This is a genomic window from Streptomyces yangpuensis (genome assembly GCF_024666385.1).
GTDB classification, from domain to species: Bacteria; Actinomycetota; Actinomycetes; order Streptomycetales; family Streptomycetaceae; genus Streptomyces; species Streptomyces yangpuensis.
This window is the reverse complement of the sequence record NZ_CP102514.1, coordinates 112,792-166,158: the sequence shown is the minus strand read 5'-3', so window position 1 is coordinate 166,158 and position 53,367 is coordinate 112,792. Positions and strand designations below refer to the sequence as shown.

Genomic DNA, 53,367 nt, shown 5'->3' with positions numbered 1-53,367 from the left:
CGGCTATGACGATGCCCTTGTCCAGGACCCGCTCGAGGATGTCGGCCAGGCTCGACGAAGAATTCGACCCGTACGGCACGGGGGCGCGTGAGGGGAAGGAGCCGAATCGGTCGGGCAGGGGATCAGTCACGGTGGTGGCCTCGCTTCCCCGGTCACGACGTGCCGTGCCGGAATTCTGCGATCTCGTCGAGCCTGTCGAGCAGCTCGTCCTCCCGGAACTCGAACTCTTCCTGGTCGATTTCCCCGTTGAGGAGCATCTGCTCCAGATCCGCGAGTTCACGCCGGACGGGGGCGGGATCGTAATACTCCTCCTCGGCCTGTTCGACGACGCGCTCGGCGACCCACGTGACGGCGCGCACCGGCGCGACGGGAAGTGTCAGCAGATAGGTCAGCAGTCCCATGGTGTTCGCCTCCCTTCACCTGGGTGGTGCACCGGTCCCTTCACGCGGGTGGGACGGGTGGGGCCTTAGACGAAGCTGTACGGGGGCAGAGGGCCGGCGAAGCGGAGGCCGATGCCGCCGCCGATTTCGCGGCTCAGATTCGTGTGGGCCGTCAGCAGGTCCTCCTTCTGCTCGTCGGGCACGAGGAGCGAAAGGTTGAGGAAGTCGTTCCCCGTCGGCGGGTGGGTGACGTGGTCGCGAGCGAAGGGCAACAGTGCCTGGACGAGTCCGGCGGAAAGCGATTGCTGTCGTGCTTCTACCTCGCGAGCGACCAGTTCACCCAGGGCGAGAGGAAGTTGCGGGTCGGCGTCCCCCGCACGGATCCGCTCGTTGAGTTCCGCGGCTTCGGGGAAGTCCCGCAGGATCTGCTGCAGCAGCGGTTCCTCGTCGTCCTGGGCGACCCGCACGTTGTACTCTGCGCAGCCCTCAAGTCGCCGGAGGGCGTCGAGGTAACCGTCGGCGTTCGTCTCCAGTACCTGCCGGACCGCGCTGTCGTCAGCGGCGATGTAGCCGAACTGCAAGGGAAGAATCGGGCCGTCGGCCATCAGTTGCTCCTGCACCTCCTGGTGGGCCAGCAGGTCTCGGCGTTTGGGCCGGATCTCCTCGGAGACGTCGCTGACGACTGCGCTCAGGGACCCGGCGGTGACCGACCGCAAGGGCGACGGGCTGGAACCCACCCCGGTCAGACCGTCCAGGTCCCGCGGATGGTCCTCCGCGGCGATCGAGTACACGTAGAGCGCCATGGCTCACTCCTTCTCCCGGCGCACCGGGCGCCGGGCCGGACGTCGGCGCCTGGGAGCTTCCTCTTCCTCTGTCTCCTCCTCCGGTTCCTCGCTGCGGGACGACTTGCCGGTCAGGGAGTCGGTGACCGCGTCGACGGCACCGCTCAGTGCGCCTTTGGACTTTCCGCGGGCACCGCCCTCCACCACCTTCCCCACGACATCAGGCAGCTGCGCCGGAGCCTTGCGGCCGGCTTCCAGGTCGAGTCGGTTGCACGCCTCGGCGAAGCGGAGGTAGGTGTCGACGCTGGCCACCACGATGCGCGCGTCGATCTTGATGAGTTCGATGCCCACCACGGAAATGCGGACGAACACGTCGATGACCAGTCCGCGGTCGAGAATGAGCTCGAGTACGTCGTAGAGGCTGCTGCTGTTGCTCCCGCCCCCACGGGCGATGGCGCTGCCGCCTTGCGGCACCATGGTCATGGCGCCTCCTTCCCCCGGCGGCCTGCGCTCAGGTCGGCCGGTCGATCATTCCGCGGGTGTAGCGGCGGGTGCGTTCGTAGGAGATCAGCTCGCCGTCCTCGTCCAGCGTGACCTTGTAGCTGGCCATGACGCTGGTGGTGTCCGGGATGCGCTCCAGCTCCACGACCTCCACCTGTGCCGCCCAGCCGTCCTCGGTCGGCTTCAGCGAGGAAACCGAGTCCGGCGGACGCCCGAGCAGCTGAGCCAGTTGCTCGGCCGCCGACCGCATCGCCGACGCAGCGCCGTGCACGCCGGACCGGTGGCGGGAGCCGGCGCGCCGCGGCGGCTGCCGGCCCTGCTTCTCACCTTCGTCGGCCGCTCGCGGAGAAACGCGCCGCGGGCGCGCGGGTTCTGATGCGGACATATAGCACTCCCCTGGGAGACGGTCTCCCACCCCCAAGAATGTCACTAAATCTACGCATAAGTCCGGGATGGGGGGCAGGAGCTTGTCAGGACGGCCAAGGCTGGACCGACGCGCCGGCCGGGAGAGTAGGACGTCCCGCCGCGCTGTCGCGCACGTCACCGACAGGCCCGCGGCCCCTGGCCAAAGGGGATGATCATGCAAGACACAACCAAGATCGCGCTCGCAGCCGCGCTGGCTGGGGGCTACGTGCTCGGCCGGGCGAAGAAGGGCCGCATGGCCTTCGCCCTGGCGACCTATGTCGCAGGCCGTCGCTTCGGCCTCGAGCCGGAGCAACTGCTGAAGCAAGGCCTCGCCAAGGTCAAGGAGATGCCGCAGTTCGCCGACCTGAGCGACCAGCTGAAGGGCGAAGCCCTCGACGCCGGCCGGCAGGCCCTGACCGCTGCGGCCAACCGCCAGCTCGCCAGCTTCGCGGACACCCTGCACGAGCGCACGCTCGAACTGACGCGCGGCGGTCGGCGGGAGGACGAGGAAGACGAAGAGCCGTATGAGGACGCGGCGGACGATTACGACGAGGAAGAGGAAGAGGAAGAGGGCTACCTCGAACCCGAGGAAGAAGCGGAAGAAGAACCGGAGGAAGAAGAGGAAGGCGAGGAAGGAGAGGAGGAGGACGAGGAAGAGGAAGAGGAGCAACCGGAAGACGAAGTCGAGGAGGGACCGGAAGAGGACGAGCAGGAGGACGAGGACGAGGAAGAAGAGCCGGCGCCGCCACCGCGACGGCCTGCCCGGCGCCGTGCTCCGGAGTCCGGTGCCGCGCGCCCGCGCAGGGCCGAGCAGCGCCCGAGCGCCCGCGAGAAGGCCGCACCGGCCAAGAAGGCCCCGTCGTCCAGGAAGTCCGCCGCCGCTCCGGCTCCCGCCAAGAAGGCCGCCGCTCCCGCGAAGAAGGCCGCTCCTGCCAAGAAGACGGCAGCGAAGAAGACCGCGGCCAAGAAGGCCACGAGTGGCAGGTCTTCGGGATCTGCCGCGAAGGCGGCACCGCCCCGGAAGAAGGCCTCCACATCCGCCTCGTCGGCCAGGCCCGCGGCCAAGAAGACCAGTACGTCCGCACCGAGGAAACGGTCCGCAGGCCAGAGCAGCCCTCGGAAGACGGCCGCCAAGAAGGCATCGGGCAGCAGTCCGGCACGTAAGACGACCGCCAAGAAGACGGCGTCCCGCAAGCAATCGGCGCGGAGGTAGTCATGGCACCCGCAGACCGCCCCAGCGCGAACCGATCGACATCCGGACTGGACAAACTGCTCGACGAGGTGTCCCAGTACGTCACCGCCCAGGCGGAACAGTTGGCGGGAAAGGCCACGGACAAGCTCGGAGACCTCACCGACCAGCTCTACGACGTGGCCGACAACGGCGGCAAGCTCTCCGACATCGGAGGCATCGGCGCCCGGCTCCTGCAGGGCGACTCCCCGCTGAAGGCCATGGCCGGCCAGACCCTGGGAAACCTGAAGGACAAGGTGACCGATACCGCGTCGCAGGTTTTCGGGGGGAAGAAGGGCCGCGGTCGTAAAGGAGGCGGCGGCGTCGTCAACATCGTCGAGGCGATGGACGTCGGACTGCCCCTGCGCACGACGTACGACCACTGGACGCAGTACGAGAACTTCAGCAGCTTCACCAAGGGCGTACGCGACGTCTCCCGCAACGACGACACCACCAGCGACTGGAAGGTCAAGGTCGGCCCGTCGACCCGTGGTTGGAAGGCGACCGTCCAGGAACAGATACCCGATGACCGCATCGTCTGGAGCTCGCAGGGGGCCAAGGGCACCACTCGCGGCTGTGTGAGCTTCCACGAGCTGGCCCCGTCCCTCACCCGGATCGTCGTCGTGGTCGAGTACCACCCGGCAGGACTGTTCGAGAAGACCGGAAACCTGTGGCGCGCCCAGGGCCGCCGCCTGCGACTGGACCTCAAGCACTTCCTGCGCTACGTCACCATGAGCACGGAGGAACCGGAGGGCTGGCGCGGGGAGATCCGCGACGGCGAGGTGGTGCAGACCCACGAAGAGGCCCTGGAAGCGGAAGAAGGAGAACAGGAAGAGCAGGGCGCGGACGACGAAGAGCAGTACGAAGAGGAAGACCAGGACGGCGGAGAAGACGACTACGCGGAAGACGAGGAACCCGAGGAATACGAGGACGAGTCCGACTACGCCGACGAGCCCGAGGCAGAGGCGGAAGAGGAAGAGGCCGACGAGAGCGACGACGACGAGTACGAGGACGAGCCCGAGGACGAACCCGAGGACTCACGCCCCCGCCGACGCGTCCGCCAGGCCGCTTGACGCCTCGGGAGTCCTTGCACGGCCACGGTGCTGAGCTCGTAGGAGGTGGTCATGGTGTCTCCATGGAGGCGGCGCCTGCGGCGCCTCAGAAAGAGAAGAAGCAGACGCCGGGCCCTCCACCGTTGGATGCCCCGGTCCGTCATCCAGCGGATCGTCCTGCGCCTCACCGTGTGGGGAGCACGAGCGACGGTCTGGGGCATGCGGCTGGCGGCGCGCCGGTTGCTGCGCGCCATATTCCTCGGCCGTGGGGTTCAGAGGCTCTGAGAGGGCGGTTCGTGTGCTGATGTCTGTTTCCGGGTGAGGCTGGGACAGGGCTGCTGGTCACGGTGCTCGGCCGGTTACTGCTTCCTTGCGAAGCTGCCGGTGTCGACTTCGGTGAGGATGTCGAGCTTGACAGGTGTTTCAGTTTGGCGCGGGGTGCCCTCGATGTTCTTCGGCAGCAGTTCGTGGTCCAGAGCTTCGCAGACGTCCCGGGCACGCAGCGGGCCGGTCGCGTCGTTGAAGACGCCCGATGCGGGGATAGTCCGGGTGCTCGGGCAGGTCTGGCGGGCCGGCGGGGAGCCGGTCGGCAAGACCGGTGATGGTTTTCCGTGTGATCGCGAGGTGTTCGAGGTGGGTCGCGGCCTCCCGCAGGCGGGCCTGTAGTTCGCCGATGCGAGTGTGGAGGCCGTCGGCCAGGCCCCGGACGGCGTTCTCCTGGATGTCGAGCGCGTCGAGCAGGGGCTGGAGGTTCACGCGCTCACCGTCTGCCGTTCGCGCCATGTGGGGGTGTTCTTGCCGGTAAGACGGCGGGCCATGACGTGGGTCATGGCCCAGTAGGCCCGGGAGGCGGACGAGGCCGGGCGGTGTTCGTAGTCGCGGACCAGACGCCGGTGCAGTATCAGGATCCCGTAGGTCTGCTCCACCCTCCACCGCTTCGTCTGCGGAACGAACCCCTTCTCCTGCGGATTGCGTTGCACGGTCTCGACGTCGATGCCCAGGCCGGCTCCGTGCGCGGTGACCTGGTTTTTGAAGCCCTGGTCGACCAGGGCCTTGTTGACGCTTCCGCCGGTGTGTTCGGCGACCTGGTCCAGCAAAGCGGTGCCCGCGGTGTTGTCGTGCGCGCTCGCGGCGAGAACGACCACCGCGATGTCCAGGCCGAGCACGTCCACGGCCAGTCCGCGCTTGTGGCCCGGGACCCTCTTCGCCGGATCCCGGCCGGTCGTGGAGGCGGGGACCCCCGCGGCAGCGTGGATACTCTGGGTGTCCAGGACCACCAGGGTCGGGTCCTCTGATCGACGGGCCTTCTCACGTACCTGGCAGCGCAGGAGCTCGTGGATGACCTGGTCCGTTCCGTCGTCCCGCCAGGCCGCAAAGCAGTAGTACGTCGCGCTCTTCGGCGGCAGGTCGTGCGGGAGGTAGGTCCATTGGCAGCCGGTCCGGCCCTGATAGAGGATCGCGTTCACGATCTCCCGCATCGCGTAGGCCCCCCTGATGCCCGCTGACCGAGCGGTGCCGGTCCTTCCACGCCGTGATCACCGGCTCGATCAGAGCCCATTGCGCCTGGGATAAGTCGCTGGGGTAGGCAGCAGACAAGTGCCTGCGGATCGGCGGGTTCCGCCCTGCACCCACACCATCAGGTGACGACAGCGTCGCTCAAAAGTCACGAACCGCCCGCTGAGAAGCTCTGGAGACAGTGTCCTACTCCTGTGCCCTGACCTGTCAGCCGGTGGTGAACTCCGCGCTACCCTTTCCGTACAGACGCGTCAGCCCTGTCGGGTTCCCATCGAATTCTCCAGTGAGGAGCTGCAGCAGGAATTCCGTCATGGTGCAGTCGTAGACCGTCCACTCGCCTCCGTGCGTATAGACAGCCACAGGCCAGGTGCCGGGTTCGTGGTTGCTCGTGATCCAGCCCAGTACGTCCGCTTCGGCTGTCTCCCCCCAGACCATGATGTCTGCCGGGCCATAGAGCTCGGCGTGCAGCGGGTCGTTCCACTCGTTGACCTCCGGCAGGTCGAGAACATCCGCCGGAAGCCTTGAGGTGTGACGGGAAGGAGCATAAGGATCCACGCTCGGAGCGAAGACGGCCAGCATTCCGTCGATTTCACCGCTGCCGTAGACGGACAGGAAGTTCCTGTAATCGGACGGGAATCGGGTGCCGTACGCCACCGCGATGTCGTCCCAGTCGATGAAGGTCCCCATACTCGACGGCTGCATGAGGTGTCGAAGTCGCTCAAGGGCGGTCATGGTTTCTCTCATCTTTCGTAGTCCAGCCAGTCGTGGCCTCGCTTGGGAACCGGTTCTCCACCTTCGGCGACTCGTCCGAGGCCATGCCACTGGAGTGTCGAAGGCCCGTAGGTCTTGGGAACATCATCACACCAGCAGGCGAGCGCCTGCGGACCGGCGGGTTCCGCCGCGCACCCACACCATCAGGCGATGGCAGAGCCACTCAAAGACTCACGAACCGCCCTCTGAGAACTACCGACAGATTGGGCTGTCCTCCCCCGTTATGTTTTTCGCGGTCCTGCAATGGGGCCGCTGGCCTCCGGGCCCGGTATGACTGTGTCCCCTCTGTCGAACGGATGACCTGGGGGGTGGTGTCGCCGGGTCCGCAGGTGCCGTCGGAGACGCTGATGAGAGACCCGGCCACCGCCCGGTCCGGTGCAATGCCGGACAGTTCGCGGGCGGCAGGTCTGCATAACGTGGATGCGCGAGCACGGTGCCACCGCCGAGGCCGGCACGGTCAAGACCTGTGGAAGGGTGCGATGTTAGACACCGAAGGTATAGGCGTCTTCCTCGGGATGGACGTCGGCAAGACCGCTCACCACGGCCACGGGCTGACTCCGGCCGGGAAGAAGGTCTTCGACAAGCCGATGCCCAACAGCGAGCCGAAGCTGCGGGCCGTGTTCGACAAGCTCAAGGCCAAGTTCGGCACCGTCCTGGTGATCGTGGACCAACCCGCCTCGATCGGCGCCCTGCCCCTGACCGTCGCCCGCGACGCGGGCTGCGAGGTCGCCTACCTGCCCGGACTCGCGATGCGGCGGATCGCCGACCTCTACCCGGGAGAGGCGAAAACCGACGCGAAGGACGCAGCGGTGATCGCGGACGCGGCCCGGATGATGCCCCACACACTGCGTTCGCTGGAGCTGACCGACGAGATCACTGCCGAGCTCACGGTGCTGACCGGCTTCGACCAGGACCTCGCGGCCGAGGCGACCCGCACCAGCAACCGGATACGCGGCCTGCTGACCCAGTTCCACCCGTCGCTGGAGCGTGTGCTGGGGCCCCGGCTGGACCACCCGGCCGTCACCTGGCTCCTCGAGCGCTACGGATCCCCGGCTGCACTGCGCAAGGCCGGCCGACGCAGGCTCGTCGAGCTGATCCGACCCAAGGCCCCGCGCATGGCGGCCCGGCTGATCGACGACGTCTTCGACGCCCTCGACGAGCAGACCGTCATCGTTCCCGGCACAGGCACCCTCGACATCGTGATCCCGTCACTGGCCGCCTCGCTCGCCGCGGTCCACGACCAGCGCCGGGCACTGGAAGCCCAGATCAGCACCCTTTTGCAGGCCCACCCTCTTCGCCCGGTCCTGACCTCGATGCCGGGAGTCGGGGTCAGGACCGCGGCCGTCCTGCTGGTCACCGTCGGCGACGGCACCGGCTTTCCCACCGCCGGCCACCTCGCCTCCTACGCCGGCCTCGCCCCCACCACGAAATCGTCGGGGACCTCGATCCACGGCGAACACGCGCCACGAGGCGGAAACCGGCAGCTCAAACGCGCGATGTTCCTCTCCGCCTTCGCCTGCATGAACGCCGACCCGGCCTCCCGCATCTACTACGACCGGCAACGAGCCCGCGGCAAAACCCACACTCAGGCACTCCTGCGACTCGCCCGCCAACGCATCAGCGTCCTGTTCGCCATGCTCCGAGACGGCACCTTCTACGAATCCCGAACCCCCACCATCACCCTCGCCGCATGACCACCCCAAACATCCCCATACCCGGCACCACGTCCTTGACGAAGGACATAGAGACACCCCCCGCCCCTCCGCGCGAGCATCCGTGATGTGCTTCAAGCCGTGGGGTGGGCGGCTGACCTGGCGGCCCGCTCGATCCTCGCGGAGTGGGCCGCCCGGGCTTCCTCGTCGATCTGCTTCTCGTGCTCGGCGCGCAGGCCGGTCCGGCCGTCGAGGCTCTCGCGCACTATGTCGGCCTGCCCGGTATGCCGGATGGCTTCGCCGAGTACGTGGACCATGACGGCGAACAGGTTCGTGTTGGGGCAAGGCTCCGACCACCACGGAACGTGGCCGGGGGCGTCGAGGGGCAGCTCGTCGATGGTGGCGTCCGAGTGTTCCCACGTGCGCCGGTAGAACGCGACGATCTGATCGCGGGTCTCGTCCTCGGTCGCCCATAGATCGCTGCCGTCGGAGTCCTGCCAACGGGGGAGTGGGTCCGGAGAAGGGCGGTCGAAGACCTCCCCGAAGTACCTGGCCTCTACGGTGGCTACGTGTTTGACCAGGCCGAGGAGGTTGGTCCCGGTCGCTGTCAGAGGTCGGCGGGCGTCGTATTCGGACAGGCCGTCGAGTTTCCACAGCAGTGCCTCGCGGTCCCGCCGCAGTCTCCCGTGCAGGTGGTCCTTCGCGAATTCATCGATCATGCGGCATGAGCCTGCCATGGGCGGCTCGTGCTCTCAAGATCCCGATCCGGTGCGACCCCCCTGGTCAGGGGAGCGTGTCCTTGCCCTTCTCCTTGAGCTGACGGGCCCGACCCCGGGCCTCCAGGGCTGCGCCCTTGGCCGCCAGGGTTTCCTTTCCCATCGCGTGGGCGGCTTTCCGCACGACCTTGCCCGCGACCTGCTCGATCCCGGCTTTGGCCTTTTCGCTCGCGCTCATATCCGTTCCTTCGCCGAAGGCCGGCAGGAGGTCTCCTGCCGGCCCTCATACATCTCCACGCCCGAGGCCGCTAACGGGGTCAGTGCTTGAGTGTGTCCTTGGCCTTCCGAGCGGTCTGCTTGGCATCGCCTGCGATCTGCTCGCGCCGGCCCTTCGTCTCCAGCCCCTCGTTGCCGACGACCTTCCCGGTGGTTTCCTTCACCTTTCCCTTGGTCGTCTTGGCCGTGTCCTTCATCTTTTTGCCTGCGCCCATCTGTCCCACCACCTCCGACACCGTTCGGTGCTCGGCTACTACCCGATATCGGGACAAAAATGCGTATTAATTTCGATTCATTGCGTACCGGGCATAGCGGGATATGTGGTGGGTAGGTGCCGGACATCCCGGCCGGCCCGCCGGAAGGGCGGGCGCGGCCTTCGAGGCGAGGGAGGCTGACATGTCAGCAAGCGTTCCGGACCGAGACCCGCGCAACACGTCCCGGCCCGACGCCGGGGTGCCGCCGGGTGAAACGCCGCCGTGCGAGTCGAGCACCGGCTCCGGCGCGGGCCCGTACCGCCCTCTCACCCGCGGGTGGGGCAAGGGCCCCCTCGTGGTGATCTGTCTGGTGGCTCTGGCCTGCGCCCTGTTCTTCCTGGCCTACGCCGTCATGCTGAACCTCTGAGCGCAGCCGACGCCTACGCGTCCGGCCTGTCCTCCCAGGCCGGGGGATCACGAGCGGGTACGGCAGTGGACGGTCCCTCAGATCGCGGTGGAGAGCGCCACATGCCGCCACTGGTCGAGTTCGCGTCGTACCAGATCCAGCTTCGCCTCGACACGTTCCACCGCGTCCGCGCCCAACTGCAGGCGCAGCGGCGGCTGGTCGGTCTCGGTGACGTCGACGATGGCTCGGGCCGCCTTCGCCGGATCGCCCGGCTGGAGACCGTCGAACGTGCTCATCGCCTCGCGCACCGGCCCCGCACCGGCGGCGTAGTCGGCGATGCCGGCCGGCTCGACCCGGAGGCTGGAGCTGCCCAGGAAGTCGGTCCGGAAGCCGCCGGGTTCGATGACCGTGACGCGGATCCCGAGAGGGGCGAGCTCACCGTGCAGAGCCTCGGAGATGCCTTCGAGGGCGAACTTCGACGCACCGTACAGGCCCACCGCCGGAGCGGTGGCGAAACCGCCCACGGAGCTGATGTTCAGGACGTGCCCGGAACGCTGGGCGCGCAGCGTCGGCAGCGTCGCCCGGAGCGTATTGAGTACGCCGAACACGTTGACATCGAACAGATCCCGGGCAGCGCGGTCGGAAACCTCCTCGACCGCGCCCACGAGGCCGTAGCCGGCGTTGTTGACGACGGTGTCGATCCGGCCGAACCTGGCCAGTCCGGCCTCCACCGCCGCCGCCAGCTGCCCCTCGTCGGTGACGTCCGCGTCCACGGCCAGCAACCCCTCCGGCTTCTGCGGGTGGGCCTTGAGCACCGCCGAAGCGTCCCGCGCCGTGGCGATCACGCCGTGCCCCCGCTCCAGCGCCTCACGTGTGATCTCCGCGCCCAGCCCGCGCGATGCACCGGTGACAAACCAAACGTTCATGTTCTCCCGCATTCCGATCGTCCGACTGGCCGTCACGTCAACGCTAGAAGCTAGAGTCCGGTCTAGATCAAGAGCGGCGTGACGGGAGTCACTCATGGACCTGACCATCGGTGAAGTGGCGCAGCGCAGTGGGCTGAGCGTGCACGCGCTGCGGTTCTACGAGCGGGAGGGCCTGTTCGCCAACCCGGTGCGCCGCCTGTCCAACGGCCGCCGGATCTACCACGAGGAGGACGTGGAGTGGCTGGCGGTCTGCACCAAGCTGCGCTCCTCGGGCATGTCGGTGGCGATGATCCGGCAGTACATCGAGCTGGTCCGGCAGGGTCCGGGTAACGAGCCCGACCGCCTGGAGCTGCTGCGCCGCCACGAGGCCGTCGTGGAGGCGCAGATCAGGGAACTGCGAGAAGCTCTCGGCGTGATGCGGCACAAGGTGCGGATCTACGAGGACCACGTGGAGCGGGGTGAGGCCGACCGGCTGTGGAACCCGTCCCGCACGGACGCCACGGCGCCGGACTGCGCGCCGCAGGAGGCAACGGTGCCGGACTGCGCGCCGCAGGACGCCACGGCAGCGGATTGCGCGCCGCCGGGGCCGCGGCCGGCCGGCAGGGCGTAGGCGGCGGCCGCCCGCCCGGCTGCGGTCAGGCCGTGGCGTCGAGGCGGGCGGCCAGCCAGTCGAACACCCGCTGCTCGAACAGGGCCCGGCCCAGGGGCTCGCAGTGCATGTCCGCGCCCTCCGCCGCCGTGAACTCCACGAACGCCTTCTCGCCCGGCAGCGCCTCGTACAGGCGCCGTGCCTGGCCGGGCCAGAAGTGCTCGCCCTCCGGCGAGGTCACCAGCAGCGGCACCGTGATCCGGCCCAGGACCCCCGTCAGGTCGTACCGGGCCACCTCGGTGAGCAGGTCGAAGGGGGAGTCGATCGCGTACGGCTTGGCCCGCCACCGCCAGAGGGCGGCGAGACCCGCGTCCTCCGCGAGGCCCGCGCGCATCACCCCGTCGAACGCGTCCCGGTCTCCCGAGTCGAACAACTCGCGGAGCTCCGGCGGGAAGTTGTTCCACCAGCTGTCCACGACGGACACCACACCCGGGTCCGCGACACCCGCCACGATCCGGTGCTCGAAGGCGAGGGCCCTGGGCACCCAGTAGCCGGCCTGACTGACCCCGGCCAGCACCAGCCGGCCGGCCGCGATGTCGTCCCGGGCCAGCAGGAAGTCCACCACCGGCGTGATCACGTTCTCCCAGTCCGGGCGGAACGGCATCCGATGCTCGAACAGCATCGACTGCTGCCCCGGCCCGTCGAAGAGGAGGGCGTTCCAGCCGCGCGCCACGGCCGGCGCCCCGAGCATCGTCCACGCGGTGCTCACCGGACCGTCGCTGCCGTTGTTCACGATCACCGTCGGTGCGTCCGCGCCGCCCCCGACCGGCCGGAAGAGGTAGCCGGGGAGCGCAGTGCCCTCGTACGGCACCGCCACCCGCTCCGCGGCCGGCTCCCACGCCGCCGCGAACCGGTCGAAGCACTCACGGTGCTCCCGGAACACCGCGAGCAGCCGGTTCTCGTCGCCCAGCGCGTCGGCGGCGACCAGCCCCGTCCCGAAGTAGCCGGCAGCCCGCAGCCACGCGTTCCGGGCGCTCGTCCGCCGCCCGGGCCCGGCCGCCCGTTCGCCGTCCGACCGGACCCGGCGGGCCAGATCCGTCCAGCCCGCGAACCAGGCGGGGCCGTCCGCATCGCGCAGTCGCGCGGCCGTGGCCAGCACCTCGCCCGGATCGGAACCCTGCTGCCAGGACGCCCCGAGGAGCATCAGCACCTCGAAATCGAACTGTTCGTTCTCGCAGAACCGGTACGCCACGATGCCTCCCGGAGTACACCCCCACGGTACGAGGGCCCCCGGACGCGCGCACGCCGCACCGGCCCCGGCTGCCGGTCGTGCTTCCGCGGCGGCCGCATAGGGTCAACTGCCATGACATATCTCAGGCGTATGAGCCGGCCGACCTCCTGGTTGGCGTGGATGGGCGGAGCCCCGGCCCCGTGGCACTTCGCTGCTCTCGAAGAGGCTTACGCGCTGATGGGGGAGGGCCGCTTCGAGGAGGCCGAGGCGCGGGCACGAGCCCTCGTAACGGCCCGGCGGAGCCGGCAGGGCCGGGGCCGCCGACCGGGCACCGCCTGGTACGCCACCCATGTCGCCGTGGTCGCGGCGCGCGCCCACGGACGACGGGTCCCCTCGTCGCTGGGCGAGGTCGAGGAGTTGATAGCAGAGGCCGAGCGGACGAACGACCTCCCTCACGGTCTGCTGCTCGCCGCCCGCGTGAACCGCGGGTTGGTGCTCATCGACGACGAGCGGCCGGTTGATGCGGAGTCGGAAACCCGGGACGTCCTGCGGGTGCTGGCGCGGCGGGCGCATCCCGCCAAGTACCGTCAGATCGAACTGGCCGCCCTGATCTGTCTCGGGCACGCCCTGTGCACGCAGGACCTGTACGAGGAGCCGGAAACGATCGCCCGCGCGAACCTGCCCCGGGCCGACGACGGGGAGGTCGCGCACTCTCTCCGCGTCCTGCTGGTCCGCAGCCTGGCGGGCCTGGGCCGACACGAGGAGGCGCTGGCCGAGTCGCTGGAGGTGCGGGGCCGCCCCGAGCCGCCGCCGCACGCCGTCGGGCACCTGGAGCTGTACCGGGCCACCGCACTGCACGGCCTCGGCCGCAGCGAGGAAGCCCGTGCCGAGGCCGCCCGGGCTCTGGCCGCCTGCGAGCGGTACCTGCATCCCACGCACTCCCGCACCGCCGCGCTCCACACGCTCCTGTCCCGTATCCCGCCGTCCTGACCACCCCCCTCCCGCCGACGCGCGCTCACCGCGGCGTGAGCCGGACGGACCGGAGGGCTCCGCGGCCGTGTGCCGCCCGGGCAGGGACCGGGCGGCACACGGCTGGGCATCTCGCGAAGCAGCGAGCGCTTCCTGGAAATCCTGAAGGGGGTTTGTTTCCTCCTTCCGTCATCCGTGCCCCCATGCCGATGGGGCGGCAGGAGGGGGCGGGAATTCGGTGGTTCCCGGCCGGCTGACTACAGTCGTCCGCCCGTTATCCAGAGGCGTGACATCGCATCGGCCAGGGCGGGATACCGGGCGGCCTCGCAGAGCATTTCCGAGAGCACCAGCATTCCGTAGGCGGTGCTCCGCGGATCGCGGTTCTGGTGCAGCCGGATGACCGCGAGGCTCAAGGGGCGGCGTCCCAGCATGATCCCGGCACGGCGGACGGCTGCCGCTGTCTCCAGGTCGGCGCGGGCCCCGCCGAACGGCAGCGCTTCCGTTCTGTCGAGTTCCTGTGGCGCGGCCGAGTCCCGCACGTGGTGCACGTACGCTTCCGGCGGGGCCTCGCCGTTCTCGAAGATATTCCGGAACCCGGCGATACGGAGGCTGGTATTGCGCGGGCGGAGCTCGATGAAGAGCTCGACGAACAGGCCCCGTAGCCGGATGTGAAGGGGCAGGTAGGGCATTTCGCCCTCCTTGCGTCCGGCTCCGCCGAAGAATCCCTGCCCGTCTTCCGCCTTCGCCCGGATGGTCGACGTCAGGGACCGGTAATCGTCGGCCGTGGCCTGCGCCGGTGAGAAGAGGATAGGCATCAACATGGCCGGCCCATCAGGGGAGAGGCCCATGGCTCGGGCTTGTCGTGAGTAATCTGACCGTGATCGCCCGGATCCTGCTGCACTCGCGCATGCACACCACCACCTTCGCCTCATTCCGGCCGCCACGGGTTATCACTCCGTCGCGGCCGGGTTCGGTCCGATGGCTCCTTTGTAGTCGTCCGGGTTGCGGCCAGGAGAATTGTTGGCCTGTGATGCTAAGAAATCGGCCGCTGATCGTGAAAGCCGGACGTAAGCGGCCGGCTACGAATCCGTGGCCGCCCGGTCGGAATCGCTGCGCAGAACGCAGAACTCATTGCCCTCCGGGTCGGCAAGAACCGCCCAGCCCGAACCGTCGGGGTTCCGGTGATCGGCGATGAAGGAGGCGCCGAGTGCCAGCAGCCGCTCCACCTCCTGATCGCGCGAGGTCTCGGGTCGCAGGCACAGGTGGATCCGGTTCTTGACCGTCTTGGCCTCGGGCACCTGGTTGAAGTACAGCACCGGGCCCTCCGCCATCGGCACCAGGGTCTCCCGATCCCCCGGCCGGACGTCCGGATGCACAGGGCGGCCCGTCACACCGCTCCAGAACCGCGCCAACTCATAGGCGTCCGCACAATCGATCGCCACGTTCTGCACTGTCGAAACCATGCGCGTGATCATGGCTGATCCCCCGGCCGAGAACCAAGCCCGGCCGCGACGGGAACACCACACCGTCGTCGAGCGTTCCTCTCTGCGTGGGTGCGGGAAGGGGCGATGTCCCCGGACCCGATCCGATGGCCCGCGGGGAAGACCGTTCGGCCGATGCCCCGCAGTGCCCTCCGCCGCGAGGCGACGCCCTTTTCGCGCCCACTCCCGAACGCCCCGGCCCGCCTCCCCCCGGCCGGCTGGGGCCGCCCCGATCGGCCATCCCCCCGGCCGGTCGGGGCCCACTCCGTCCATCCCGGTCCATCCGCGTCCCCCACCCGCCCCCGTCCCGTCCCGCCCCCCCACGCCGCGACGCGCCTACGCGAGGCGGAACCGGAAGCCGCTGCGCGGAAGCGTGGGCATCCGGGACAGCGGAATGGTCAGGTCCTGGTCGGGAACGGTGACGTCGAGTCCGGCCAGCTCCGTGACCAGGGCCGCCAGCAGCGTGACGGTGATGTCCTCACCCGGGCACCGATGCCCCACGGCCGCGTCGCCGCCGCCCTGGGGGACGAGATGGCGCAGGCTCTCGTCGCTTCCGTAGCGGTGCGGATCGAACCGGTACGGGTGGTCCCACCACTGCGCGTCGTGATGCTGCCCGTACAGGTCCAGCAGGAGCAGGGTCCCCGCCGGGACGGTTTCGCCGTGCCACTCCAGATCGCGGGCGGCGAGCCCGCCGACGAACGGCGCGAAGGGGTAGAAGCGGCGCACCTCGTGGGCGAAACCGGTGGCCAGGTGCCCCGACACGTCACCGCGCAGCGGACCGCGATGCTCGGGCCACCGGTGCAGGGCGTGCGCGGCGAACGTGACGTACCACGCGATCGCCACGGTCGGCCGGATGATGTTCAGCAACTCCACCGCCGCCAGGTGCGGGTCCAGGACGGAGCCGTCGGCGTCGCGGTGCCGGGCGACCACGTCGAGCGCGCTGCCGTCGGGAGCCGCCTCCTGCTGCTCCCGGACCCGGACGATCAGTCGCGCGAAGGCCTGCTCCCGGCGCTTGCGGGCATGCCGGGCCCGCAGGTGGCGCGGCCCGGCCGTCGCGAACCCGTCGACCATGGCCACGCAGTCCCGCGCCAGCTCCCCGCCGTCGTCCGCGTCCACGAGCGGTACACCGGTCCAGTCGCAGACGGCCAGGGCGAGCACCCTGGCCGCCTCGTCGAAGAGGACCACGGTCTCCTGCGGGTGGTCCCGCCACCGGTCCACGGCCTCCCGCCAGCGCAGCAGTACGTGCTCCCGCAGGGCCTCGACGCCCTTCCCGTCCTCCAGCAGGGCCATGAACATCCCCTTGCGGACCCGGTGGGCGAGGCCGTCGAGGGTGTGCACCGCCCCCTGCCCGAACAGGGTGTCGAGCACCGGGTCCGGGAGGGCCGCGCGCCGCTGGACGTGCTGCTCGTCGTAGAAGAAGGCGACGGCTTCCGGGCCGCGCAGCGCGACCGTTCGCCGGCCGAGGAGACGCGTACGGACCGTGCCGTCCGCCGAAGTGCGCATTTGGTCGGGGAGCCAGGCGTAGCCCTGCGTCAGCAGCGAAAGGGTGCCGTCGGTCCACACGGAAGGGGGGTTCTTGAGAGTCGGCATGGGCAGCGGCTACCCGGCTCTGCGGCCCGCACACAACGCGCCCGGCGCCGTCACCCGGATACCCGGATACTGGGACGGACCGGCTCAGGGCCTACGCCGCCGCTGGAGGGGTAGACGCCGCGCGGACGGCACCGCCCGACAGGGCACCGTCCGCCCCGTTCCGGGCTGGTCCGAGCTGTTCCGAAGTGTTCCGGCCAAGGCGACCGATCGACCCATCGGGAGGACCGATGACCCGACGAGTGCACGAGGTGATGACGCGTAACCCGGTGACCGTGGAGCGCCGGACCTCGCTGGCGGAAGCGGCGCGGGTGATGCGTGACGCGGGCATCGGGGACGTACTGGTCGTCGACGAGGGACGGCTCTGCGGCATCCTCACGGACCGGGACCTCGTCGTCCGGGCGTTGGCGGAGGGTCGCGACCCGGCCGAGACGACCGTCCTGGCGGTCTGCAGCGCCGAACCCCTCACGGTCGGGCCGGACGACCACGTCGACGAAGCTGTCGACCTCATGCGCCGGCACGCGCTGCGGCGCCTGCCCGTACGGACCGGGAGCGGCGAGATCGTCGGCATCGTCACCCTCGGCGACCTGGAGGTCGAACGGGACCCGGGCTCGCCCCTCGCCTCCATCGCGGCGGCGGAGGAGGTACGCGAGCGGTAGACGCATGTACGCACGCACACACGTGCGTAAATGCGTACGTGCGTACGTGCGGACACCGTCAGGTTTGAGTCCGTGGAGAGCGGCCATAAGCGTGTTCACGGCAGTCCGCAGCGGTGAGCGGCGCGGACTGCCGAACGGACCCGGGCCGCGTGGTGGCTCTCCCCCCGCCATCACGCGGCCGGGCACCGTACCCGCCGCTCCCGCTCCCGCTCCCGTCCCGCTCCCGATCTCTACGGCGTCAGCGGCGGACCGTGAGGCCGTGCAGAGTGAGGTCGAGCAGGCGGTCCGCCCGCGGCCTCTGCTCGGCGCCGGCCGCGGCGAGATCGTCGTACGGCCCACCGCGCAGGCCTGACGGCGCACGCGGCCCTCGGCGGATCCGGATGTGCCGGCCCGGCTGACATGACCGGCGCCATCGCGGACAGCCGAGGGACATGAGACCTCCATCGAATCAGGGCCGCGGCGGTGACCGTGCCCGTGTCGAAGACGAGCAGGACGCCGATTCGGTCGCCGGGCCGGACGCCGCCCCGGGCCCGGGCGCGCTGGTCGAGGAACGCGCCCCGGCCGGGCCCACCGAGTTGCCCGCACGCTCCTGGAAGGCCGTACTGCGCGGCACAGCCAAGGAGTTCGGCGACGACGAACTGGCCGACCGGGCCGCGGCGCTGACCTACTACGGGGTGCTGGCGATCTTCCCGGCGCTCCTGGTCCTCGTATCGCTGCTGGGTCTGGCAGGCGCGTCGACGGCCGGTTGGGTGCTGGACACCCTGCAGCAGCTGGCCCCCGGCTCCGCCCGGGACGTGATCGGGGACGCGGTCGAGCAACTGCAGGGCCGCAGCGGCGTCGGGTCGCTGATGGCCGTCGTCGGACTCGTCGTGGCGCTGTGGTCCGCCTCCGGCTACGTGGCCGCGTTCATCCGGTCCGCGAACGCCGTCTACGACGTGCCCGAGGGCCGCCCCGTGTGGAAGGTGCTGCCGCTGCGCCTGGCGCTGACGGTCACGCTGATGGCCCTCGCCTGCGCCGGCGCGCTGATCGTGGTCTTCACCGGCGGCCTGGCCCGCCGGGCGGGAACCGCCCTGGGCATCGGGGACACAGGACTGGCGGTGTGGTCGATCGCGAAGTGGCCGGCCCTCGTCCTCCTCGTCACCATCATGATCGCGCTCCTGTACTGGGCGGCGCCGAACGCCAAGGGCCGGGGCTTCAAGTGGGTGACACCCGGCAGCCTGCTGGCCCTGCTGATCTGGATGATCACCTCGGCCGGTTTCGCCTTCTACGTCGCCAACTTCGCCTCCTACAACAAGACATACGGCAGCGTCGCCGGTGTTGTCGTCTTCCTGGTCTGGCTGTGGATCACCAACCTCGCCGTCCTCCTCGGGCTGGAGTTCGACGCGGAACTGGCGCGGCAGCGCGCGATCGCCGGCGGGATGCCCCGGGGCGAGGAGCCGTACGTACGGCCCCGCGACACCCGTGCGTGGAACGCGGAGGACCCCCGCCGCATGACCCACTGACCGCACACCCGCCGGCCCGGTGGCCGGGTGCTGGGGCGTTTACCGGGTAGGCGCGCGTCGACAGAAACGTGTGCAACGGAAGGGGAGACTCCACATGAGCACGATAGAGCGGCAGACCCACATGGCCGATGAATCTGTGAGCGTGCTCGTCTCGCGCGCGTCCCGGCAGATATCGGAGCTGGTCCGCGAGGAGATGCAACTGGCGCGGGCGGAGATGACGCAGAAAGGGAAGCGCTTCGGGCGGGGCGGCGGCCTCTTCGGTGGTGCGGGTCTGCTCGGATTCCTGGCGGCTCAGGCCCTGACGGTGGCCGGTATCGCAGCCCTCGCGCTGGTGCTGCCGGTCTGGGCCTCGGCCCTGATCGTCATGGCGGTACTGGCGATCGGTGCCGCGGTCCTGGCCCTGGCGGGCAAGAAGCAAGTGGCCAAGGTCGGCGCCCCCGTGCCGGCGCAGGCCATCGACAGCGTCAAGGCCGACCTGGCCGCGATGCGGGAGAAGGCGCACCGATGAGCGGCGAACCCGACACACCCCGAACCGACAACGGCACCCCCACCTCCGACGAGCTGCGCGAACAGGTCGAGCGCTCGCGGGACGAGCTGGGGCGGACCATAGAGGCCCTGGCGGGCAAGGCCGACCTCAAGGCCCAGGCCGGGAGGAAGACCGCGCAGGTCGCCGACCGGATCCACGAGACGGCCGCGCACACGGCGGAGCTCGTGAAGCACGCGACGCCCGAGCCGGTGCTCGACCGGGCGGACCAGGTCGTCACGGCGGCACGCAGCCACCGCAAGCCGTTGCTCGTGGCCGGTTGCGCCGCACTGGTGGTCTTCCTGCTGGTGCGCCGCGGCTGTCGGCACCGGTGACCGCATCCGGGGCCATAGGCCGGGTGAACGGGGGTCGGCGCGGGCCATGATTCCCACCGAGGTCTCGCAGCCCACCGCGACGCCGGCGGCCGGGGCCCGACGGCCTGACTGTACGAGGCCCTGCGGCCCGGAGCCCCGTCGTCCCGGGTGTCAGCGGGGCGCTGCCCGATGCCCGAACCAGTGGCTCCTCCGGCCGTGCGGCGCGTCCCGCGCCGCATCCCGCGAGGTCTCGGCGCCGGCCCCGGCCCCGGGTCCGGTTTCCGCACGGGGGCCGTCGCCTTCGGCGCCGCGGTCGGAGGCGGCGGCCCCGCGGTCGGGGGCGGCAGCCTCACGGCGCGCCGCGCCGCGATCCCGACGGGCCTGCGCGGCGCGCCGGGCGGAGCGACGGGCGCCGATCACGACCAGGGCCAGTCCGAGGAGGGCCACGGCGCCCACGATGAACCCGCTCAGGAAGAGGGATCCGGTCGAACCGGTGGCGTGGTAGCCGAGGATCGAGAAATCGCCGCCGGCGCCGAGTTCGTGCCCGGCGCCGGTATTGCCGAAGATGCCGGCGAGTCCGACGACGATCGCTGCGATCAGAATGACGAGTCCGAGAACGAAAATCATGGATCGCTCCTTGCCTGCGCGCGCCCGGACGATCCGCCGGACACGGCTGGCACCTACCCGGCTCGCCGGCTCTGACCCCGTAGACCACCACCCATTGCGGAAGCTGCGCTCTGTAGTCGAAATAGTGCGAAGAGTGATCGAATGTGTCAGTCTGGGGGAACGGAGTTCGAACCGAAGTGTTCGAGCATCCGCGCTCTCCAGAAACACCCCACGCACGCAGGGCCCGGCCGGAGCCAGTAGTCACCCCGGCCGGGCCCTGTCACCTCCCCGACAGCCCCGTGCCGAGGAGCCGGAGGCGCATAAGGGGCGGATAAGGGGAGAGTGGAGCAGTATGGAGGTACCCGCTCACGGGCTGTGCGCTGAGTAAGGCCGGATCGGCCTTTCGCGCGCGGGGGGCATTTCGTGCTGCGGTCGAACAAGCAGAGGACTCGGGGCAGTCGAAGCCGGCCGTCGGCCTGGCGGGAAGCGGTGCACCCATGACGGAGCGCCTCCATAGATCGGGTCTGGTGGGCGAACTCTTCGCTGAATTCGCCGGCACCATGATCCTTATCCTCTTCGGTTGCGGCGTGGTCGCCCAAGTGGTTGCCGGTGGGGCCCTCACGGATCCCCCGGGCGGTCTCGGGAACCACGACAGCATCGCCTGGGCCTGGGGTCTCGGCGTAACCCTGGGCGTTTATGTCGCCGCGAGGCTGAGCGGTGCTCACCTCAATCCAGCGGTGACCGTCGCCCTGGCCGCGTTCAAGGGTTTCCCGTGGAGCAAGGTCGCCCCCTACGCGCTGGCCCAGGTGGCCGGCGCCTTCGTGGCCGCCCTGATCGTCCGCTGGAACTACAGCGAGGCACTGGCCAAGGCCGACCCCGGGCACACCATCAAGACCCAGGGCGTCTTCTCCACGCTCCCGGCCAACGGGAACACCAACCTGCCGGTGACCGAGTGGGGCGCACTGCGCGACCAGATCATCGGCACCGCGATCCTGCTCTTCCTGATCCTCGCCGTCACGGACCTGCTGGGCACACCCCCCGGCGCCAACCTCGCCCCGTTCATCGTCGGCCTGATCGTCGTGGCGATCGGTATGGCGTGGGGCACCAACGCGGGTTACGCGATCAACCCGGCCCGTGACTTCGGCCCCCGCCTGGCGAGCTTCTTCACCGGCTACGGCGGGGCCTGGCGAGATCAGTACGGGAATTTCTACTTCTGGGTCCCGATCATCGGCCCCTTCATCGGCGGCGTGCTCGGAGCGGCTCTGTACAAGTTCTTCGTCGGCCGGTTCCTGCCGACCGCCGAACCGGAGCCTCCAGGACGGATGCCGACACCGGACGAGAGCTGACCTCACAGCCACGCAGTACGTACGGCGCAGAGCCGACGCCGCCCGGGACGGACGTTCGCGGCACGCCCACTCCGTCCCGGGCGGCAGCCCCCCGCACGGCACCCGCAGAGAGGCGGCACCCCATGCCTGACTTCGTCGGCGCAGTGGACCAGGGGACCACGAGCACCCGTTTCATGATCTTCGACCATGCCGGAAACGAGGTGGCGAGGCACCAACTGGAGCACTCCCAGATCCTCCCGCGCTCGGGATGGGTCGAACACGACCCCGTGGAGATCTGGGAACGCACCAACTCGGTGATCCAGAACGCCCTCCGGCACGGCAACCTCGACGCCTCCGACCTCGCGGCCGTCGGGATCACCAACCAGCGCGAGACGACCGTCGTCTGGGACCCCCGTACCGGGCGCCCCTACTACAACGCGATCGTCTGGCAGGACACCCGTACGGACTCCATCGCCGCGGCACTGGAACGCGGTGGCCAGGGCGACGTCATCCGCCGCAAGGCGGGGCTGCCCCCGGCCACCTACTTCTCCGGCGGCAAGATCCAGTGGATCCTGGAGAACGTCGACGGGGTGCGGGAGGCCGCCGAGCAGGGCCACGCCCTCTTCGGCAACACCGACTGCTGGGTGCTGTGGAACCTCACCGGAGGCCCCGACGGCGGCATCCACGCCACCGACGTCACCAATGCCAGCCGCACCATGCTCATGGACCTGGAAACCCTCGACTGGGACGACGAACTGCTCGGCTTCTTCAACATCCCCCGGGCCATGCTGCCCACCATCAACCCGTCCTCCCACCCGGAGGCGTACGGGCGGACCCGCACCTCCCGGCCGTTGCGGGAGGCCATCCCCATCACGGGCGTCCTCGGCGACCAGCAGGCGGCCACCGTCGGCCAGGTCTGCTTCGCACCCGGCGAGGCGAAGAACACGTACGGGACCGGCAACTTCCTGGTCCTCAACACCGGTACGGAACTCGTCCGCTCGCAGCACGGTCTCCTGACCACCGTGGCCTACCAGTTCGGCGACAGCCCCGCGGTCTACGCCCTCGAAGGCTCCATCGCGGTCACCGGCTCCGCCGTGCAGTGGCTGCGCGACCAGCTGAAGATCATCACCGATGCCGGTGAGAGCGAGCGCCTGGCCCGGACCGTCGAGGACAGCGGAGGCATCTACTTCGTCCCCGCCTTCTCCGGCCTGTTCGCCCCGTACTGGCGCTCCGACGCCCGCGGTGCGATCGTCGGACTCGCCCGCTACCACGACAACGGCCACCTGGCGCGGGCCACGCTGGAGGCGATCTGCTACCAGAGCCGCGACGTCGTGGAAGCCATGGAGCAGGACTCGGGCGTGCACCTCGACGTGCTCAAGGTCGACGGCGGAGTCACCGCCAACGACCTGTGCATGCAGACGCAGTCCGACGTCCTCGGCGTACCGGTCAGCCGCCCCGTCGTCGCCGAGACCACCGCGCTCGGCGCGGCCTACGCGGCCGGCCTCGCCACCGGCTTCTGGCAGGACACGGACGAACTGCGCACGCACTGGCAGGAGTCCAAGCGCTGGGAGCCCCAGTGGTCCGAGGAGCGGCGTGCCGAGGGGTACGCCGGCTGGAAGCGGGCGGTGGAGCGCACGCTCGACTGGGAGAAGGTCGAATAGAGGGCCGGCCCGGAGCGGCGCCGCCGCGCGGCCGCGTGGGCGCGCCATAAATCGGTTGAGGCGAGACGGATCGTCTTGTTATGGTCGACGCATGGATTTCCACTGCTTTCCCTGAGCCCGGGCACGGTGGCCACACCGCCTCCGCAGCCCACAGACCCTTCACGTCATCAGGGAAAGCCCCATGCGCGAACGCGCCCACACCGCCGTGCCCGCCGCCGTGGCACAGCTGTCCGTCAAGGACGTCACGAAGTCCTACGGCACCCGTACCGTCCTCGACCAGGTCTCCTTCACCGTCCGTCCCGGCGAGAAGGCCGCCGTCATCGGCGAGAACGGCTCCGGCAAGTCCACCCTGCTGCGGCTCCTCGCCGCGGCCGAGCCGCCCGACACCGGCGAGATCACCGTCATCTTCCCGGGCGGCACCGGCCACCTCACCCAGACCCTCGACCTCGACCCCGACCACACCGTGCGGGACGCCGTCGACCTCGCCCTCGCGGACCTGCGCGACATGGAACGCAGGCTGCGCGCGGCCGAGAAGGACCTGGCCGGCGCTTCCCCGGCCGAACTCGACGCGTACGGCGAGCTGCTGACCGCGTACGAGGACCGCGGCGGCTACGAGGCCGACGCCCGCGTCGACGCCGCCCTGCACGGCCTCGGGCTCGCCGGGACCACCCGCGACCGTAGGCTCGGTTCGCTGTCCGGCGGCGAGCAGAGGCGCCTCGCGCTCGCGTGCGTACTGGCCGCCGCCCCCGAGCTGTTGCTCCTGGACGAGCCGACGAACCACCTCGACGCGGCCGCCGTGCACTGGCTCGAAGAGCACCTGCGCGCGCACCGGGGCACCGTCGTCGCCGTCACCCACGACCGCGGCTTCCTGGAGCGGATCGCCACCACCGTCCTGGAGGTCGACCGCGACGCGCGTACCGTGCACCGCCACGGGGACGGCTGGCGCGGCTACCGCGCCGCGAAGGCGGCTGCCCGACGGCGCGCGGCGCAGGACCACGCGGACTGGCTCGACGAACTCGGCCGTACCGAGGAACTGCTCGGCGCGGCCACGAAACGCCTGGCCGGCACCGGAAAGGACCCCCGGCAGGGCTTCGGCAAACATCGCCGGTCGCACGAGGCCAAGCTCGGCGGACAGGTCCGGGCCGTCCGGGAGAGGCTGGACCACCTGCGGCGCAACCCGGTGGCGCCGCCGCCCGAACTCCTGAGGTTCACGGCGGCGCTGCCGACGGCCGGCCGCGAGCACCAGGGCGGTGCCCCGCTCGCCGAGCTCGACGGCGTGGCCGTCGGGGAGCGGCTCCGACTCGACGGCCTCCTGACCATCGGGCCGGGAGAGCGGCTGCTGGTCACCGGCGGGAACGGAGCCGGCAAGACGACCCTGCTGCGCGTTCTGGCGGGTGATCTGGAGCCCGACGCGGGGACCGTACGCCGCTCCCACTCCGCCCGGATCGGGTACCTCGCGCAGGAACTGCCGGCCCGGTCCAGCCGGCTCCCGCTGCTCACGGCCTTCGCGGTCGGCCGGCCGGGCCCGCCGGAGGAGTACGCGGAGCGGCTGCTGGCGCTGGGCCTGTTCCGCGAGGAGGACCTGCACCTCCCCGTCGCGGCGCTGTCCGCGGGGCAGCAGCGGCGGCTGCAGATCGCGAACCTGGTGACCCGGCCCGCGGACCTCCTCGTCCTCGACGAGCCGACGAACCACATCGCCCTCGACCTGATCGAGGACCTGGAAGCCGCCCTCGCCGCCTACCGCGGAGCCGTGGTAGCGGTCTCGCACGACCGCGGCTTCCGCCACCGCTTCCCGGGAAACCGCCTGAACCTCCGAGCCGGCCACAACCTCTGACCCAGCCCCCGGGCCCAGGAACCACCCCGGCAGCGGCCCCAGGCTGGCCTGGCTCCGGCGACGCCCGTCCGGCCCCCATCCCCGGTCCTGACCCTGGCCCCGCTCGCGGCTGTCCCCCCGGCCCCGGGCCTCGGGTCGGGGATGCCGCCGCTTCGGCCCCGCCTCGGCGCCCGCCCCCGGTCTCGGGCCTCCCAGGTCCAGGCCGCGGCCCCGCCTTGGCTCCGCAGGCCCTCCCGGCCCCGGGCGGGGGAGGGAGGTCACAGGGTTGGACCCTTATGGACTGCTTGCTCCGTATGTCACCCTGGCCGTGAACCGGGTCACCCACCTGCCGCTCGACCCGGGCGACCGACCCCCCACGGATGCGCCCATGTCCCTGTCGTTCCCGTTCCGAGCCGTACCCGTCGTACTGGCCGGCGCCGTGACCGCCCTGCTGGCCGCCTGCGGGCCCTCGGCCGCCGCCGGTTCCGCAGCGGCACCGGCGCCCCCCGCCACCGCCGCCACGACCCCCTCCGCCCCGGCCCCGGCGCAGGCGACCGCCGCGTACTCACCCACTGCGGATCCCGGCGACGCCCGTACTCGGGAGTCGACGTTGTCCATACCTTCAGCGGGTATATCCGGGCTGCGCGTCGTGCCGTACGAGGGCACCACCGACGACGTACCCGGCACCCGAATCCAGGACCGCGGGGTCGCGGCCAGCCCGTACGGGAAGCGGGGCGGGGTGGGACCCGGGCAGGTGGGGAACTTCCTGGTCACAGCACACCGCCTGTCGGCCGGCGGCCCGCTGCGGGACCTGCCCGCGGTCGACCACGGAGACGCGGTCCTGGTGACCGCGGGCGGGGTGCAGTACACCTACGAGATCACCGCGACCCGCAAGACGTCCTTCCGGCAGCAACGCTCGCTGGACGAACAGCGCGCGGCGGTGCCCGGCGCACCCGGAGCGACCCCCACCCAGGCCATGATCACGATCTCGACCTGTGCCACACCGGAGGACCACGCCGAGGGCAACTTCTGGAGCGACGCCCAGGGCAATCCCGAGCACCGCATCGACAAGATCGGCGTCCTGCGCAAGACGACGACGTCTCCGTAGCACCACCTGGGTGGCGCATGAGCACGGCAGACGACGACCACATCGCCCTCGACCTCCTCGACGCCCACCTCGAACACCTGTCGGCGTCGGCGGCACCCTCATGGAGCTGCGGCGGGCGCCGCAGCCGTCCGGGCCGGCCTCGCGGTGACGGGGGTGCACCGCTTCATCACGGGTGAGTACATCAACGGCCTCGACCTGTGCGAAGAACTGGGTCTCATCGCCGTGTCCGACGAGGAGGTCGGGGTCTTCTGGTCCGTCGGCGCGTACTGCCACCGGCCACCGGGGACGTCACTCCTCAGGCAAACGCGCACGGCCGGCCCGGCCCCTCGCGCGGTGGATCCGGGCCAGTACCAGGACCGTGTCGTCGGTCGCCTCCGCGGGAAGCAGGTTCGCGATGATCCGGTCCGCGGCCTCCTCCAGCGGCCCCGTCACCGTACGCAGCTGCTCCCGCAGCGCCTCCAGACCGGCTCCGATGTCCTGGCCCCGCGCCTCGATCAGGCCGTCGGTGTACAGGGCGAGCACCGCGCCCTCGGGCAGGTCGAGCGCCGACGACCGGAAGGGGACGCCGCCCACCCCTAGGGGGACCCCCAGGCCCTCGCCCACCGTCTCGACCGTCCCGTCCGGGTGGCGTACCAGGGGCGGCGGATGGCCGGCGTTCCCGATACGGGTGCGGCCGGTGTGCGGGTCGTACACGAGGAAGAGGCACGTGGCCAGCTGGATGCCGGACTCCTGCGCGCAGGAGTCGAGTTCGGTGAGCAGCGCCTCGGGGGTGGGGGCGTGGGGGGCCAGGGCCTTGGCCGTGATGCGCAGCCGGCCCATCGACGCGGCGGCCGGGACGCCGTGCCCCATGACGTCCCCGACGACGAGCGCGACCCGGTCGTCGGGCAGGTTGATCACGTCGTACCAGTCGCCCCCGACCTCGGTGATCCGGCTGCCGGGGAGATAGCGGTGGGCGACGTCCACATGGGCGCCGGAGACCACGGCACTGGGCAGCAGGGCGCGCTGGAGGGTCAGCGCGATGTCCTGGACCCGGCCGTACAGGCGCGCGTTGTCCAGGCACAGGGCCGCCCGTGAGGCCAGCTCACCGGCGAGGGTGACGTCCTGTTCGGTGAAGGCGGGACGGGCGGTGGAGCGGCCGAACATGGCGATGCCCTGGACGGTACCCCGTGCGATGAGCGGCGCGAGGACGATCCCGCCCAGATCGCTGTCCAGCAGCAGGCGGGCCCGGTCCCGGTGGTCGGCGGTGCGGGTCGCGAAGGCCTCGTCGACGACGACGGAGAGCGGGCGGCCGCTGCTCAGCATGTCGTGGATGCCGGAGCCGGGTGGGTAGGTGACCCGTTCCCGGCCGCCGACCAGCTCCGGTACGGGCGGCGGGAGGACGGTGCCGGAGGCGATCCGGCGCGTGGTGAGCGGCAGTGCGGGGTCGAACCGTTCGTCCTCGTGCATCCACTCGATGATTTCGACCACGGCGCCGTCGCAGAAGTCGGGCATGACGGCGTCGATGAGTTCGCGGGCGGTGACCTCCAGGTCCAGGGTGGTGCCGACCTGGGCCGATGCGCGGTCCAGCAGGTCCAGTCGCTGCCGGGCGGCCGTCGCTTCGAGCAGGGCCTGTTCCCGGTCGGTCACGTCGACGAGCAGCCCGCCGACGCCGGGCAGGGTGTCCCCGGCCCCGCTCAGCGGGAAGAAGCTCACCGAGCGGACCTGGTCGCGGTCGGGCCGGCCGGGGGTGCGCAGCCCCACCAGTGCGCCGACGAGGGGGTGTCCCTTCTCGGCCACGGCCCGGAGCATGCGTTCGTACTCGCCCCCGTCGGACGTGATCATGATGTCGGTCATGCGCCGCCCGAGGTGTTCCCGTACGGGGATCCCGTCCATGTCGGCCAGCACCTGGTTGAGGTGCACGTAGCGCAGCTCCTCGTCGAGCATGACGAGGCCGATCGGGCAGGTCTCGAAGAGGGCGTCGAGGAAGACGAGGTTCGTCTTGACCCGGTCGAGTTCGTCGCCGCGGCTGGCCAGGCCCATGACGACGGAGTCGCCCGCCGGCCCGGTCACCGGGAACACCCGGAACCCGCAGTCGAAGACCCCGGCGTCGCGGTGCCGGGCGGGCATCCGGACCCGCCAGTACCCGAGGCTCAGGCCGCGCTCCACCAGCTGAGACGCCCCGCCGGGGGTTCCCGGATCCGGGTCGGGGAAGAGGATCGAGGCCGGCCGGGACAGCACCTCTTCGGGTGCGTAGCCGAACAGGTGCCGGGCGCCCGGGCCCCAGTAGCGGACCCGCTCCTCGTGGTCGAGGCCGAAGACGGCCACGGGCACGTGCTCCAGCAGGGCCCCCGGCTCGGACCGGATCGGACCGGGGGCGTCGGCGTCCGCACCCCCTGGCCGGTCCGATGGCATCAGAGGCCCCCCTTCGATCGAGGTCTCTCCTCATTGTGCCCGTCATCCGGGCGGCGGACCTCATGGCGCCTCGCGGTGCGCATTCAGCGGTGCGCCATGCCGTACCGACCGGTAATTCCAGCCAATTGTCGCCATGCACCTGACAGGCTCCTGACACTTCGAGGTGGCTGTGGGACGCTCCCGGCACGCACTCCGCACCCCCTGAGAGGCACAGCGCCTCGCCCACCCCCACCAGCACGTGGCATGGAGGAGCGACCCATGAGGCACACCCCGAACATCTCCCGCACCACACGACTCGCCCGCGTCGCGGGGATCGCGACACTCGTCCTCGCGGCAGGTCTGGCCGGTACCGGAACCGCCCTGGCCCACGGCTCCGCCGCCCCGGCCGCCGACCAGAAGGTCGACGGCGTGATGGTCGTCGCCGGCAACAGCTGCAGCTGGACGAACGCGAGCACCAGCGCCGCCGCCCCGAACGCCCTCACCGTCGACCGTGCCACGGTCAACGCGCCGGGCGGCAACCTCGCCTGTGGCGGCGGCATTGCCGCCACCCTCAACAACAACCCCGCCTTCACCTTCGACGACGCGGCCGGCACGGCCCGGACCGACCTGATCGACATCACCGGCAGGCAGAGCTTCATCTCCTGTCGCTACAAGGCGACGAACATCGCGTGGGACCGCGACGGTACGACCCGTAAGTACGTCAACCGGGCCTTCACGGCGACCAAGACCTCGGGCAGCTTCCTGTGCCCGGGCTCGGTGACCACCCCGGCCGGGGACGCGTCCATGCTGTTCCGCTGAGCCACCGCTGAGTCACCCGCCACACCCGGCCGCCTCCCGGCTCCGCCTTGGGAGGCGGCCCCACCCGTCGGCCCACTCGCCGACCCCTCGGGTGTCCGCGGGGGAGAGGCGCAGGGCTCCGGGCCGGCGGCCGGCCTATTGACCCGCCCCTCGTCATCGGGCGACGCGGACGGCCCAGGATGGCCGGAGATCACCCCTTGATGTGACGCTCAGGTGATTGACTGCTACTCTCCGTGCCCCGCCTGGCGTGTACAGGGACAGACCTACGGGCGGTACCCGACGGGCACGGACGGGCGTCCGGCGGCGGACGGACGGGGCAAGGGGAGCGGAGGAGTCATGCGCATCGCCACGGCTCTGGCCGCAGCCGCCTCGCTCGCCGTCTTCTACGCGACCCCACCGCAACCGGCCGCCGCCGCGGCCGCCCCGGCGAAGTGCCATCGGGGCGAGACCGGTGAGCCCTCGGCGGACTCCCGGGGCCGGTCATCGGTGGATGCGGGCGAGATCCGCTGGGAGGATGAGAGCAAGTACGACGACGCGCTCAAGCACGCCCACAAGGTCTGGACGTCGGGCGGTCTCGACCGGGTCAAGGTCCGCCCCGACGACGCGTCGTCCATCGCCGACCTGCAATGGAGGGACGTCGACCGGAGGGACGGCGCGTGGGCGAAGCGCGGCGGCCAGTGGGCCCCCCACACCGGCGCGGACAACATCTACTTGGGCGACCACCTGCTGGGCGACCGCAAGGCCTACGGCACCAAGCAGTGGCGCCGCAGCGTCGCCGTCCACGAACTGGGGCACGCGCTCGGCCACTGCCACAAGACCATCAACTGGTACCTCACCGTCCTCGACCCGGACATCGACAACATCGACGGCATCACCGAGCCCACCGGCACGGACCGCAAGAACTACCACGCCCTGTGGGGATGAGCATGAAGAAGACCACGACGGCAGCCCTCGCCCTGTCCGCTCTCGCCCTCGCGGCCGCCGCCTGGGCCGGGTACGGAAACCTCCAGCCTGCTCCCGCCGCCGACGGACTGTCCCTGGCCCACGACCTCGACGACGAGCACGTGCTCGCCGGACGTGCCGACAGCGTCGTCACCGCCACCGTGGTCAGCCGGTCCGCGCCCGTGGACATCGACGGCATCCCCTGGATCGACTACACCGTCCGGGTCACCCACACCCTCAAGGGCCCGCTGGCCAAGGGCGCCCAGGCCGTCATCCGGCAGGAGGCCGACTACGGTCCGGACGGCACGGTCGTCGCCTACCCCGCCGACCCCTTCCTGACCGAGGGGGCCGCGCACATCTTCGCCACCCGGTACAGCGAGCGCATCGACCGCCACGTCTTCCTCGACGCCGTCCACGGCCGCGTCCCGCTCACCCCGCAGACCACCGCGACCTGGACGGATGCCGTCGCCCGCCAACGCACGGACTGACACGGGGCAGTTGGCCGCGGTGAGCCTAAGGTGAGCCCATGGATCTCCAGGCCGAACTGCTCGAACACCCCTACTCCGTCTACGACCGGCTGCGCGACAGCGCACCGGTGTGCCGCATCACCGGCACCGACGGCACCCCGGCATGGCTGGTGACGCGGTACGACGACGTACGCGCCGCCCTCGCCGACCGCCGGCTGTCCCTCGACAAGTCCCATTCCAAGGGCGGCGGTTATCGGGGCCTGGCGCTGCCGCCGGCCCTGGACGCCAACCTGCTCAACATGGATCCCCCGGACCACACCCGCATCCGCAGGCTCGTGAGCCGCGCCTTCACCCCGCGCCGCACCGAACAGTTGCGCGCCCCCATCCGCGCGACTGCCGACCGCCTCCTCGACGACCTCGGCCCGGCCGGAACCGCGGACATGGTGGCCGCGTACGCCGCCCCGCTGCCCATCATCGTGATCTGCGACCTGCTGGGCGTTCCGGAGGACCGCCGTCTGGACTTCCGCACCTGGACGGACGCGCTCATCACCCCCGACCCCAGCCGTCCCCATGCCGCGAAGGAAGCGGTGTCGGCCATGCTCGGCTTCTTCACCGAGCTCATGGCGCACAAGCGCACCAGGCCCGCCGACGACCTGCTGTCCGACCTGATAGCCGTCCGGGACGCCGCGGACGGCGCGGACGGCGCGGACGCCCGCGACGGGGACCGGCTCAGCGAGGACGAGTTGATGTCGCTCGCCTTCCTCATCCTCTTCGCCGGGTACGAGAACACCGTCCAGCTCATCGGCAACGCGATCCACACACTCCTGGAGCACCCCGAGGAACAGGCCCGCCTCCGCAAGGACCCGTCCGCCCTCCCGGCCGCCGTAGAGGAACTCGCGCGCTACGAGGGCCCCGCGCCCCTCGCCATCCGCCGCTTCCCGACCGAGGACATCACCATCTCGGGAGTCACCGTCCCGGCGGGGGAGACGGTCCTGCTCTCGCTCTCCGCGGCCAACCGCGACCCGGCCCGCTTCCCCCGGCCCGACCTCCTCGACCTGGACCGCGACGCCTCCGGCCACCTCGCGCTCGGCCACGGCATCCACTACTGCCTCGGCGCCCCCCTGGCCCGCGCCGAGACCGAGATCGCCCTCGCCGCCCTCCTGGAGCGCTATCCCGTCCTCGAAGCCGCGGGCCCCGCGCCCCGCTGGCGCCCCTCCCTGCGCGCCCGGGGCCTGCTGGAACTCCCGGTCCGCTACGACACGCAACACTCCTAGCCCGCGGCGCTCGCCGCCGTACCGGGCGCCGCCTCGGCGGTATGGGCGGTGGTGCGGGACACCGGCACCGCCCCCGGCGATCCGCGGCTGCGCGGTGGCCGGCCCGCGCAGGTGACCGCGCCGACACGGCCGGCTGCGGGCGTTGTCAGTGGCTCCCGGTAGCGTGGGCAGGGCCTGCTCGACCAAGCGCGGGCACCGACGCGCCGCGTGGGGGGCGCATGTGATGGCGCATGTGATGGGGGTGCGGGTGATGGGTCCGACCACTGCCTGGAAGGCCGGGGCCGCCGGCCGGTACGGCCGTCGTGTCCGGAAGGATCCCGTGACGTGATCGCGAGACCCACCGACGACCTGGCCGCCTCCTTCGGGCGCCTGGGAGGTGAGGACGACGGGCAGGTCTGGAGCAGCCTCTGGGACCACCTGTGCCACCAGAACTGCGTCTACCCCGACAGCTACCTCGCCCTCCCGTACCTGGCGGCCATCGCGGCCGGACGCGCCCCCGGGGCACCGGACGAGGCGGTCTCGATGGCAGGCCTCATCCTGTCCGCGGCGGACGACGAGCAGACCGCCCAGTACGCGGACGAGACGACCGTCCTCCTCGGGACGGCCCGCCGCCTGCTCGGGGAGGCGGGCGCCGACGCCCCGACCTTCGTCTACCTGCTGCAAGCCCTCCTGGCCTTCGAGGGCGAGCGGGTGTGGAGCGTCGGACGCCTGGAGGGCCTGTTCACGGAGGAGTACGAAGTCGACTGCCCGGCCTGCTCGTCGACGCTCTTCGTCGCCTTCGGCGAGTACGGCACCTTCGCCCCGGTCAGGACGGAACTGCTCCCCGCAGGCTCGGCCAGGACGGAACTGCTGCCCGCGGAGCCGGCCGCCCTCGACGCACTGCCGGCCCGCCTGCACCGTCTGGCGACGGACGCGGGGCACGAAAAGGTCGCGTACGGGCTGATCCACCTCTTCGGCCGGGCGGTCTGCCCGGACTGCGAGGCGGTCTTCTCCGTGTCGGACCGGGTCGTGGAGAGGGACGAGTAGGTGCGGGAACCGAACGGAGTGGTGTCCATGCGGAGACTCCACGCGGTGGTGGCCGGGGCCGGGATCGGCGGTCTCACGGCCGCCCTCGCACTGCACCGCCGAGGCTGGCAGGTCACCGTCTGCGAACGCGCCCCCGAACCGCCGGTGACCGGGGCCGGCATCGGACTCGCTCCCAACGCCCTGCGCGCCCTCGACGCCATCGGAGCCGACGCGGCCCGGGCCACGGGCAGCGCCGTGCCGGCGACGATGGGCGTCCGCCGCTCCGACGGCCGGTGGCTCACCCGCGCCGAGACCTCGTACATGGCCGCCCGGTACGGGATGCCCCCGATCGCCGTACCGCGCCCCGCCTTCACCGCGGCGCTGGCCGCCGCCCTGCCGCCGGAGGCCCTCCGTTACGGCGCCACCGTCACCGGCGTCGACGATGCCACCGGCCGCGCGACCGTCCGTACGGCCGAGGGCCCGGACCTTCCCGCCGACCTGGTCGTCGCCGCCGACGGGATCCACAGCCCGCTGCGCCGCGCGTGCTTCCCCGCGCACCCCGGCCTGCACTACCTCGGCGAGACGGCCTGGCGGACCCTCGTCGACGCCCCTGACCTGCGGATACCGTCCATGAGCGAGACGTGGGGGCGGGGGGAACGCTTCGGCGTGACACCGCTCGCCGACGGCCGGTACTACCTGTACGCCACCGCGGTGGTCCCGGCCGGCACCCGCTCGGCCGACCCCCTCGCCGAACTCCGCCGCCGCTTCGGCGCGTGGCACGACCCGATTCCGGCCCTGCTGGACCGGGTCGGGCGCTCCGGCCCCGCCGACGTCCTGCAGAACGACCTGTACGACCTGGCCGCCCCGCTTCCCCGGCTGCACCACGGCCGGACCGCCTGGATCGGCGACGCCGCCCACGCCATGGCCCCCAACCTGGGCCAGGGCGGCTGCCAGGCCATCGAGGACGCTGTGGTCCTCGCCCACCTGCTCCCGGCCGGGGGCGACACCGGCGGTGCGGAGGCCGTCCCGGCCGCCCTCGCCGCGTACACCGCCGCCCGCCGCGACCGCACGGACGCCGTCCGCCTCCGCGCCCGCCGCGTCGGCCGCCTGGGCGCCCTGCGCAACCCGCTCGCGGCGACGGCCCGCGACCTGGCGGTCCGTGCCACGCCCACACGGCTGGCCCTGCGCGGCATGGACGACCTCTTCAACGGCTTCCGCCTCCCCGGCGCCGGCCGCACTGACCGCTACTGACCGCTCCCGGCATAAGTGATGCTTCTGGGCAGCAGCAGAACCATCTACTGGAGATATCACCCGGTGGGCCACAGGCTTGATCACATGGAGAACGCGACAACCCGCCCCCGCACCCGGTTCCTCCTGGGTGCGGCCCTGCTGTCGACCGGCCTGCTCGCCGGGGCCTTCGGCTACGGCGCCGCCAACCTCGTACCGACGTTCGACGCGGTGCCGATCGACATGAGACTCGACTTCCACACCGAGCTGATGAAGAGCAACGGCATCACCATGCAGGCGGCGATGGCGGTCTCGGCCCTCAGCGCCCTCACCCTGGCCGCGCTCACCCAGGGACGGACCCGGGCCCTGGCCGCCGCGGCAGGGCTCCTGACGGTCGCCTCGTTCCTGATCACCCGCTTCGGGAACGTTCCGATCAACGGCCGGATCAAGCAGTGGGCCGCCACCGCGCCGCCGGCGGACCATGCGGAGATCCTCCAGCGCTGGGAGGCGTTCAACGTCGCCCGCACGTGTACCGCGATCGTCGCGTTCACCGTACTGATCTGCGTGGCCTGCGCGGGGCATGCAGGCGGGCACCGCAGCAGCCGCCCCGCCCGCTGAACGCCTCGCCGAGACCAGGTCCGGGCCCGGGATGTCCGCGACGCGCCGCCCGTCGCGTGGGCGTTCGAATGTGTCGGCGTGGGCCGTCCGGTGGGGGCGCGGCGTGTACGCGTGTCGCGCGGAGGGGGACGATGAGATGGCTGGGAGCGTAGGGCCGCAGCTCGCAGTGGCCGGAAGGAGAGCCCGCAGATGGGAGCAATCGAGCCCTCGCACGGCGGTCCCGGAGAGGTGCGGCCCGCCGCGACCGGGCCCGGCGGCCTGCTCGATGTGCTGCGCGTGGCCGCCGTACTCCTCGACGCCGACGGCCGGATCGACCTGTGGAGCCCGCAGGCGGAGCAACTGTTCGGTTACACCGCCGACGAGGCCCTCGGCGAGTACGCCGCCCGGCTCCTGCTCCACGAGGAGCACGTCCCCGTCGTACTGGACATGTTCACCGAGGTCATGGAAGCCGGCGTCAGCTGGGTCGGTGTCTTCCCCGTCCGGCACAAGGACGGCAGCACCCGCATGGTCGAGTTCCGCAACATGCGGCTGCTGGACTCCCAGCAGGAGTACTACGCCCTGGGCCTGGCCGCGGACCAGGCGACGGTACGGCAGGTCGAGCGGGATCTGGCCCTGTCCGCCCGGCTCGTGGAACAGTCACCCGTCGGCCTCGGCGTACTCGACACCGACCTCCGCTACGTCTCGGTCAACCCGGCGGAGGAACGCCTCAACGGGGTCCCCGCGGCCGAGCACATCGGCCGGCACGTCCACGAGGTGCTGCCGGCCGTGGACGCCTCCTTCGAGGCCGCGATGCGCGAGGTGCTGGCCACCGGCGTCCCCATCGTGGACCAGTACACCGTCGGCCGTACCCCGGCCGACCCGGACCACGACCACGCCTGGTCGATCTCGTTCTACCGGCTCGAAACCCCCAACGGGACCGTGCTGGGCGTGGCCACCGCCAGCGTCGACGTCACCGAGCGGCACCGGGCGGTCGAGGAGCAACGCCACACCGCACTCACCCTCCAGCGCAGCCTGCTCCCGCACACCCCGCCGCGGCGGCCGGGACTGGAGGTCGCCACCCGCTACCGCCCCGCCCAGGCCACCATGGAGATCGGCGGCGACTGGTTCGACGTGATCCCGCTGAGCGGGGACAAGACCGCTCTCGTCGTCGGCGACGTCATGGGCAGCGGAGTCGCCGCCGCGGCCAGCATGGGCCAACTGCGCACCGCCACCCGGACCCTGGCCGACCTCGGCCTCGACCCGGCACAGGTCCTGCACCACCTCGACCACGTCACCGAGGGCCTCGAGACCATCGCGACCTGCGTCTACGCCGTCTACGACCCACGCGGGGCGCAGTGGCACCTGTCTCTGGCCGGGCACCTGCCCCCGGTCCTCCTGCGGCAGGACGGCACGCGCGAACTCCTCGACCTGCCCACCGGAGCGCCCCTCGGCGGCTGCGGTGTCCCCTTCCGCACGGTCAGCGTCTCCGTCGAGGCGGGCGACCAGCTCGTCCTCTACACCGACGGCCTGGTCGAGACCCGGGACGACCCGATCGACGAGCGCCTGGAGGTCCTCCTCGACGCTCTCGACGACCCCGGCCGCCCCCTGGACGAGACCTGCGACCTGCTGCTGGACACGATGCGCCACCCGGGAGTCCACGACGACGTAGCGCTCCTGATCGCCCGTGCCACCCCGACCCCGACCCCGACCCCCGAGGACCCTGCCTGATCGCCCGACAGCGCACCGCGCGGGTGGGCTACGCCACCTCCGCCGCGCCGGAGGTGGTGGCCAGGCGCAGGGCCGCCACCAGTTCGCGGTAGAGCGGGTCGGACTCCAGCAGCTCCTCGTGGGTGCCGCGGGCGCGGATCCGGCCCGCCTCCATGACCACGATCAGATCGGCGTCGACCACCGTCGACAGGCGGTGCGCGACCGTCACCACCGCACCCGTCGCCGCGCGGCTGCGGATGCAGTCCTGCACCGCGGCCTCGGTCAGACCGTCCAGCTGCGCGGTCGCCTCGTCCAGCAGCAGCACCTCGGGAGTGCGCAGCAGGGCGCGCGCGAGCGCGATGCGCTGGCGTTCGCCACCGGACACGTGCGCCGACGACAGGGGGCTGTCCAGACCGCTGTCGAGGGTGTCGACCTTGTCCGTCAGCCGTACGTCCCGCAGTACGCGGCGCAGTTCCTCCTCGGTGGCGTCCGGCCGGGCGAGCAGCAGGTTGTCGCGGAGGGTGCCGGGCACGACCGGGGTGTCCTGCTCGACGTACGCCAGCCGCGCCCGCACCTCGGAGTGGCTGTGGTCGCGGTACGGCCGTCCGTTCAGGAGCAGTTCGCCGTCGACGGGCTCCAGGAACCGCAGGACCAGCGAGAACAGGGTGGTCTTGCCGGCGCCCGACGGGCCGACGATCGCGGTGTGACCGCGCCGGGGGATGGCCAGCCGCACATCGGTGACGGCGTTCCCGGCGTCGGGGCCGTACGCGGCGCTGACACCGCGCAGTTCGAGCACGGGCACGTGCGCCCGGTCGTCGGCGTCCGCCGGGCCGGCGGGCGACGTACCGCGGGCAGGGTGGCCCGCCGTGTCCTCGCCCGTCAGATCGGTGGTCTGCCGGATGCGTTCGGCCGCGGCCATCCCGGCCTGAAGGGAGGTCAGGTTCTGGCTGAGCGTGCTGACCGGCTCCATCAGCGTGAACGCGTACAGCAGGAAGGCGATCAGGCTGGACACCTCCAGGTCCCCGGCCCCGACCCGCCAGGCCCCGACGCCCAGGATCGCGATGATGGCCAGCTGGATGCCGGACCCGGCGACCGTCCAGGCCAGCGCCTCCTGACGTACCGCCCGGATGCCGTACTCGGCCGCGGACCGCGCGTCGGCCACGATCCGTTCGGCGGCCCGGTCCTCGGCACGGCTCACCTTCACGGTGCGGATCGCGCGCAGCGTGCCCTCCAGACGGCCGCCGAGCAGGCCGATGTGCTCCTGCGCGCGCTGCTGCGCCTTGCCGATGCCCGGCATGAGGAGCGCGAAGAGCGCGCCGGTCACGGCCACGGCGGCCACCGTCGTGCCGAGGAGTACCAGGTCGAGCACGCCCATCAGGACCAGGCTGCCCACCAGCATGACGGCGCCGTTGACCAGGCCGACGAACGACTGGGCGGTCGCCTCGCGGAGCAGGACGGTGTCCGAGGTGACGCGGGTGACGAGCTCACCGGTCGGGCGGCGGGTGAGCGCGGGCACGGTGGCCTGCAGGAACCGCCGCACCATGGACTCGCGCGCCTCCAGGACGACGCGTTCGCCGAGTGTGCCGAGCATGCACCACTGCCGGTAGGACACGGCGGCGCCGACGACGAGGAGCACGAACAGCGCGGTCACGGGGCCGGTGAGGGAGGCGGAGTCGTTCAGGGCGTCCAGCACCCACTTCGTGATCATGGGCGTGCCCAGGCCGAGGGCCGAGCCGGCCAGCGCCAGGACCAGCCCTGCGGCCAGCGTGCGGCGGTGCGGGCGGGCGAAGGACCAGAGGACGCGCAGCCGGGGTGCGTCGAGCACGGTACGGGGCGCGGATGTCGAGTCAGCCATGGTGAAAATGGAACATGGATGTTCCATAACGGTCAAGCGAGTTTCATTGCGGGAGGCGCGCTACCGTACGTCCATGGAGCATGACCACATCGCGACGGCGGCGGCAGCGGCGACGGCGCCGGCCGGATCGGCGACGACCGAGACCGCGACCCGCGCCCGTACGCGGCGCGCGATCCTCGACGCCGCCGTCACCGTCCTGTCGGCCAACCACGGTGCGTCGCTCGCGGACGTGGCCGAGGCCGCCGGCGTCGGACGCACAACCGTCCACCGCTACTTCGCGGAACGCTCGGACCTGGTGGCGGCGCTCGGAGCGGACGTACGGGAGCGGCTGCACGAGGCGACCGTCCGCGCGCGGGTCGAGGAGGGCCCGGCCCCGAAAGCGCTGGAACGGCTCTGCCTGGAGTACTTCGAGCTGGGGGACCGGCTCATGCTGCTGTTCGACGTCCCGCAGTTCCTGAGCTGGGCGGGCTTCGAGGAGGAGACCGACTCCGACCGGGTCCTGGTCCGCCTCATCGAACGCGGCCAGTCCGAAGGCACGGTCGACGCGGAGGCGGACGCCGAGTGGCTGCAGAACGTGCTGTGGTCCCTGCTGTACGCGGCCTGGATGCAGGCGCGTGACTACGGCACGCCCCGCCACACGGCCCTCTCGTCGTGCCTCCACACCCTCCGCAAGGCCATGGCGGCCTCCTGACTCAACCGACCGCCCCCGGCAGGAGCACCACCCGCCGCCGCTCCCATGCCGTAGAGCCTCTCACGCCGCGGTCCGGCGCGGGGCGGGCTATGGGGTGGTGCGGGCGGGGAAGGTGAAGTGGTAGCCCTGCGCGGTGAGCCAGGGCAGGTACTGCTCGAGCGCCGCGACGGTCTCGCTGCGGTCCCCGCCCCCGTCGTGGAAGAGGACGGTCGGCTGCTGGGGCAGCTTGCCCTCTACGGCGGAGATGATCGCGGGCAGGCCTGGGCGGCTCCAGTCCTTGGGGTCCACGCTCCAGCCCAGCGGACGCATCCCGCTCGCCGCGGCGATCGCCCGGCTGTCGGGGGTGAAAGCGCCGCCCGGGGCGCGGTAGTAGCCGACCGGGACTCCGGGAGCGGCCTTCTCGATCATGGCCTTGCCCTGGAGTATCTGCTGCTTCTGGTAGGCGACGGGCTTGTGGTCCATGGTCACGTCGTGGTCCGCGGAGTGGTTGCACAGGCGGTGTCCGTCGGCGGCGACCGAGCGCACGAGCTCCGGGTACTTCTGCGCCTTCGTCCCGATCAGGCAGAAGGTGGCCTTGACGTGGTTCTTCCGCAGCACGTCGAGGACCTGGGGCGTCCATCGGGGGTCCGGGCCGTCGTCGATGGTGATCGCGACATCCCGGCCCGAGCCCTGCGCGAGCCGGGAGATGGCCAGGGGGATCCCCGAGGCGCTCCGCGCGGTCTCCGGGCTTCCGGCTGACACGGCGGCCCCGGCGGGGTTCCCGGGCACGGGCTTGTCCGCCGAACCGTCCGTGGCGGCGAAGGCCTGGGTGCCGCAAACGGCCAGGATACCGAGGACGGCCGCGGTGGCGGCGGATCCCGCACGCCTGAGACGGCGAGCGGAACTGCTGGTGATGCCCATGGACGCGCTCTTCCTTTGCGCTCAGCCCCCCTTTGTCGCGTGTCCGATCCAGGCTAGGTCATCCGGTTCGGAGCCCTTTTCGCCCGATCGGCCGGTTCCGCGGCGCGTACCGGGGCCGAAACAGGGCCAGAGCGGGACCGGTCCGGCGGGCCGGACGGCGGATCCCCGGGAGGCGTGCGACGGGCCTGTCGGCCGGTGTCGGGGCGGCCTCGGGGCTCCGGGCCCGGTGCGCGAAAGATCCCCCTGAGCCTGCCGGCATCGCGGCTACGCGACGGCGGGCGTGCCCTCACAGGCTCCCCCGGGGGGCCCGCCCCGTGTGAGGAGAGTCACCGGCCGGCGGGGCCTCCGGCCGTCGCTCCGCCACCATCGCCGTGTGGAGCAGCCAGCCGCCCGCCGCGCCGACCACGTACCAGAACAGGTCCGGTGCGTTGAAGGTGGAGCCGAGCACCAGGCGGGCCGCCACACTGTGCCGGGACAGCTCCGCGGGCAGGGAGCTGAGCTGGAAGAGCTCGATGGCCCAGCTCGCCGCCAGCGCGGTCCCGGCGGCCCGCAGGGGCGTCCACCGCGGCGCGACCAGCACGACCAGGGCCACCAGCAGGACGGTGTACAGCGCGTCCCCGCCGTACTTCGCCACGCTCCCCGCCGCCACGGCCCGCAGCCCGAGCCCCGCACCGACCGTCACCACGGCCGCGGCGGCCGCCGCCGGCCGGATCCGATGCGCGCCGGGGGCGGCGGCGCTGCCACGGCTTCCGGATATGAAGGTCACTGGGCCATCCTGCCCGAGCCCACCGCCCGGCCCGCTGCCCGCCACCCGCCGCCACTCGGTTTGCGCCGTCCTCGGCTCGACCTGCCCAACGCGCCGCAGGCGTCCCTATGATGGCCCGATGGCGTCGATCAAGAACTTTCAAGTCACCTTCGACTGCGCACAACCCGAACGTGTCGCCCGCTTCTGGTGCGAGGTGCTGGGGTACGTCGTGCCGCCGCCGCCCGAGGGGTACGGGAGTTGGGACGACTTCGACCGCGCGCTGCCGGCCGAGCACCAGGGCGCGGCGTTCGCCTGCGTCGACCCCTCGGGCGTCGGCCCGCGGCTGTTCTTCCAGCGCGTCCCCGAAGGCAAGGTCGTCAAGAACCGCCTCCACATCGACGTCCGCGTCGGCACCGGGCTCGTGGGCGACGAGCGCGTGGCCGCTCTGGAGGCCGAATGCGCCCGCCTGGTCGCCCTCGGCGCGACGCGCGTGCAGCTGCTCCTCGCGGACGGTATGAACGAGTCCTGCCTCGCGATGCAGGACGTCGAGGGCAACGAGTTCTGCCTCGACTGAGGACCGTTACGCCGCCGGCCACCTGCTCAGGCATTCGTGATCACCAGAAGGGTGCGGGCGGGGGCCGGGCCCGACAGGCGGCAGCGGTGCGGGACTTCACCCCGGTGGTGGGCACTCTGGCCGGCGCGCAGCGTCAACGGTTCCTCGCCCTCGACCTCCAGGACCACCTCGCCCTCCAGGACGTAGAGGAAGTCCTCGCCGGTGTGCTCGAACCAGCCGCGCTCGCCCTGGCCGGGCTCGAAGTGGTGCTCGTACGCCTCCATCAGCGCGCTGCGCCCGCCCGGGATCAGTACCCGCGCGACCTGCCCCGCGGACTCCTCCACCCGGATGACCTGCGGGTCGCGCTCGTGGCTGACCGCACCCGGCCGCGCGGGCGGCCTCAGGAAGGTGCCCGGGCTGACCTCCAGGGCCTCCGCGATCCGGTAGATCGAGCTGAGGCTGGGCGTGGTGAGGCCGCGTTCGAGCTGGCTGAGGAACGGCTGCGAGAGGCCTGAACGGGCGGCGAGGACGGCCATGGAGACGCCGCTTCGCTTGCGGCAGCTCCGGATCACCCGTCCGACCTCGATCGCCTCCGGCGTGGGTTCGGGTCGAGACACGCAGGTGAACGTACCCCATCCCCGATCAAGGCCCGGGTGCCCCGGCGAGACTTCGCACTGCTGCAACATCGCCGTCATAAGCGTGGTCAATTATTGACCTCACTTATCGACGACCGAGGAGCCGCTCCGTGCACGCCACCCCTTCACCGCCCGGCCGGGCCCTCGGCCGACTGGGCCCGGCCCTGGCGGCGGCAGCCGCCGTGCTCGTGCTCTGGTACCTGCTCGCCCGGTCCGCCGTGGTCGCCCCGGCACTCCTGCCCACCCCCGCCCGGACCCTGGCCGCGCTCGCCGACAGCGCCCGCAGCGGCATCCTGGCGGCCGACCTCCGCGCCAGCCTGGCCCGCGCCGGACAGGGCTTCGCCCTCGGCGCGCTCATCGGCAGCGCCCTCGGCTTCGCCACCGGATACCTGCCCAAGCTCTCCGCCGCGGTGACCCCCGTCGTCTCCTTCCTGCGCCCGATCCCCGCCATCGCCCTGGTGCCGCTCGCGACCGCCTGGTTCGGCATCGGGGAGACCGCCAAGCGCCTCCTCATCGCCTACGCCGTACTCCTCGCCGTATGGCTGTACGTCCACGACGGGGTGTCCCGGGTCCCGGTCTCCCACCTGCGGGCGGCCCGGACGCTGGGCGCGCCGCTGCACCGCCGGTTCGCCGAGGTGCTGCTGCCCGCCGCCGCGCCCGCCGTGCTCGCGGCGCTGCGCTACGGCGCCTCGGTGGCCCTGCTCGCCCTGGTGGCGGCCGAACTCGGCGGCGCCGACAGCGGCCTGGCGTACCGGCTCCAGGTCGACGGCCAGTTCCTCCGCGTGGACCGGATGTTCGCCGGGCTGCTCGTGCTCGGGCTGCTCGGCGTGGCCGTGGACCTCGTACTCGCCTCGGCCGGCCGCCGGTTCGCGCACTGGAGCACCTCATGAGCCTGGCAGTACGCCTGGAAGGACTGTCCGTCCGCTACGGAGCCACCCCCGTCCTGGACCGTACGGACCTGGAACTCCCCGCCGGGTCGTTCACCGCCCTGCTCGGGCCGAGCGGATGCGGCAAGTCGACGGTCCTCGGCGCCGTCGCCGGCTTCGTACATCCCGCCACCGGGCAGGTGACGGCGGGCTCCCGGCCCGTGCGCGGGCCGGGCCCGGACCGGGGCGTGGTCTTCCAGCACTACGCGCTCTTCCCCTGGCGGACGGCACGCGGGAACGTCGAGTTCGCCCTCAAACGGCTCGGGCTGCCGCGTGCGGAACGCCGCCGGCGCGCCCTGGAGGCACTCGCCGAAGTCGGCCTCGCCGACGGCACCGACAAGTACCCGGCGCAGTTGTCGGGCGGCATGCAGCAGCGTGTGGCGCTGGCGCGCGCCCTGGCCGCCGAGCCCGAAGTGCTGCTCATGGACGAGCCGTTCGGTGCGCTGGACGCCCTCACCAGGACCCGCATGCAGCACCTGCTGCGCGAGCTGTGGCAACGCCGGGGCACCACCGTCCTGTTCGTCACCCACGACATCGACGAGGCCCTGGCCCTCGCCCAGCGGGTCGTGGTCCTCGGCGGCAGCCCAGGACGGGTGCTCGCCGACCACACCGTCCCCGACGGCGCTCCCGACCCGGACCTGCGCTCGCTCATCGCACGCCACCTCGGCTCCGACTGACCCGCGCCTGCCCGCTTTCGTGCCTGTTTCCGTTCCTGTCTGCGTCCCTGTCTCCGTCCCCGGAAGGACATTCCTTGATGCCCAGACCCCGCGCGGCCGTCGCCCTGCTCGTGGCGGCCCTGCTCAGCACCCTCGTCGCGGCCTGCGCCGACGGCTCGGGCCCCGTGAACGGCCTGCCGAACGACGGCGGAAGGGGCGGCCGTCCGGCCGTCTCCATCGTCGGCAGCGACCACCTCGGCGGAGCCCCCGTCCACATCGCCCAGGAACACGGACTTTGGGCCGCCGAAGGCATCGACGCCACCGTCACCACCCAGCCCACCGGGCGGGACGCCCTCAACGCCGTCCTCGGCGGCCAGGCACAGCTCGGCATCGTCGGCGACCTGCCCGCCGTGACGGCGGCGCTGGGCGGACGCGACCTGCGGATCATCGCCGACCTGTCCCGGTTCTCCGACTGGCGCCTGCTCACCCGGACCGACCGGGCGGTCACCGGCTTCGCCGCCCTCAAGGGCCGCAAGGTCGGCGTCCCTCAGGGCACGAACGTCGAATACGCCCTGTCGCGGATGCTCGCCTCCGCACAGCTGACCGCAGCCGATGTGACCGTCGTCAATCTCGCCCCGAACCAGGTCACTTCGGCACTGGCCCGCGGCGACATCGACGCCGGCCTCACCTTCCCCAGCTTCTACGAGGCCGCCCGCACCGCGCTCGGCGAACGCTACGCCGAACTCCCCTTCACCGGATACACCGCACGCACCCTGCTGGTCGCGGGCCCGAAGACCAGCGACGAGACCTCCGCCGCCGTACTGCGCACCGTACTGCGCGCCCAGCGCGAGATCGCCGACGACCCGGCCCGCGCACGGAAGGCCGTCGTCTCCCAGTCCAAGGGCGTACTCCAGGCCGGCTACGTCGACGCGTACCAGCCCCGCTACACCTACGCCGCGACCCTCTCACCCGACCTGCCGGCCCAGTTGGCGGAGGAGGCCGCCTGGGCCAAGGCCGCCCAGGGCCTGCCCGGCGCAGCCGACCGCGCGTCACTGCAGCGGTACCTGAACCCCGGCCCCCTGACGGCCGTCGACCCGGCCGCCGTCACCGTTCGCTGACACCCCACCCCACCCCACCCCACCCCACCCGACCCACGAGGAGACCGAACCCATGACCGTCGACCAGAACACCCTGCGCCGCCGCGGCGTCGGCCTGATCGCCCACGACCCCGAGCGCAGCCACGGCGGCTACACCCTCTACACGCCGATCACCAGCGCCGGCGAGATCCACCTCGTGGACATCGAGGGCCGCGCCGTCCACACCTGGAACTCCCCGCACCCGCCGGGCCGTCAGGCGCAGCTCCTGCCGAACGGCAACCTCTTCTACGCGGCCAAGGACACCACGAGCCCGACGCTCTTCCCCATCTGGGACGTCTACCACGGCGGCATCTTCCAGGAACTGGCACCCGACTCCACGGTCCTCCGCGAGGTCCGTCACCCCTTCCATCACCACGACGCCTCGCTCCTGCGCAACGGCAACCTCATCATCACCGTGGTCGAACCCCTCGACCCGGCCGACGCGGCCCGTATCCGCGGCGGCATCCCCGGTTCCGAGGCACCGGGCGGGGTGATCTACGGCGACGTCGTGTACGAACTGACGTGGGACGGGCAGGAGGTGTGGCGCTGGGCCGCCATCGACCACCTCGACCCCGAGGACTTCCCGCTCAACCCGCACTTCGCCCGCGAGCACTGGCCCATGGCCAACACCGTCAACGAGAGCGCCGACGGCTCCATCGTCCTGGGCTTCCGCAGCGCGTCCTCCGCCGTGGCCGTCGACCGCGCGGACGGATCCGTACGGTGGCACATCGGCCCCGCAGTCCTGGCGCAGCAGCACCACCCCCACGAACTGCCCGGCGGCACCATCCTCGTCTTCGACAACGGCACCTACCGCGACACCACCTCCGTGCCCTACTCGCGAGTGCTGGAGCTGGACCCGCGTACCGGCAAGGAGGTGTGGTCCTACCAGGACAACCCGCCGCAGAACTTCTACAGCCCGTACATGTCGAGCGCCCAGCGCCTGCCCAACGGCAACACCTTCATCGCCGAGGGGTCCTTCGGCCGGCTCTTCGAGGTCACGCCCGGCGGCGACGTGGTGTGGGAGTTCGTGGTCCCGCAGTTCCGCTCGTTCGGCGACGGGGTGGGCCTGGAGTCCTCGGCGGGTGCCCAGAACTCCGTCTTCCGCGCCCACCGCTACTCCGCCGACGAGATTCCCTGGCTGCACGTGACGGCCTGACCCCCCTACGGCGGCGTCAGGTCACCCCGTCCCCTGCCCGGGGCAACGAGCCGGCAGTCCGGCAGGCACATGACCCGCCGGACAGGACCTGACCCCCGTACGGTGGCCAGTCCACGATCCGTACTGCCGCACCGGCCGCTTCGCTGCCCCGGCAGTGCGCGTGGTGCCTGAGAGCGATGCCGTCGAGGTCGAGATGGGCCGCGAAAGCGGGGTGGGCCGCCAGCCGCCGCGCGTAGGACCACAGGCGGGGGTGGTCGGTGATGCGGTACACCGCCTCGGCGTCCAGGTGCCAGCGGTGCACCGTGTCCAGCTGCACCAGTGTCACCCAAACCTGCACGTCGGCCGCGGTGAGGCGCTCGCCCAGCAGGTGGTCGGCCGAGGTCAGCCGCCGCTCCAGGGAACCCAGTCCGCGCAGCAGCGTGGCGAGCGCGTCGTCGCGGGCCGCCACGTCGGCACCGGCCTGGCCGGCGCGCTGGGCTGCGGCGTTGATGCCCCGGTCGCAGAGCCTGCCGATCGATTCGATGTGCGCGTCGGCGCCATGGGGATGGAGATCCGGTCCGGTGGGGCCTCCGAACCGCCGGGTCAGGTCCTGAACGATGTCGGGGGTGTGCGTGCTGACGATCCGCCCGGTCCAGTCGTCGCTGAGGACCGGTGCCAGTGCCGGGCCGGGGTACAGGTGTGCGCCGGCCTCGTACAGCGGGCGCAGCGCGACGTACCCGCCGTCGGGTGCGTCGGGTACGGCGGGCAGCGACGTCACCGGGAGGACGTCCCGCAGGCCGAGCAGGCTGTGGGTGACGGCGATCCGCAGGCTGCTCGGACAGGACGGCGTCAGGTGCAGCCGGTAGCGGTGCGGAACGGCCGGGAAGCCGCTGCGCGCGTCACGGCCGATCCTGCTCCGGAAGGGCGGCACGGCGTTCGGGTGCGTGGCGGACATGAGTCTCCCTGGGATCGCGGGGATTGCTCGGTCACGGACATACGACGACGGGCCGCGACGGATGCGACGCGGCCGGGACCCGGCGGGTGTGAGCGGTGCGTGGCCGCGGGGGTGCGTGGCCGCGGTGCATGGCCGCGGTTCCCGCGTGCGGTGCGTGCCCGTGACGGTCAGCGGCGGACGCGTGCGGGGCCGCTGTGGGTCAAGGGATCCGCCGCACTGCACACGCGGAGCAGGTCGATGTGGCGGCGGGACGTCAGCAACGGCAGCGGCAGGGAGGCGACGGCACGCCCGCCGTCGGTCCCGCGACCCGGCGCTGAACACCCCATAGTTTCCTACCACTTCACTAGGATTCGCTGACTGGAGTGTCGATCCGCGCTCGGACGCTGTCAAGGGGGCCGGTCGGCCGGCCCCCGGGCGGTCAGCTCTTCACCAGGAGGCCGCGGTTGCGCAGGACGTGGCGTTCGAGGGGGCTGAAGATGAGGAGGTCGATGGCGATGCCGACGACGAGGATGAGGATGATGGCGAGGAAGACGCCGGGGAGGTCGATGTTGTTGCGGCCGTTTTCGAGGAGTTGGCCGAGGCCGAGGCCGAGGTCGGGGGAGGAGGCGATGATCTCGGCGGCCATGAGGGAGCGCCAGGAGAAGGCCCAGCCCTGTTTGAGGCCGGCGATGTAGCCGGGGAGGGCGGCGGGCATGACGATGTGCCGGGCGCCGTGCAGGCCGGTGGCGCCGAGGGTGCGGCCGGCGCGGAGGAAGAGGGGCGGGATCTGGTCGATGCCGGAGACGAGGCCGTTGGCGATGGAGGGGACGGCGCCGAGCAGGATGACGGTGAACATCATGGCGTCGTTGAGGCCGAACCAGAGCACGGCCGGGGGCACCCAGGCGACGGAGGGCAGGGACTGCAGGCCCTGGAGGATGGGGCCGATCGCGGCGCGGACGAACTTGACGCGGGCGACGAGGAGGCCGAGGGGGGTGCCGATGGCGAGGGCGAGGAGGAAGCCGAGGAGGCCGCGGGAGACGGAGGTCCAGATGACCTCCAGCAGGGTTCCCTTGAGCCACATGTCGGACAGGCTGTGCCAGACGGCGGAGAGGGCGGGGAGTTTGGTCTCGTCGGTGACCTTCAGGGAGACCAGGACCTGCCAGACCAGCAGGACCAGAGCGACGGCGAGGAACGGCGGCAGGGCCTTCTTGACCAGGACCTCACGGAGCGGGGTGCGGTGCGTGGGGACGGCGTCGAGGGCGTCGAGGCCGGCTTCCAGGCCGGCGAGGTCATCGGCCTTCGGCTTGGTTTCAGTGCTGGCCATGGCGGCGGATCTCCCCACGCAGGTGTTCAGTGATCTCGAGGGACAGTTCGGCGACGTCGGCGTCCTCGATGCGGCGTGGCTGCGGGATGTCCACGGTCCATTGCCTGGCGACCCGGCCGGGTCGGGAGGAGAGCAGGACCACGCGCTGGGCGAGGCGGACGGCTTCGCGGACGTTGTGGGTGACGAAGAGGACCGACAGGCCGGTCTCTTCCCAGATGCGGGTGAGTTCGCCGTGCAGGACGTCGCGGGTGATGGCGTCGAGGGCGGCGAAGGGTTCGTCCATCAGGAGCAGGCGGCTGTCCTGGGCGAGGGCGCGGGCGAGGGCGACGCGCTGGCGCATGCCGCCGGAGAGTTCGTGGACGCGCTTGCCGTGGGCGCCGGTGAGGCGGACGAGTTCGAGGAGGCGTTCGGCTTCGGGCCTGCGGTCGGCTTTGGCGACGCCGCGCAGCCGGAGGGCGAGTTCGATGTTCTTGCCGGCGGTCAGCCAGGGGAAGAGGGCGTGTTCCTGGAACATCAGCGCGGGGCGCCCGCCGGGGGTGTCGATGGATCCGGCGGTGGGTCGGTCGAGGCCGGCGACCAGGTTGAGCAGGGTGGACTTTCCGCAGCCGGAGGCGCCCAGGAGGGTGACGAACTCGCCGGGAGCGACATCGAGGCTGATGTCGTCCAGGACGAGCTGCGTTCCGGCCGGGCCGGAGAAGGACTTCGAGACGTGCTCGATCCGGGCGGCGTGCGCGGTGGTGTCGAGGGTGTCTTGGGCAGCCTTGGCGAGTGTGGTGGCCATGGTCGTCACCTCCTGGGGTTTGCTGGATGCGGGGGTTACTTGGTGCCGAGGCCGGCGTCGGAGACCTCGGGCTTGCCGGCGGCCTTGAGGACCTTGTTCAGGAGTGTCAGGTCGTAGATGCCGGCCAGTTCGGGCTGTTCGATGAGCTTGGCCTGGACGGCGTCGTCGGCCTGGGCCTTGAGGGTGGAGGCGAGCGGGTCGTCGGTGACCAGGATGCTCTGCCAGGCGGGGTCGATGACCTTCGCGTCCAGGGGCTTGCCGCCTTCGGCGGCGAGCTTGGCGTTGGCGGAGGCCTTGGCCTTGTCGGGGTTGGCGTTGATCCACTCGTTGGTCTTCACCGTGCCCTTGAGGACGGCCTCGACGACGTCCGGGTGTTCCTTGAGGAACTTCTGCGACACGATGATGTTCGTGATCACGAACTTCTTGTCGGGCCACAGGGTGGTCTCGTCGAGGAGGACCGAACCGCCGTCGGTGACGAGCTTGGAGGCGGTGGGCTCCGGGACCCAGGCACCGTCGATGGAGCCCTGCTTGAAGGCGTCGGGGGTGACCTTGTTGTCGGTGCGGACGACGGAGACGTCACCCTTGCCGGACTCCGGGTCGACCGTCCAGCCCTTCTCCGCGATCCAGTTCAGGAACGCGACGTCCTGGGTGTTGCCCTTCTGCGGGGTGGCGATCTTCTTGCCCTTGAGGTCGTCGAGGGTCTTGATCCTGTCGGGGTTCACCACGAGCTTGACGCCGCCGGAGGCGGAGCCGGAGATGATCCGCAGGTTGGAGCCCTTGGACTTCACATAACCGTTGATCGACGGCGAGGGGCCGATGAAACCGATGTCGAGGGACCCGCCGTTGAGGGCCTCGATCTCGGACGGACCGGCGTTGAAGGACTGCGGCTTGATCCTGGTGCCGCCGAGTTCCTGCTGGATCAGGCCTTCCTGCAGACCCACCAGGGCGGTGGCGTGCGTCAGGTTCGGGAAGTACCCGATCCGCACCTCGGACGCCGACAGCTTCTTGCCGTCCGTTGCCGCGACGTTGGTCTTGTCGTCTTCCTTCTTCGCCTCGGAGCCGTAGCCGCAGGCCGTCAGGAGGAGGGGGAGCGTTGCGGTGACGGCGATGGTGCGCAGGGTGATGAGCGGTCTGGCGGCAGACACGGAGGTGTCCTTTCACGGGGAGGGTCTTGGGGAAGCTGCAGAGCTACGGAGCTGTTGGTGCTGCGGAGATGCGAAGTCGCTGAGGTGCGCGGCGCGAGGTCGCCGGCACGCGCGTGCCCGTCGCCGGCCGGCGGGGACCGTCGTGGTGGGCGGGGGAGCGGAGAAGGTGTCGCAGATGCCGAAGGGCGGATGTCGAGCCGCCGTGCGTCGCACGCCGCGCTCGAAGGTGCTGCGGGCGGCGAGGTCAGCCGAGAGCGTCCATCCGGCTGCATGCAGAGCGGACGGCGGAGCGCACCGTGTCAGGCAGGCTGACAGATGGCGCTGGAGGTACGAGCCAGGTCGATGTGCCTGCGGGTGGTGAGACGGGGCAGCAGGAGGCCCGCGTGATGCGGCATGCGCATGGTGACCTCACCCCTGAATCCCTAGTTTTCCTACCTGGCTGATAGGCATCTTGGCAGAACAGCGCCATCCATCCCAAGGGGTGGCTCATATAGTGGACGTGCTTGTCTCGGATCGCGAGATAGTGCAGGTGGGAGGTCTTGGCTCTAGGTCAGTGGAAGGTCTGACGGGCGGTCCGGTTCAGGGGTTGGTCCAGGCATCCGGGACATCGGCGAGCGCGGACACGCCGGCCGGTAGGTCGGATGCCGCCACATCGGCGATGCTCACACCGTCGAGGATCTCGCGCACGTTGGAGCGCAGGGCGATCCACAGGGGGAGCAGCGACTCGGCGGGGCCGGTGTAGGAGAGGTCCGGGGGACGGACCCCGCGCACCGAGACCAGCGGTCCGTCCACGACGCGGATGACATCAGCGATGCTGATCGACGCGGCGGGCTTGGCCAGCCGGTAGCCGCCGTTGCCGCCCCGCTGGCTGAGGACGAGACCGCCCCGGCGCATGTCGTTGAGGATGCCCTCGAGGAACTTGTGCGGGATGTCCTGGGCGTCGGCGATGGCTTCGGCCTTCATGGGCCCGTCGTCCTGTGACGCTGCGAGCTGCAGTGCGGCACGTACCGCGTAGTCCGCCCTGGCTGAGATCCGCATGTGCACATTATCCCGCACGGCTTCGGCCCACGTCGTCCGGGTGGGCGGCGGGCCGGGGCGTGAACGGGCCGGCGGTCGCGGCGGGCCGACCGCCGGTTCGCCGGCGCGGGTGCCCGGGATCGCGGCGGCGGGCGCGACGCGGTCCCTCGGGCGCCGGCCCCGCACGTCGTCACCGGCTCCGCACGTCGTCAGTGAAAGGCCGCCGCCACCGCGCGGTGCGAGCCGTTGAGGTAGTGCTCGCCGATGGAGCGCAGGCGGTGCGCGACGGGCCGGTGGGCCGTCAGGACGCGCGCGTTGCGCCAGAAGCGGTCCAGTCCGGGCGCGTCGGCGAGCTCCAGCACCCGCGTGGTGATGTGCAGGGCGGCCCGCGAGACCACCGTCTCGGCCGTGGCCACCAGTGCGGCGACGCCCGCGGGCTCCTCGGCGTCGAGGTGCGTGCCGGCGTCGAGGGCCTGCGCCATCGCCTCGGTGGCCCGGTCGACCACGGCGATGGCAGTGTGGGCGGCGGAGGCGAGCTCCCCGTACGTCAGCAGGAGGTCCGGGTCCTCGCCGGGCAGCCGGTGCGCGCGGCCGCCTCTGCTGAGGTCGCGCGCTTCGGTGAGCGCGCCCTCGACGATGCCGAGGACGACGTGGCACAGGGCGAGCCGGAGGGCCGGCTCGGCCAGCGCGGTGAAGGGTGCGGTGGACTCCTCGTCGTGCGGGCGGCGGCCCAGCACCTGGCCGGGGCTGACGGTGACACGGTCCAGAACGACCTCGCCCGCGCCGGCGACGCGCTGCCCGAGGCGCTCGTGAGCGGCCTCGACGCTTACGCCCCGCGCACGGGGTGAGATGCGTACGACCAGGACGTCACCGGTCACGGCGCAGACGGCGTCCAGCACGATCTGGTCGGCGACGGCCACCGCCGTGTCGACGGCCCGGTGCCCGTCGAGTATGTAACCGGTGTTGCGGTGCCTCAGGGTGAGGTCCGCACCCTCGTCGCCGTTCTCGGCGGGTGCGGGCGCGCGGACCGCCCCGGTCCACAGCCACTGTTCGCGTACCGACGCCTCCTCAAGGGTGGCTGCCTGGTGGGGACTCGCGTAGAAGCGGCCGCTCCAGGTGTGCACGTAGTGGCGGGCGAGCACGTCCCCGACGGAGCTGTCCGCCGCGGCGACCTCCCGTATGACGGCGCATCCAGTACGCCAGTCCGTGCCGCGGCCGGGGGAGGGCGGGGTGAGGGCCGCGAGCAGCCCGGCCTCGCGCAGCCGGGTCCGCTCGTCGGTCGGCGGCCGGCCCGCCTGCTCGCGGACGAGGGCGTCCGCGGCCAGGTCGTCGGCCACGTCGCGGGCGGTACGCAGGAGAGCGCGCTGCTCGTCGGCGGACCGGCCGCCGGGCCGGTCGCCCGGCCGGTCGCCTGCCGTGCTCGGTACGGTCGCCACGGACATCACCGACACACCTGGTCGGTGTGGCGCGACGTGGGGGCTGGGCGGACGACCGGGCCGGGCGGGACGGCGGTGATCATGCGGGCTGCTCCGGGTGTTGTCGGGTGGCCGCGGCCGGTTGCCGGGCGATGTGTGGAACGCGGGAGACCGGGCGGGCGCCGCACGGCGAACTCAATCCCACTTTCCCTATCGGATTGATAGGGATACTCGCCGAAGCCCGCCCTCTCGACAAGGTGGCGCCCGCATCGTGGACAGGGCCGTCTCGGGAGAAGAGACGCGCTGGTCGGCGGCCTGTCGTGGGGTCAGGCTGGCGGCTGTTCGACCGTGCTGGTGCCGCTGCCCTCCTGGGATTCCCAGGTCCAGCTCTCCTCCATGCGCAGGCGGCCGTCGGGGAGTTCGGTCACGAGTGAGGTGCAGCGTCCGGAGGCGGTCGTGCCGTCGAGGCGGAGTTGGACGTACCGGAAGTCGACGGTGTCCGCCGCCCGCGTGCCGATCAGGTGCCCCTTGACCACGTCCCCGCCCTGGTAGTCGGCCCAGACGAGGCCGTCGCGTTCGTGGTACTCGAACCGGGTCAGGCGCCCGACCTGGCCGGGGGCCTGGTCGGCCACGGGCACGAAGACGAGGCCGTCGAGCGAGCGTGGCGTGCGTGTCATGGAGGACTCCTGGAGGAGGGCGGTCCCCGGCCGGGGGGCCGGGGACCGCGGGGCTGGGACAGCAGGGAGGTACCGGAGCGGAGGGACCGGAGATGAAACGGGCCGGTGCGGGCAGGCGGGAGGGGGAGCGAGGGGCCGGAACGGGCCCGGTGACGGAAGGCGAGTCAGCCATGACGCATGACACCGAGACCGCGACGAACGAACCGCACGAGCCGACTCCCGAGGAGCGCGCGGCCCGCGACAGGGTACGCCGACGGGCCAC

Annotated in this window: 58 protein-coding genes and 1 pseudogene (2 of these 59 cut by a window edge); 29 read left to right on the top strand and 30 right to left on the bottom strand. The window is 71.4% G+C overall.

Translation table 11 applies throughout. The annotated features are described in order from the left end of the window. The 5 genes from NRK68_RS00795 to NRK68_RS00775 form a co-directional block, all read right to left on the bottom strand. On the bottom strand, positions 1 to 130 hold the beginning of the coding sequence (locus tag NRK68_RS00795; RefSeq protein ID WP_257854414.1) for a gas vesicle protein. The gene continues 284 nt to the left of window position 1, outside the view; the window shows 130 of its 414 coding nt (coding positions 1-130); the start codon lies at positions 128 to 130; its stop codon lies beyond the left edge, outside the window. Positions 131 to 152: 22 nt separating this feature from the next. Beyond that, a complete protein-coding gene (locus tag NRK68_RS00790; protein ID WP_183066179.1) occupies positions 153 to 401 on the bottom strand; it encodes a gas vesicle protein GvpG in 249 nt (82 codons plus the stop codon). 65 nt (positions 402 to 466) lie between these two features. Next, a complete protein-coding gene (locus tag NRK68_RS00785) occupies positions 467 to 1,183 on the bottom strand; it encodes a GvpL/GvpF family gas vesicle protein (protein WP_183066180.1) in 717 nt (238 codons plus the stop codon). Between the two features lie 3 nt (positions 1,184 to 1,186). After that, positions 1,187 to 1,645 (bottom strand): gas vesicle structural protein GvpA, encoded by a 459-nt coding sequence (locus tag NRK68_RS00780; RefSeq protein WP_183066181.1) that lies wholly within the window; start codon positions 1,643 to 1,645, stop codon positions 1,187 to 1,189. Positions 1,646 to 1,673: 28 nt separating this feature from the next. Then, entirely contained in the window at positions 1,674 to 2,048 is a 375-nt protein-coding gene (locus NRK68_RS00775) for a gas vesicle protein GvpO (RefSeq protein ID WP_183066182.1), read from the bottom strand. A 195-nt stretch (positions 2,049 to 2,243) separates the two neighbouring features. On the opposite strand from NRK68_RS00775, the gene NRK68_RS00770 reads away from it, so the two are divergent. Both NRK68_RS00770 and NRK68_RS00765 read left to right on the top strand, forming a co-directional pair. Then, complete coding sequence (locus tag NRK68_RS00770; RefSeq protein WP_183066183.1) at positions 2,244 to 3,281, top strand: histone protein; 1,038 nt, start codon at positions 2,244 to 2,246, stop codon at positions 3,279 to 3,281. A gap of 2 nt (positions 3,282 to 3,283) precedes the next feature. Then, the gene (locus NRK68_RS00765; RefSeq protein WP_257854408.1) at positions 3,284 to 4,369 is read left to right on the top strand and encodes an SRPBCC family protein; all 1,086 of its coding nucleotides are present in this window, start codon (positions 3,284 to 3,286) and stop codon (positions 4,367 to 4,369) included. Between the two features lie 338 nt (positions 4,370 to 4,707). Here the strand turns inward: NRK68_RS00765 and NRK68_RS00760 are convergent, their stop codons facing one another. The 3 genes and pseudogenes from NRK68_RS00760 to NRK68_RS00750 form a co-directional block, all read right to left on the bottom strand. Then, positions 4,708 to 4,941, bottom strand: coding sequence for a hypothetical protein (locus tag NRK68_RS00760; protein WP_257854406.1), 234 nt, complete (start codon positions 4,939 to 4,941; stop codon positions 4,708 to 4,710). A gap of 159 nt (positions 4,942 to 5,100) precedes the next feature. Beyond that, positions 5,101 to 5,944: pseudogene (locus NRK68_RS00755) on the bottom strand (IS5 family transposase). 126 nt (positions 5,945 to 6,070) lie between these two features. Further along, a complete protein-coding gene (locus NRK68_RS00750) occupies positions 6,071 to 6,595 on the bottom strand; it encodes an SMI1/KNR4 family protein (RefSeq protein WP_257854403.1) in 525 nt (174 codons plus the stop codon). A 518-nt stretch (positions 6,596 to 7,113) separates the two neighbouring features. Between NRK68_RS00750 and NRK68_RS00745 the strand changes: the two genes are divergently transcribed. After that, positions 7,114 to 8,328: an IS110 family RNA-guided transposase gene (locus NRK68_RS00745; RefSeq protein WP_257854401.1), complete on the top strand. Its 1,215-nt coding sequence runs from the start codon at positions 7,114 to 7,116 to the stop codon at positions 8,326 to 8,328. 92 nt (positions 8,329 to 8,420) lie between these two features. Here NRK68_RS00745 and NRK68_RS00740 read toward each other — a convergent pair whose 3' ends face one another. From NRK68_RS00740 to NRK68_RS00730, 3 genes are all read right to left on the bottom strand, one after another. Then, positions 8,421 to 9,005, bottom strand: coding sequence for a DinB family protein (locus NRK68_RS00740; protein ID WP_257854400.1), 585 nt, complete (start codon positions 9,003 to 9,005; stop codon positions 8,421 to 8,423). Between the two features lie 64 nt (positions 9,006 to 9,069). Next, complete coding sequence (locus tag NRK68_RS00735) at positions 9,070 to 9,240, bottom strand: hypothetical protein (RefSeq protein WP_257854398.1); 171 nt, start codon at positions 9,238 to 9,240, stop codon at positions 9,070 to 9,072. 79 nt (positions 9,241 to 9,319) lie between these two features. Beyond that, on the bottom strand, positions 9,320 to 9,493 hold the full coding sequence (locus NRK68_RS00730; RefSeq protein WP_183066187.1) for a CsbD family protein: 174 nt from the start codon (positions 9,491 to 9,493) through the stop codon (positions 9,320 to 9,322). A 181-nt stretch (positions 9,494 to 9,674) separates the two neighbouring features. On the opposite strand from NRK68_RS00730, the gene NRK68_RS00725 reads away from it, so the two are divergent. Further along, the gene (locus NRK68_RS00725) at positions 9,675 to 9,899 is read left to right on the top strand and encodes a DUF6480 family protein (RefSeq protein ID WP_257854397.1); all 225 of its coding nucleotides are present in this window, start codon (positions 9,675 to 9,677) and stop codon (positions 9,897 to 9,899) included. 77 nt (positions 9,900 to 9,976) lie between these two features. Here the strand turns inward: NRK68_RS00725 and NRK68_RS00720 are convergent, their stop codons facing one another. Further along, positions 9,977 to 10,804 (bottom strand): oxidoreductase, encoded by an 828-nt coding sequence (locus NRK68_RS00720; protein WP_257854395.1) that lies wholly within the window; start codon positions 10,802 to 10,804, stop codon positions 9,977 to 9,979. A gap of 94 nt (positions 10,805 to 10,898) precedes the next feature. Between NRK68_RS00720 and NRK68_RS00715 the strand changes: the two genes are divergently transcribed. Then, positions 10,899 to 11,414 (top strand): MerR family transcriptional regulator, encoded by a 516-nt coding sequence (locus tag NRK68_RS00715; RefSeq protein ID WP_308296002.1) that lies wholly within the window; start codon positions 10,899 to 10,901, stop codon positions 11,412 to 11,414. A gap of 25 nt (positions 11,415 to 11,439) precedes the next feature. Here the strand turns inward: NRK68_RS00715 and NRK68_RS00710 are convergent, their stop codons facing one another. Further along, a complete protein-coding gene (locus NRK68_RS00710) occupies positions 11,440 to 12,645 on the bottom strand; it encodes an alpha/beta hydrolase family protein (protein ID WP_183066190.1) in 1,206 nt (401 codons plus the stop codon). 129 nt (positions 12,646 to 12,774) lie between these two features. Here NRK68_RS00710 and NRK68_RS00705 point away from each other — a divergent pair, with 129 nt between their 5' ends. Then, on the top strand, positions 12,775 to 13,614 hold the full coding sequence (locus NRK68_RS00705) for a hypothetical protein (protein WP_257854394.1): 840 nt from the start codon (positions 12,775 to 12,777) through the stop codon (positions 13,612 to 13,614). 236 nt (positions 13,615 to 13,850) lie between these two features. Here the strand turns inward: NRK68_RS00705 and NRK68_RS00700 are convergent, their stop codons facing one another. From NRK68_RS00700 to NRK68_RS00690, 3 genes are all read right to left on the bottom strand, one after another. Further along, positions 13,851 to 14,441 carry a ribosome-inactivating family protein gene (locus NRK68_RS00700; protein WP_183066192.1) on the bottom strand — a complete coding sequence of 197 codons (591 nt, stop codon included), beginning with the start codon at positions 14,439 to 14,441 and terminating at the stop codon, positions 13,851 to 13,853. A 231-nt stretch (positions 14,442 to 14,672) separates the two neighbouring features. Beyond that, the gene (locus NRK68_RS00695) at positions 14,673 to 15,056 is read right to left on the bottom strand and encodes a VOC family protein (protein ID WP_183066288.1); all 384 of its coding nucleotides are present in this window, start codon (positions 15,054 to 15,056) and stop codon (positions 14,673 to 14,675) included. A gap of 354 nt (positions 15,057 to 15,410) precedes the next feature. Next, entirely contained in the window at positions 15,411 to 16,664 is a 1,254-nt protein-coding gene (locus tag NRK68_RS00690) for a cytochrome P450 (RefSeq protein ID WP_257854393.1), read from the bottom strand. Positions 16,665 to 16,891: 227 nt separating this feature from the next. On the opposite strand from NRK68_RS00690, the gene NRK68_RS00685 reads away from it, so the two are divergent. The 4 genes from NRK68_RS00685 to NRK68_RS00670 all read left to right on the top strand — a co-directional run bounded on the left by NRK68_RS00685 (position 16,892) and on the right by NRK68_RS00670 (position 19,680). Further along, complete coding sequence (locus NRK68_RS00685; protein ID WP_257854390.1) at positions 16,892 to 17,320, top strand: CBS domain-containing protein; 429 nt, start codon at positions 16,892 to 16,894, stop codon at positions 17,318 to 17,320. 431 nt (positions 17,321 to 17,751) lie between these two features. Further along, on the top strand, positions 17,752 to 18,822 hold the full coding sequence (locus NRK68_RS00680; RefSeq protein WP_257854388.1) for a YihY/virulence factor BrkB family protein: 1,071 nt from the start codon (positions 17,752 to 17,754) through the stop codon (positions 18,820 to 18,822). A gap of 94 nt (positions 18,823 to 18,916) precedes the next feature. Continuing rightward, positions 18,917 to 19,330, top strand: a complete 414-nt coding sequence (locus NRK68_RS00675; RefSeq protein ID WP_257854386.1) for a phage holin family protein — start codon at positions 18,917 to 18,919, stop codon at positions 19,328 to 19,330. Then, entirely contained in the window at positions 19,327 to 19,680 is a 354-nt protein-coding gene (locus tag NRK68_RS00670; protein WP_257854384.1) for a DUF3618 domain-containing protein, read from the top strand. Before NRK68_RS00675 ends, NRK68_RS00670 begins: the two co-directional genes overlap by 4 nt. A gap of 150 nt (positions 19,681 to 19,830) precedes the next feature. Here NRK68_RS00670 and NRK68_RS00665 read toward each other — a convergent pair whose 3' ends face one another. Beyond that, the gene (locus NRK68_RS00665) at positions 19,831 to 20,286 is read right to left on the bottom strand and encodes a hypothetical protein (RefSeq protein WP_257854383.1); all 456 of its coding nucleotides are present in this window, start codon (positions 20,284 to 20,286) and stop codon (positions 19,831 to 19,833) included. 476 nt (positions 20,287 to 20,762) lie between these two features. Between NRK68_RS00665 and NRK68_RS00660 the strand changes: the two genes are divergently transcribed. From NRK68_RS00660 to NRK68_RS00640, 4 genes are all read left to right on the top strand, one after another. After that, positions 20,763 to 21,611 (top strand): MIP/aquaporin family protein, encoded by an 849-nt coding sequence (locus tag NRK68_RS00660; protein WP_257854381.1) that lies wholly within the window; start codon positions 20,763 to 20,765, stop codon positions 21,609 to 21,611. Between the two features lie 122 nt (positions 21,612 to 21,733). Next, entirely contained in the window at positions 21,734 to 23,251 is a 1,518-nt protein-coding gene (gene glpK / locus NRK68_RS00655; RefSeq protein ID WP_183066200.1) for a glycerol kinase GlpK, read from the top strand. 181 nt (positions 23,252 to 23,432) lie between these two features. Then, positions 23,433 to 25,085: a ribosomal protection-like ABC-F family protein gene (gene abc-f, locus NRK68_RS00650; RefSeq protein WP_257854380.1), complete on the top strand. Its 1,653-nt coding sequence runs from the start codon at positions 23,433 to 23,435 to the stop codon at positions 25,083 to 25,085. Positions 25,086 to 25,452: 367 nt separating this feature from the next. Next, a complete protein-coding gene (locus NRK68_RS00640) occupies positions 25,453 to 26,172 on the top strand; it encodes a class E sortase (protein WP_257854378.1) in 720 nt (239 codons plus the stop codon). Positions 26,173 to 26,460: 288 nt separating this feature from the next. Here the strand turns inward: NRK68_RS00640 and NRK68_RS00635 are convergent, their stop codons facing one another. After that, entirely contained in the window at positions 26,461 to 28,563 is a 2,103-nt protein-coding gene (locus NRK68_RS00635; protein WP_257854376.1) for a SpoIIE family protein phosphatase, read from the bottom strand. 258 nt (positions 28,564 to 28,821) lie between these two features. On the opposite strand from NRK68_RS00635, the gene NRK68_RS00630 reads away from it, so the two are divergent. The 8 genes from NRK68_RS00630 to NRK68_RS00595 all read left to right on the top strand — a co-directional run bounded on the left by NRK68_RS00630 (position 28,822) and on the right by NRK68_RS00595 (position 36,601). Beyond that, positions 28,822 to 29,361, top strand: a complete 540-nt coding sequence (locus tag NRK68_RS00630) for a hypothetical protein (protein ID WP_257854375.1) — start codon at positions 28,822 to 28,824, stop codon at positions 29,359 to 29,361. 336 nt (positions 29,362 to 29,697) lie between these two features. Continuing rightward, positions 29,698 to 30,285: a zinc metalloprotease gene (locus NRK68_RS00625; protein ID WP_257854374.1), complete on the top strand. Its 588-nt coding sequence runs from the start codon at positions 29,698 to 29,700 to the stop codon at positions 30,283 to 30,285. Positions 30,286 to 30,287: 2 nt separating this feature from the next. After that, the gene (locus NRK68_RS00620; protein WP_257854373.1) at positions 30,288 to 30,791 is read left to right on the top strand and encodes a hypothetical protein; all 504 of its coding nucleotides are present in this window, start codon (positions 30,288 to 30,290) and stop codon (positions 30,789 to 30,791) included. A gap of 38 nt (positions 30,792 to 30,829) precedes the next feature. Then, complete coding sequence (locus tag NRK68_RS00615) at positions 30,830 to 32,044, top strand: cytochrome P450 family protein (RefSeq protein ID WP_183066207.1); 1,215 nt, start codon at positions 30,830 to 30,832, stop codon at positions 32,042 to 32,044. 324 nt (positions 32,045 to 32,368) lie between these two features. After that, positions 32,369 to 33,070, top strand: a complete 702-nt coding sequence (locus NRK68_RS00610; protein WP_257854370.1) for a hypothetical protein — start codon at positions 32,369 to 32,371, stop codon at positions 33,068 to 33,070. A gap of 27 nt (positions 33,071 to 33,097) precedes the next feature. After that, complete coding sequence (locus NRK68_RS00605) at positions 33,098 to 34,300, top strand: FAD-dependent monooxygenase (RefSeq protein WP_183066209.1); 1,203 nt, start codon at positions 33,098 to 33,100, stop codon at positions 34,298 to 34,300. 84 nt (positions 34,301 to 34,384) lie between these two features. Continuing rightward, positions 34,385 to 34,894, top strand: a complete 510-nt coding sequence (locus NRK68_RS00600; RefSeq protein WP_183066210.1) for an anthrone oxygenase family protein — start codon at positions 34,385 to 34,387, stop codon at positions 34,892 to 34,894. Between the two features lie 189 nt (positions 34,895 to 35,083). After that, a complete protein-coding gene (locus NRK68_RS00595) occupies positions 35,084 to 36,601 on the top strand; it encodes a SpoIIE family protein phosphatase (RefSeq protein WP_183066211.1) in 1,518 nt (505 codons plus the stop codon). A 28-nt stretch (positions 36,602 to 36,629) separates the two neighbouring features. Here the strand turns inward: NRK68_RS00595 and NRK68_RS00590 are convergent, their stop codons facing one another. Next, complete coding sequence (locus tag NRK68_RS00590; protein WP_257854367.1) at positions 36,630 to 38,435, bottom strand: ABC transporter ATP-binding protein; 1,806 nt, start codon at positions 38,433 to 38,435, stop codon at positions 36,630 to 36,632. A 73-nt stretch (positions 38,436 to 38,508) separates the two neighbouring features. On the opposite strand from NRK68_RS00590, the gene NRK68_RS00585 reads away from it, so the two are divergent. Continuing rightward, positions 38,509 to 39,126 carry a TetR/AcrR family transcriptional regulator gene (locus tag NRK68_RS00585; RefSeq protein ID WP_183066212.1) on the top strand — a complete coding sequence of 206 codons (618 nt, stop codon included), beginning with the start codon at positions 38,509 to 38,511 and terminating at the stop codon, positions 39,124 to 39,126. An 87-nt stretch (positions 39,127 to 39,213) separates the two neighbouring features. Here the strand turns inward: NRK68_RS00585 and NRK68_RS00580 are convergent, their stop codons facing one another. Beyond that, positions 39,214 to 40,026 (bottom strand): polysaccharide deacetylase family protein, encoded by an 813-nt coding sequence (locus NRK68_RS00580; RefSeq protein WP_257854366.1) that lies wholly within the window; start codon positions 40,024 to 40,026, stop codon positions 39,214 to 39,216. A 286-nt stretch (positions 40,027 to 40,312) separates the two neighbouring features. Further along, complete coding sequence (locus NRK68_RS00575) at positions 40,313 to 40,738, bottom strand: ribosomal maturation YjgA family protein (RefSeq protein WP_257857728.1); 426 nt, start codon at positions 40,736 to 40,738, stop codon at positions 40,313 to 40,315. A 172-nt stretch (positions 40,739 to 40,910) separates the two neighbouring features. Between NRK68_RS00575 and NRK68_RS00570 the strand changes: the two genes are divergently transcribed. Next, positions 40,911 to 41,345: a VOC family protein gene (locus NRK68_RS00570; protein ID WP_183066214.1), complete on the top strand. Its 435-nt coding sequence runs from the start codon at positions 40,911 to 40,913 to the stop codon at positions 41,343 to 41,345. Positions 41,346 to 41,371: 26 nt separating this feature from the next. Here the strand turns inward: NRK68_RS00570 and NRK68_RS00565 are convergent, their stop codons facing one another. Further along, positions 41,372 to 41,941: a helix-turn-helix domain-containing protein gene (locus NRK68_RS00565; protein ID WP_257854364.1), complete on the bottom strand. Its 570-nt coding sequence runs from the start codon at positions 41,939 to 41,941 to the stop codon at positions 41,372 to 41,374. A gap of 128 nt (positions 41,942 to 42,069) precedes the next feature. Here NRK68_RS00565 and NRK68_RS00560 point away from each other — a divergent pair, with 128 nt between their 5' ends. The 4 genes from NRK68_RS00560 (at position 42,070) to NRK68_RS00545 (ending at position 45,833) form a co-directional block, all read left to right on the top strand. Further along, complete coding sequence (locus NRK68_RS00560) at positions 42,070 to 42,849, top strand: ABC transporter permease (RefSeq protein WP_183066216.1); 780 nt, start codon at positions 42,070 to 42,072, stop codon at positions 42,847 to 42,849. Beyond that, positions 42,846 to 43,562, top strand: coding sequence for an ABC transporter ATP-binding protein (locus tag NRK68_RS00555; protein WP_257854363.1), 717 nt, complete (start codon positions 42,846 to 42,848; stop codon positions 43,560 to 43,562). The genes NRK68_RS00560 and NRK68_RS00555 overlap by 4 nt, the downstream gene beginning before the upstream one ends. A gap of 77 nt (positions 43,563 to 43,639) precedes the next feature. Then, the gene (locus NRK68_RS00550) at positions 43,640 to 44,659 is read left to right on the top strand and encodes an ABC transporter substrate-binding protein (RefSeq protein WP_257854362.1); all 1,020 of its coding nucleotides are present in this window, start codon (positions 43,640 to 43,642) and stop codon (positions 44,657 to 44,659) included. A 52-nt stretch (positions 44,660 to 44,711) separates the two neighbouring features. Further along, the gene (locus NRK68_RS00545; protein WP_183066219.1) at positions 44,712 to 45,833 is read left to right on the top strand and encodes an aryl-sulfate sulfotransferase; all 1,122 of its coding nucleotides are present in this window, start codon (positions 44,712 to 44,714) and stop codon (positions 45,831 to 45,833) included. A 16-nt stretch (positions 45,834 to 45,849) separates the two neighbouring features. Here the strand turns inward: NRK68_RS00545 and NRK68_RS00540 are convergent, their stop codons facing one another. The 8 genes from NRK68_RS00540 to NRK68_RS00510 form a co-directional block, all read right to left on the bottom strand. Further along, positions 45,850 to 46,767, bottom strand: coding sequence for a glutathione S-transferase C-terminal domain-containing protein (locus NRK68_RS00540; RefSeq protein WP_257854361.1), 918 nt, complete (start codon positions 46,765 to 46,767; stop codon positions 45,850 to 45,852). 418 nt (positions 46,768 to 47,185) lie between these two features. Continuing rightward, positions 47,186 to 48,070: an ABC transporter permease gene (locus tag NRK68_RS00535; protein WP_257854360.1), complete on the bottom strand. Its 885-nt coding sequence runs from the start codon at positions 48,068 to 48,070 to the stop codon at positions 47,186 to 47,188. Further along, the gene (locus NRK68_RS00530; RefSeq protein ID WP_257854358.1) at positions 48,057 to 48,851 is read right to left on the bottom strand and encodes an ABC transporter ATP-binding protein; all 795 of its coding nucleotides are present in this window, start codon (positions 48,849 to 48,851) and stop codon (positions 48,057 to 48,059) included. Before NRK68_RS00530 ends, NRK68_RS00535 begins: the two co-directional genes overlap by 14 nt. A 35-nt stretch (positions 48,852 to 48,886) precedes the next feature. Further along, positions 48,887 to 49,996: an ABC transporter substrate-binding protein gene (locus tag NRK68_RS00525; protein WP_257854357.1), complete on the bottom strand. Its 1,110-nt coding sequence runs from the start codon at positions 49,994 to 49,996 to the stop codon at positions 48,887 to 48,889. A 299-nt stretch (positions 49,997 to 50,295) separates the two neighbouring features. Beyond that, on the bottom strand, positions 50,296 to 50,391 hold the full coding sequence (locus NRK68_RS36875; RefSeq protein WP_373024357.1) for a putative leader peptide: 96 nt from the start codon (positions 50,389 to 50,391) through the stop codon (positions 50,296 to 50,298). Between the two features lie 184 nt (positions 50,392 to 50,575). Further along, positions 50,576 to 51,034 carry an RrF2 family transcriptional regulator gene (locus NRK68_RS00520; protein WP_183069493.1) on the bottom strand — a complete coding sequence of 153 codons (459 nt, stop codon included), beginning with the start codon at positions 51,032 to 51,034 and terminating at the stop codon, positions 50,576 to 50,578. A 188-nt stretch (positions 51,035 to 51,222) separates the two neighbouring features. Then, on the bottom strand, positions 51,223 to 52,455 hold the full coding sequence (locus NRK68_RS00515; RefSeq protein WP_183069492.1) for an acyl-CoA dehydrogenase family protein: 1,233 nt from the start codon (positions 52,453 to 52,455) through the stop codon (positions 51,223 to 51,225). A 299-nt stretch (positions 52,456 to 52,754) separates the two neighbouring features. Further along, entirely contained in the window at positions 52,755 to 53,105 is a 351-nt protein-coding gene (locus tag NRK68_RS00510; protein WP_183069491.1) for an avidin-fold protein, read from the bottom strand. A gap of 170 nt (positions 53,106 to 53,275) precedes the next feature. Here NRK68_RS00510 and NRK68_RS00505 point away from each other — a divergent pair, with 170 nt between their 5' ends. Further along, on the top strand, positions 53,276 to 53,367 hold the 5' portion of the coding sequence (locus tag NRK68_RS00505; protein ID WP_183069490.1) for a hypothetical protein. The gene runs 232 nt beyond the window's last position; only the first 92 of its 324 coding nucleotides appear in the window; the start codon lies at positions 53,276 to 53,278; its stop codon lies off the right edge, out of view.

Coding starts and splice junctions, on each gene's coding strand:
- NRK68_RS00790 (WP_183066179.1), bottom strand. CDS start 401: ATGGGACTGCTGACCTATCTGCTGACACTTCCCGTCGCGCCGGTGCGC.
- NRK68_RS00785 (WP_183066180.1), bottom strand. CDS start 1,183: ATGGCGCTCTACGTGTACTCGATCGCCGCGGAGGACCATCCGCGGGAC.
- NRK68_RS00780 (WP_183066181.1), bottom strand. CDS start 1,645: ATGACCATGGTGCCGCAAGGCGGCAGCGCCATCGCCCGTGGGGGCGGG.
- NRK68_RS00775 (WP_183066182.1), bottom strand. CDS start 2,048: ATGTCCGCATCAGAACCCGCGCGCCCGCGGCGCGTTTCTCCGCGAGCG.
- NRK68_RS00770 (WP_183066183.1), top strand. CDS start 2,244: ATGCAAGACACAACCAAGATCGCGCTCGCAGCCGCGCTGGCTGGGGGC.
- NRK68_RS00765 (WP_257854408.1), top strand. CDS start 3,284: ATGGCACCCGCAGACCGCCCCAGCGCGAACCGATCGACATCCGGACTG.
- NRK68_RS00750 (WP_257854403.1), bottom strand. CDS start 6,595: ATGACCGCCCTTGAGCGACTTCGACACCTCATGCAGCCGTCGAGTATG.
- NRK68_RS00745 (WP_257854401.1), top strand. CDS start 7,114: ATGTTAGACACCGAAGGTATAGGCGTCTTCCTCGGGATGGACGTCGGC.
- NRK68_RS00740 (WP_257854400.1), bottom strand. CDS start 9,005: ATGATCGATGAATTCGCGAAGGACCACCTGCACGGGAGACTGCGGCGG.
- NRK68_RS00735 (WP_257854398.1), bottom strand. CDS start 9,240: ATGAGCGCGAGCGAAAAGGCCAAAGCCGGGATCGAGCAGGTCGCGGGC.
- NRK68_RS00730 (WP_183066187.1), bottom strand. CDS start 9,493: ATGGGCGCAGGCAAAAAGATGAAGGACACGGCCAAGACGACCAAGGGA.
- NRK68_RS00725 (WP_257854397.1), top strand. CDS start 9,675: ATGTCAGCAAGCGTTCCGGACCGAGACCCGCGCAACACGTCCCGGCCC.
- NRK68_RS00720 (WP_257854395.1), bottom strand. CDS start 10,804: ATGAACGTTTGGTTTGTCACCGGTGCATCGCGCGGGCTGGGCGCGGAG.
- NRK68_RS00715 (WP_308296002.1), top strand. CDS start 10,899: ATGGACCTGACCATCGGTGAAGTGGCGCAGCGCAGTGGGCTGAGCGTG.
- NRK68_RS00705 (WP_257854394.1), top strand. CDS start 12,775: ATGAGCCGGCCGACCTCCTGGTTGGCGTGGATGGGCGGAGCCCCGGCC.
- NRK68_RS00700 (WP_183066192.1), bottom strand. CDS start 14,441: ATGGGCCTCTCCCCTGATGGGCCGGCCATGTTGATGCCTATCCTCTTC.
- NRK68_RS00695 (WP_183066288.1), bottom strand. CDS start 15,056: ATGGTTTCGACAGTGCAGAACGTGGCGATCGATTGTGCGGACGCCTAT.
- NRK68_RS00690 (WP_257854393.1), bottom strand. CDS start 16,664: ATGCCGACTCTCAAGAACCCCCCTTCCGTGTGGACCGACGGCACCCTT.
- NRK68_RS00685 (WP_257854390.1), top strand. CDS start 16,892: ATGACCCGACGAGTGCACGAGGTGATGACGCGTAACCCGGTGACCGTG.
- NRK68_RS00680 (WP_257854388.1), top strand. CDS start 17,752: ATGAGACCTCCATCGAATCAGGGCCGCGGCGGTGACCGTGCCCGTGTC.
- NRK68_RS00675 (WP_257854386.1), top strand. CDS start 18,917: ATGAGCACGATAGAGCGGCAGACCCACATGGCCGATGAATCTGTGAGC.
- NRK68_RS00670 (WP_257854384.1), top strand. CDS start 19,327: ATGAGCGGCGAACCCGACACACCCCGAACCGACAACGGCACCCCCACC.
- NRK68_RS00665 (WP_257854383.1), bottom strand. CDS start 20,286: ATGATTTTCGTTCTCGGACTCGTCATTCTGATCGCAGCGATCGTCGTC.
- NRK68_RS00660 (WP_257854381.1), top strand. CDS start 20,763: ATGACGGAGCGCCTCCATAGATCGGGTCTGGTGGGCGAACTCTTCGCT.
- glpK (WP_183066200.1), top strand. CDS start 21,734: ATGCCTGACTTCGTCGGCGCAGTGGACCAGGGGACCACGAGCACCCGT.
- abc-f (WP_257854380.1), top strand. CDS start 23,433: ATGCGCGAACGCGCCCACACCGCCGTGCCCGCCGCCGTGGCACAGCTG.
- NRK68_RS00640 (WP_257854378.1), top strand. CDS start 25,453: ATGTCCCTGTCGTTCCCGTTCCGAGCCGTACCCGTCGTACTGGCCGGC.
- NRK68_RS00635 (WP_257854376.1), bottom strand. CDS start 28,563: ATGCCATCGGACCGGCCAGGGGGTGCGGACGCCGACGCCCCCGGTCCG.
- NRK68_RS00630 (WP_257854375.1), top strand. CDS start 28,822: ATGAGGCACACCCCGAACATCTCCCGCACCACACGACTCGCCCGCGTC.
- NRK68_RS00625 (WP_257854374.1), top strand. CDS start 29,698: ATGCGCATCGCCACGGCTCTGGCCGCAGCCGCCTCGCTCGCCGTCTTC.
- NRK68_RS00620 (WP_257854373.1), top strand. CDS start 30,288: ATGAAGAAGACCACGACGGCAGCCCTCGCCCTGTCCGCTCTCGCCCTC.
- NRK68_RS00615 (WP_183066207.1), top strand. CDS start 30,830: ATGGATCTCCAGGCCGAACTGCTCGAACACCCCTACTCCGTCTACGAC.
- NRK68_RS00605 (WP_183066209.1), top strand. CDS start 33,098: ATGCGGAGACTCCACGCGGTGGTGGCCGGGGCCGGGATCGGCGGTCTC.
- NRK68_RS00600 (WP_183066210.1), top strand. CDS start 34,385: ATGGAGAACGCGACAACCCGCCCCCGCACCCGGTTCCTCCTGGGTGCG.
- NRK68_RS00595 (WP_183066211.1), top strand. CDS start 35,084: ATGGGAGCAATCGAGCCCTCGCACGGCGGTCCCGGAGAGGTGCGGCCC.
- NRK68_RS00590 (WP_257854367.1), bottom strand. CDS start 38,435: ATGGCTGACTCGACATCCGCGCCCCGTACCGTGCTCGACGCACCCCGG.
- NRK68_RS00585 (WP_183066212.1), top strand. CDS start 38,509: ATGGAGCATGACCACATCGCGACGGCGGCGGCAGCGGCGACGGCGCCG.
- NRK68_RS00580 (WP_257854366.1), bottom strand. CDS start 40,026: ATGGGCATCACCAGCAGTTCCGCTCGCCGTCTCAGGCGTGCGGGATCC.
- NRK68_RS00570 (WP_183066214.1), top strand. CDS start 40,911: ATGGCGTCGATCAAGAACTTTCAAGTCACCTTCGACTGCGCACAACCC.
- NRK68_RS00555 (WP_257854363.1), top strand. CDS start 42,846: ATGAGCCTGGCAGTACGCCTGGAAGGACTGTCCGTCCGCTACGGAGCC.
- NRK68_RS00550 (WP_257854362.1), top strand. CDS start 43,640: ATGCCCAGACCCCGCGCGGCCGTCGCCCTGCTCGTGGCGGCCCTGCTC.
- NRK68_RS00545 (WP_183066219.1), top strand. CDS start 44,712: ATGACCGTCGACCAGAACACCCTGCGCCGCCGCGGCGTCGGCCTGATC.
- NRK68_RS00540 (WP_257854361.1), bottom strand. CDS start 46,767: ATGTCCGCCACGCACCCGAACGCCGTGCCGCCCTTCCGGAGCAGGATC.
- NRK68_RS00535 (WP_257854360.1), bottom strand. CDS start 48,070: ATGGCCAGCACTGAAACCAAGCCGAAGGCCGATGACCTCGCCGGCCTG.
- NRK68_RS00530 (WP_257854358.1), bottom strand. CDS start 48,851: ATGGCCACCACACTCGCCAAGGCTGCCCAAGACACCCTCGACACCACC.
- NRK68_RS36875 (WP_373024357.1), bottom strand. CDS start 50,391: ATGCCGCATCACGCGGGCCTCCTGCTGCCCCGTCTCACCACCCGCAGG.
- NRK68_RS00520 (WP_183069493.1), bottom strand. CDS start 51,034: ATGCGGATCTCAGCCAGGGCGGACTACGCGGTACGTGCCGCACTGCAG.
- NRK68_RS00515 (WP_183069492.1), bottom strand. CDS start 52,455: ATGTCCGTGGCGACCGTACCGAGCACGGCAGGCGACCGGCCGGGCGAC.
- NRK68_RS00510 (WP_183069491.1), bottom strand. CDS start 53,105: ATGACACGCACGCCACGCTCGCTCGACGGCCTCGTCTTCGTGCCCGTG.